Here is a 57,671-nt window from a genome sequence, read left to right on the forward strand (position 1 = left end):
TGTCTGCTAGTCTTTATCGATGATGCCACAGGCAAATTGCAGCATTTACGCTTCTGTGAATCAGAATCAGCCTTTGACTATATGATTTCGACACGCTTGTATGTTGAACAGCATGGTAAGCCTTTAGCGTTTTACAGCGACAAACATTCAGTCTTTAGGGTGAATCAAAGCAGCAAGAAAGACAGCAAGATTACCCAGTTTGGACGCGTACTCAGTACCCTCAATATCGATATCATCTTCGCTAACTCCCCTCAGGCCAAAGGACGGGTGGAACGGGCCAACAGAACCCTTCAGGACCGTCTGATTAAGGAGATGCGCCTGGAAGGTATCAGTTCGATTGCAGATGCGAATAAGTGGTTACCCTGCTTTATTGAGCAGTTCAATCTCAAGTTTGCAAAGATGGCCTTTAATCCTAAGAACTTACACCGCTCTGCCACCGAAACAGCTGAGCAATTAGATGATATTTTTACCTGGCGAGAGCCACGTAGAGTCACCAATAGCCTGACCATTACTTATGATAAATGTGTATATCTCCTGGAGAGTACAGAAGAAAACCAGAGGCTGATTGGTAAATATCTTGAGTTTCTAGAATACCCGGATGGTACTGTAGCCATCATGCATGAAGGCCGGAAGATCAATTACAGCATCTTCGATAAATTAAGTCAGCTCAACCAGCGAGAGATTGTTGAGAATAAACGGTTGGGTGCTGTTCTGAATCATATCCAACAACAGCATGAAGAACTGGAACAACAAAACAAACGCAATCGTTCTCAAAAGATGCCAAGCAGACGTGCACAGAAAACAGCAATTCAACAACGAAATCTGAATCCTGTGCTTGACTTGGAAATGTCCATATAGGACATTTCTATTTGGTTATTAGGTAGGACATTTCTACTTGGGAATAACAGTGAGCCAATTTCCTACGCTTTTTGCTTCGTGTAACAGCACTTATCTTAAGTATTTGCAGATATTAAGTCATTGTTTCTACAAATGAATACTGCTTGAGAGCAGTCATCTAAGCTATCCATTAAAATTTCATTCATTCTTTTTTTATGAAAACTAAGAGTGGCATTACTTCCAAATTCACTTTCTAAATCAGATGATAAAATTATAGTGCACTCATCATCCCTTAGCTAATTCCATAAGTTTTGAACTAATTGAACTAATGCGAATCCGATGTTGATTATCCACGTAATCCTCGATATGAATCTTATTACTGGACGCTTCAAACCCTGTTAGATCTCCGTAAACATCAGCTATGGCTTCGTAATTCACCTGCTCTAACCTATCTTTGTAAAAATTAAAGACAAGGCATCCAAATCCTCATAAAAGCCTTCTAGTATTATAAGTTCTAAAATTGAGGGAAGCTGGACATCATTTCTGGATAGAAAGAATGCATCCATTTGGGAACTTTGAAGTATCACTTATACACCTGGAATATTTTTGCTGTTATTGGAGTTAGATTTTTAGTATTTCTAAAATTAACATAATACACGTCATACGAAATTCTTCAAATTTTCCTATAATTATCAATACCCAATTAAAACTAGTTTCAGAGTACAGCGCTCTGCAACGGCTTTTTTGTGATTATTCACATTCCATACAACTTTGGCATTGAAACTAAGAATGTTCACTATAGCTAAACTTAAAAATCTCTAAGGAATTTTTATACCTGTGTCAAAAACTTATCAATAGCGAATTGTGCAATTTCTGCATCCTGAAAAGCCTTCACACCCGACACACCCATTGCACCCACCAACTGCCCTTCGTACATAATCGGCTCACCGCCTTCTAACATACCAGAGAAGCTATCCATAGTTAAAAAACCCATTTGACCGCCTTTAATAATGTCTTCAAATAGTTTTGATGGCCGACGACTAATCGCAGAGCATTTGGCTTTTTCCAAACACAAATTCGCTGTCATTGGAGAAGCCCCATCCATACGCTTCATTGCCAGTAAACTTCCCGTTTCATCGGTGACTGCAATACTGACATTAAAGTTTTGGCTCAACGCATATTGATAAGCTTGTTCCAACAAAAACTCGGCATCTGCAAGTGTCAAATAATGTTTGGTTTTCATGTTCAAATCCCTATGTTAAATAACTTCTGACAGCAAAAAAGCCCACATGACTGTGGGCTTCATTGTAAAGCAAATCACTTGAAACTTATTTCATTTCTGCAAAAGTTTCTTTCGCCATTTCAATAGTAAATGCAATATCTTCATCACTATGCGCGCTAGAGAAGAAGCCTGCTTCAAATGCTGATGGTGCAAGGTTAACACCACGTTTCAACATGCCATGGAAGAAAGTACGGAAGGCATCTACATCACATTTTAAAATTGAATCAAAACCAGTGATTTCAGTTTGATCTGTGAAATACAAGCCAAACATGCCGCCCACTTGTTGAGTGAAAAATGGAATGCCCGCTTCGTCAGCAGCAGCTTGTAGACCAGCAAGTAATGTTTCAAGTTTTGCAGTTAAAGCATCATAAAAACCTGGTTGGCGTAAATGCTTAAACATTTCAATACCAGCACGCATTGCTAATGGGTTACCTGACAATGTACCCGCTTGGTAGACTTTACCAAGTGGTGCGATGCACTCCATCACTTCACGTTTACCACCAAATGCACCAACTGGTAAACCTGCACCAATGATTTTACCTAAAGTCGTTAAGTCTGGCGTTACGCCATAATGTGCTTGAGCACCACCTAAACCAACACGGAAGCCAGTCATTACTTCATCAATGATGAAAACTGAGCCATGCTCATCACATACATCACGAATCGCTTGAAGGAAGCCATCAATTGGTTTAACCAAATTCATGTTGCCTGCAACAGGCTCAACAATCACACCCGCAATTTCAGAACCGAATTTAGCAAAGCATTCTTTCAACATTGCAATATCATTATACGGAAGCGTTAATGTGTGTTTAGCAAAATCGGCAGGTACGCCCGCTGAAGTAGCTTCGCCTTCACCTTTAGTCAAAAGACCAGAACCTGCTTTCACCAAAAGTGAATCTGAATGACCGTGGTAACAACCTTCAAATTTCACAATTTTATCACGCCCTGTATAACCACGAGCTAGACGGATAGCAGTCATCGTAGCTTCCGTACCTGAGTTGGTCATACGTACCAATTCAATTGACGGCATGATTTCACAAATAATGTCAGCCAAAGTGGTTTCGTGTACAGTTGGCGCGCCAAAACTTAAACCATCTACTGCTGCTTCTTGAACTGCTTTAATAATATCGGGTTGAGCATGGCCTAAAATCATTGGCCCCCAAGAACCGACATAATCGACATAACGCTTGCCATCAACATCATATAGATAAGCACCTTGTGCTTTTTCAATAAATACAGGTGTCCCACCTACCCCATTAAAGGCACGTACAGGAGAGTTGACACCACCTGGTATGTGTTTGCTGGCTTGCTTAAATAATTGCTCTTGCTTTGGAGATAAGCTCATGAATCAACTCAACTAAAAATAAAGAAAATCAAAAAAAATACAGCGAAAAATGTCTATTACTTAAAAAGTGCTGACCATTCATCAAGACGGTCGGGAATCAAATTCATTGGACGTCCTAATATATCACTAATCACCGCACAATAATCCGCGCCTGATTCAATCACAATTTTTGAATTTTCAACGGTTAGACCGCCAATTGCACAGATTGGTACATTTAATTGTTGTTTGGCTTGTTTCAACGTTTCTAAACCAATATTACCTGCTTCAGGTTTGGTATCAGTTGCATAAATTGCACCAAATGCCACATAGTTTGCACCATCAGCAATTGCTTGTTCTGCAAGTTGCAATGAGTTATTACAGCTACGGCCAATTAATACGCCTTCTGGCAAACGTGCCACAGCATCCACAATAGAGCCGTCATCTTGCCCTAAATGCACACCTAAACCATATTTTTCTGCTAAATCTAAATCATCATTAATTACAAAAGGAACAGCATATTCAGCACACATGGCTTTCATGTATTCCACTTCGTAAATCTGATCTTCTTTAGCAACTTTTTTACGGCGATACTGCAAAACTGCAATACCTCCATTTGACATTGCACCTTCTAGCTTAGCTAAAAGTAACTCTAAAGGATCATCATTTGTAATGAGGTATAGACCACGCATTGCTGGCTCACATCTAAAAAGGTTCTAATTAACTCTTATTATAGCCAAAACTAAAGCTGGTTTTGGCGTTGCAACACAATTTAGCAAGGCGTTTGATTATATTGATTTTATAACGTGCAATTTCCGACGAAAAATTGCATGAAAAATTCAAAAATACCCAATTTCAGGGATATCGAAAATGTTACATAAAATATTTAATACAACTACATAAGAACACAAAACTCAGCGCACAAGAACAGAACACTATAATAAAAATAAGGTGGTAATCGAATTAGACTTTTTGATGCTTTGGTAAGAAACGTTTTGGGGAGCGTTCAGAACATCAAAAAGTCTATCTATTTTTTATTCCAATTCTTTGTTTCTAAAAAATTTAAAGTTATTGCATGAATTATTAGACATAAAAAAAGCCTAGAGAAGGTCACTCTAGGCTCGGAAAACTGGTCGTTTATTTCTATTCGTGCGTAATCACAAGTCACAAATAAACTGTATGCCAATTATTAGACTAATCACTCTAACTTTGCAAGTTTTTACCAAGTATTCAGTTTTCATTTGTTACTAATTCGATCAAAACATTGATTTTAGATGCAATTAACTTTCAATCTTATCTTTTTGGCGATCAATCAAACTTAAATTGCCTTTTAACACATCCGCAAACATCCGCCAATCTGAAATAAAACTATAAAGTGGCTGCTTAAAACTTGCAGGCTTATTTTTTTCAAAAATAAAGTGACCTACCCACGCGCAGGCATAGCCTGAAATTAGGCCATATGCAAAATAACGTGGTTTGCGCTTAACAATTGCTTTCGCAAAAAAATATAGACCAATACTGCTTCCAGTCACATGTAAGCGGCGACTCATAATATTGCGATGTTCTGTTAAATAAAATCGGTAGAACGTGTGATAGTCCTGAATAGGAAGTTGAAAATTTGGCTGCTGTTCATTATTGAACTGTGGCTGTACTTGTGCATTCATTACGCTCATCCTGAACTGTTTTAATCAACATAGCTTAATTTTTCAGCATTTAAAAGTAGTGTCGGTTCAGTTATATCGTTCTGAAGTATTGAACGCATATTGAATATTGAAAGCTCATAATCATGATAGCCCCCTTAGGCTTGTCATTGAACTTTTCAGTGCATGGTTATTTTTCAACTCGTCAAGTCTTACATCCTATTGGTTTTTAGTTACAATCGACCCTCTATAAAATTGAACTATATTTGCGCCAGTTTTAGTGATTAACCACTTTTTTAAATAATTTTGCGTCACAACTTCATGTTTACAATGAAGAAGCACATCAGGACAAATAACCATGGTTGAAGTTGAATTAAAATTTCAGATTCCAGAAGCACGTCGAAATGCCTTATTAAAAGCATTAGATCCCAAAAAATCCGAACAGATTCAACTTAAAGCAAAATATTTTGATACGCCTGACCGTAAAATGGCAGAGCAACGTGCAGCTTTACGTCAGCGTTTAGAAGGAACGCGCTGGATACAAACCTTAAAAGCTGCGGGTAAGAGCCACATTGAACGTTTTGAACATAACTTAGATTTAGGTGAATTAGCAGATGCGCCTGACTTAAATCTTGACGTGTATACAACTGAGCCAGAAGCCCAGGCCGTACTCAATAAGGTCTTAGCGGAGCAACAAGATCAACTTAAACTGCAATTCGAAACGGATATTTTACGGACTTATCGCGTTATTCAGTTTGAAGATGCCGAAATTGAAGTCAGTCTTGATGTTGGTTGTATTCGTACTGAAAGTGCCGAGCAAGAAGTATATGAAGTCGAATTTGAACTAAAAAGTGGTTCAATTCATTCGCTACTTGCATTTAGTTTTGAATGGGTCAAAAAATATCAACTTTGGCTCGATGTGCGTAGTAAAGCGGAAATGGGGAATTTACTTGCTTTAGGTCTAAAGGTGAGTCCTGCAACTGAAGCAAAAGAGATTCAACTGAGTAAGAAAGATTCTGCTGCAAAAAATCTGCGTCATCTAATTGCACAGCATATTCAGCACTTACTCCCAAACATTGCTGCTATTTCTGCTGGTGTTGCTCAACCTGAACATATACAGCAAGCACAGCGCGCACTTGATCATCTACAATTGAGTATTTCACTCTTTAAAGACTGGAACAGCGATATTGTTGAAAAATGGGCTATGCAACTTGGTGCGTTTAAACAACAGTTTGAACAGTTGCATCATTTCCAACACATGCAAGATACCTTAGGTGGTTTTTTACAAAATCCAACCACCTCGGAAAATTTGGCAAAAGATATTTTATACGCCAAAGAAAAACTGGGGAATTTGGTTAAATCTACTCAAAACGTTCATCATTATCTAGAATTGCTAATGTTTAGCTTAGCTACGGCTGATACACCACAACAAAATGACTTTAAATGGTTTGCACAAAATACCCTGCAAAATCAGTATAAAGCGCTACAAGAAGCATTGAACGACGCTGATATCAGTCATTTTGAAAGTTTAGATACGCTTTCACAGCGCATTCAAGAGCTTAAATTTAGTTTCCCAATTTTAACTTCAATCTACGACGTAAAAAATTTGCAGAAGTACAGTAAAGCCTTAAATGATGCACAAATTTCAGCGCAGGAATATCAAGTGCTGTCTTCTTCTGCTCAGTACATTCAACAAACAGAGCTAGAAGCAAGTGATTGGTTTGTGCTGGGTTGGTTGACAGCTAAACAAGAGGTGTATGCCGATAAACTTCTTGACGCAACTGAACAGTTTTTAGTGAGCCGAAAATTAATTAAATAATTCAATTGTTCATGGAGGTTGTAAGCAACCTCCACATTTCCTGTATTTAATATTATTGTTCTACCAAACATCAAAAAGTAATCTGTGCTTTACATTGAAATAATTTGTGATGCTCTTTTTTTCTATTTCATTTAAAAGCCGATAAAATAAATCATCTGAAAAGTTAAGTTTAGGGTGGTTTCTTTATGAAAATACTCACGCTTTTAATTCATTCATTCCGAACTTCTCTCACTCTCTTTCTCACTGTTGGTTTAAGTCTTCACCTTATTGGATGCAGCGAACAACACAAAACAATACAAAGTACTGAACTGCGTAGAACCTCATCTGTTCAACTAGAAAATGTCTCAAATTCAAATTTAGATTCAACGCAACACACATTTACAGTGCTGCGAAATGATCCAGCAGATTATGGTGATGAGTCCTATCAGATTAAAACGGATCAAGGAAATCTCAGTATTTACAGTTTAAATATTAATAAACAACAAGCTCAATTACTCGCTAGCGTCAAGTCAGGAGAATGTTTAACTCTCTCAAGCCAAAGTGATGATTTCGCAGCGGTAGAAGGTAATATTAGCGTCATGGAGTTAGCCAATATCAGTATTCATCCATGTAAATAGGCATCATTCATTTATATTGAATTCAAATCCATAACTGATTGCTATAAATAAGCACTATTTATTTAACTATTAAAGCTTTTTGAAAAAATTAATCATTCATTAGCTAGAAAATTATGAGAACGAATATGAGAACTAAACTTAGTTTAAGCATGATTGAAAAATGATCTGATCCCACATGTTCATAGCATTCTTAACAATACTATGTAGATGATCAGCACTCGCGCCATCTATTGCCTGAATGGTCATGCCATATAACAATGTCGTATAAAAATCACAAAGCTGCATCACTTTATCTAAATTGGCTATCTCACCTTGTTCAAATCCAAGATTAAGCCGCTCTAATAATTTATTCCGACTTTGCAAACGAATTTGTTTAAGGTGCTCTTGTAAAAAAGTATTCTGTTGTGAACAGTTCATTGTCGCAACAACCAACATACAGCCCTTTGGCTTATCTTTTTGTACAAGATGCCGAATACTCTCATATAAATACAACTCAACTGCTATTTTCGCAGTTGTAGCTGTTTGCAAAATTTGCTCTGCGGGCATGGCTTCTTGCTGTACATAATGCACAATACATCGATCAAATAACGCTGCTTTATCTCCAAAGGTTGCATATAAACTTGGCGCAGTAATACCCAAAGCTTGAGTTAAGTCACTAATGGATGTGCCTTCATAGCCATGTTGCCAAAACAATAACATCGCTTGTTCTAATGCAACTTGCTCATTAAAGCATTTCGGACGCCCGCGACGTTTAGTATTTTGCTCGTTGCAAACACTTTGATTTTCTTGCTTTGATTTATCCATCATAAGCTATCATTTATATTTTATAACGTTCACTATTAAAATAATTGACGCTCCGTATTTAATCAAATAGTTTAATTTTATAACAATCACTATTTAATTAAATTAATGGGAGTATCAACATGAATACTCAGGTCAAAAAGACACCCAACGCATCTGCAACGCATTCATCTCTAACCAACCCATCGCCAAAGTCAGAAGGTAACTGGTTCGCCATCTTAACGGTTGCTATTACAGCTTTTGCACTTGTAACCAGTGAATTTCTCCCCATTGGTGTATTAAATTCAATTGCGCAAGATTTAGATATCAGCGTTGGTACAGCAGGCCTTGTTATTACCCTTCCTGGCATTATGGGTGCAATCGCCGCACCTGTATTATCTGTTGCCGTTAAACAACTTGATCGTCGAAAGCTACTGATTGCACTCACAGCCATTATGGTGATTTCAAATTTTATTACAGGCATTGCTGACAGTTTTGCTCTGGTGTTATTCAGCCGATTTTTACTTGGTATAGCTATTGGCGGTTTTTGGGCCACTGCAATTGCTTTAAGTGGTCGTGTCGCGCCACCCCATTTAGCTATAGCCAAAGCGACGGCAATCGTCATGGCGGGTGTCACATTGGCAACCATCTTAGGTGTTCCACTTGGGACATGGCTCAGTGAATGGCTCGGTTGGCGAAGTGCTTTTCAATCAATCGCATTGATAGGTGCTGTTATTATTGCGCTAGAATACAAATTTCTTCCACGTTTAGCGCCAACTTCTGCCATCCGCTGGAAAGATTTACCCGCCTTAATCCAAAATCATAAAGCGCGTAAAGGTCTTGTGATTATCTTATTAATTGGTTTCGCACATTTTTCATCTTATAGTTATTTAGCCCCATTCTTTAAAAATCAGGCAGGTTTTGATGGCGCTACTATTGGTAGCCTATTACTGATCTATGGTGTTAGTGGGTTTTTCGGCAACTTATTTGCTGGCTATAGCAGTAATATCAATGTGCGTTATACCCTCGCATTTGTTGCAATCAGTTTTATTATCGTATTTTTTAGCTTCCCACATTTTGCGATTCATTTAAGCGGCGCTTATGTTCTCACAGCATTATGGGGTTTTGCATTTGGTGCGTTTCCAACAACTGCAAATATTTGGATGTTTGTACACGCACCTGAAGCAGTAGAAAAAGGCATACCTTTATTTATCGGCATTTTCCAACTGATGATTGCTTTTGGCTCAGTCTTTGGTGGGTATGTGGTTGATCATTTTAATGCCAATATTTTACTCTATACTGTAGTGATCTTTGTCGGGTTAGCACTTTTGGCTTTATTTACACATAGCCGCGGTTTAAATAATCCTAAACACAACTGCCCTGTTCTTTAGATCAATACACGGTTTCATTTCGTCTTCAATGTATTTTATTAACGATATTTACCAAACACTTTCCACGTATTGTTATCGCCCAATGGATCGCTATAGCTATCGCTGCGGGCTTTTCGTGGCTTATCACGTGCATCAACCAGCACAAAGTCTGACTCCACACTGAGGACAATACCATTCACATAAAATCGGGTACGCGTGTAATCACTTTGCCCATGTTGAAATACATAAGTACGTAAATCAATAAATTCACGATGTGCCACCAGTGCAGCCGTATCATCGCTATCTAACCATTGGCGCATCGCTTGAATTTGTTCGGGCTCATACTGGCCGCATTTTTCAACTAAGCTTGCAATACCGCGAAACGTTTTGGATTCTTTAGCCCGCGTTTTATTAATCCGAATACGATCAACATGAAAATAAAATAAAGGCAAATTGAGGTGACTCGGCAAATGAATCGCATCCAAAACTTCATCTTCCATAAACGGTTGAAATAAGTCTTGTGCTCGTTCAATTAAACCTGTCCACTGCGCATAATATTCTGCAACTTCCGCTTGAGTACCGTAGTAAATTGGTAGGCCTTCTACATTGGCTAAATTTGCCGGTGGCCAAATATTTTGACGTAACAACGCAATATCACTTTTAAGGCTTTGAACTGCAATCGCATTTTGCATGCAAGAATCCATTTTTACACTTAGGCTATTTTTAGATTAAGTCAAAGGTTTAGTTTCTGCAAGGCTTTGCCTATAATACGCTATTAGATTTTTATGCTAGGACTCATTCATGGTTCAAAAGATTGAAGCAACTGATGTTACCGAAGAAGAAGCGTTGAATGCTGCTTTTTTTGAACGTGCTGATGATTTTATTAAACAAGCCAATGAATTTTGTCGTGTTGAAAAAGGTTCACAAGTCAAACCTGCTGAAATGCGTGGTCAAGTGAGTGCCGCAATGTTATTCGGTACTGCTCGTTTTAATACTTGGGTAGCAGCCAACGGTTTCAAAGATGGTAATGAAATGCGTGAAGCCAAAGAGCAAGTCATGTCTTATATACTTCAACAGTTCCAAATGATGCTTGAAGATAATTATGACGAATACTGCGAACAATTTGAAAACTATCTTCGTTTCCGTCACAACGAAGAGTTTCATGCCAACAAACATGATCACGACCACAAGCATTAATAAAAAGCCCTTCGGGGCTTTTTTTTAGCACTATTACATCTATTCAAAGCATTGATTTAAAATAGTCTTATGATAATGTTTTACATCATTTCGTCTAATTTTAGTATGCGACTTCCCTCTTTTAGGCAAAAATACAATAATCTCTGATGATTCATATGGATTTAGATCAAGGAAAGAAATGCAGAAACTCGATTTTCCCATTGTCGATTCACATATCCACCAATGGGACCCTTACAACACACCACATGCCGCAGCCCTCGCTGTCAAACTTCTAGGTAAACATCCTTATCTACTCGACAAAATGGTTCGCTTTGTACAGCCCCAGCATTTACTGGATACTGTAGGCTTAACTACACATGTCACTGCACCCTATTTACCAGAAGACTATAAACAAGATACTGGACACTACTTAGTTGATCAAATTGTACATGTCGAGGCAAATTGGCATGACAATAAAGGCAAAGGTGTAGTTGGAGAAACGCGTTTTATTGAATCTTTAGATTTTAATGAGCGTACAGTGGGCTTAGGTGGAATTGTAGGGACTGCAGACCCTTGTGATAGTAACTTTAAAAAAATCTTAAAAATGCACAAACAGGCTTCACCGCATTTTAGAGGTATCCGACGCATAGCTGCAGTGCACGAAGATCCGAAAATTCATGCCTGGACCAAAGAACCGCATCTTTATACCAATAAAAAATTTATGAAAGGTTTTGAAGCTTTAGCTCAAATGAACCTAAGTTTTGATGCATGGGTATATTCAGACCAAATACGAGATGTGACAGCACTGGCCCGTGCCTTTCCTGAAACGTCAATTGTCCTTGATCACTTTGGTACACCTGTAGGTGCTTTTGGTGCTGTCGGTTCGCACACAGGTTTAACTCAAACTGCACGTGACAATATTATTTTCCGTTGGAAAGATGACATTGCCGAATTAGCGTCTTGTCCGAATGTATATACCAAAATGTCTGGCTTATTCATGCCAGTACTCGGACATCAGTTCCATAAAGAAAATCGTTTGGCATCGAAAGACGAAGTATTTGATTGTGCACTGCCACTTATCACACACGCATTAAAATCCTTTGGGCAATATCGTGTTATGTTCGCATCCAATTTCCCTATGGATAGTGTAAGTACAACGCTCGTTAATATTATTGATGCATTCTCTGATGCTGTGGCGGCCTACAATCCTGAAGCTTTAGCAGATGTGTTTCGACACAATGCGCGCCAGTTCTATCGATTGTAAATATTAAAAGCAAAAAATCCTCCAAAATGGAGGATTTTTTATCGCAATAATTAAATACTTACTTGGCTGCTTTTGCTGCCTGACCATATTGATCTGACATAACCTCAACCAGTTGATTCGGCTGAATATACTTTTTAATAACCGCATCAATATCTGCTTTAGTCAATGTAGCAATCGCTCGGTCACGCTTTTCACGATAATTTAAATCACGGCCTTTCTCCAATTGTGGAATGAGCATACTGTGAATACGACGATCATCTTCAAGTGTAGTTAAGCGTTTTTTCAACATACTGGCTTTAGCTGCTTCTACTTCTTGCTCAGTGACGCCGTTTTTCAGCATACTCTGAAGCACTTTATGCACTGCTTGTGAAACTTGTGCTGACTTTCCGGCAGTGTAGTTCGCACCAATACTTAACACACCCGAATCCACCCAGTCATCAAAATTTACATCGGCACTAAACCCATAAACTAAGGCATTTTTCTCACGCAATTCTTGCGCTAATCGTGATGACAATTGTGAGTCACCAAGAATATGACGAAATACCTGTAATGCAGGCGAATCGGCATGTTCCACCCCAACAGGGAACGTCATAATTGCTTGATAACTACCAAATTCACGTTGCTCAGACAATGCATGGACTTTTTGTGCAGGATAAGCTGTGTATTTCGAATCCAAACGTGCATACGGTTCTTGTGTCGTCCAAGTTGAAAATTCTGTTTTTAGCATTTTTTCAATTTGTTTCGCATCAAAATCACCAGTCACAGCAATTTGCGCATGTTGAGTTTTAAAGAACTGCTGATGTAGTCGCTGTACTTGATCTCGTGTCGCAGCATTTAATTGTTTCTTCGCCAGTTCAGGTTCAAAATGGTAACGAATATCACCTGGTTGGTAGATTTCAACTAAACGAGATAAAGTCATTGCAGACACAGTATCAGGCTCAGTATATGGACGATCTAAACTTGATAGACTCTGAGACTTAATTAAGTCAAATTGTGATTGTTCAAATGAAGGCGCTTTCACAACATCCATAACGTACTTAAAAAATTCCGCAAATTTTTCTTTACGTGCAACCACTTGAATTGTAAAACCATTACCCGTTGCACCCACCGTTGCGCCACCACCTACATCGATAATTTTATCGGTGATTTGCTGTAGACTTTGATCTTTGGATGCTCGGAACATGAGGTAAGCCGTTAAATCTAACAACTCGCCTTTATTCATTAAACTTTGCGCTGTACCAAAATCTAGTGCTACTGTTGCATAGGTTTTATCATCACGGGTTTGCGTTGGAAATAAAGCATATTGGATACCGTTTTTTAATTTTCCTCGCTGAATCTGTTTCTCTTTTTGATTCAGATACTGCTTAGACTCTTGCACATACTGTTTAACTTCAGCCCGATAAACACTTGCATCTTTTAACGGTTCTTCAATTTCAGCTTGTTTATCTAAAGTTTCAGTCGGTTTTGCAGCTGCTTGTTGTTGTGCTTTTTTCTGGTCTTCTGGAGTGGGCAAAATGTTGCCTGTAATACGATACTCCGGCTTTAGAAAATCTTTATAAATTTTATTTACATCAGCAACATTGAGCTTTTGAACTTTATCTAAATCTTTAAAGTATTGTGTCCAATCACCATTATAAGCCACAGTATAATCACTTAATCGTTCACCCAAAGCAGACGCATTATTCTTAATATTATCTGCCATGTTACGAGTCATGCTTTTGACACGATTTAACTCAACATCATCAAATGGTTTAGATTGCTCTACGCCTTGAATGAGTCCATTCGAAACTTTTTTCGCATCATGATTTGGCGCATAAATAGCCCCCATAAAGACTAAATTAAAGTCCTTATCTAACCATGTTGAACTTTGTACTGCTGTCGCTGTACCTGTTTCTACGACACTTTGATAAAGATGACCGCTTGGCTGCAAGGTATACAAAGTTGGTGACACCGCCAATGCAGGCTTAATATTTTCAACTGAGCCATTTAAGTAGATATTAAATTTGGCAAAATCACTGCCTTTATTCACAGTAAATTCGCGTTGTTTAATTTTACTCGCATCCAGTACAGGAACCTTGGGTTGAGCGGGAATATTTCGAGATGCAATTGGACTAAATTGACTATCAATTTGTTTGAGCACTGCAGCTTTATCAAACTTCCCTGAAATCACCATCACCGCATTATTGGGTGCATACCAAGTACGATAAAACTGATTTAATTCTTTCATATTGATGGATTGAAGTTCATTCAAGTCACCAATTGGCAAACGTCCTAAATGCTGATTGCCATAAGCCGCTTTCCACACTTGATCAATCAATACTGAAAATGGCTGATCTAAACGAATCTCGCGCTCACGCTTCACAATATCAATTTCAGTCGGGACAAATTTTTCTTGTAATACCAATTTGTCCATACGTTCTGCTTCTAAATGCAAAACTTGATCTAGCGCATTTTGTTCTGGCCGAACCACATTAGTATATTTGGTTGAATAATAGTTGGTGCTGGCATTGGTCATTAAAGTGAACTGATCGAGTCGACGCTGAAATTCATCACCTTTGACATTTTCAGTGCCCTTAAAAGCTAAATGCTCTAGCAAATGCGCCAAACCACCTTTACCTTGCGGGTCATTCAATGAACCAGTGAAATACACCGTATTCATAAAAACTTTACTTTCTTTATTATTTTGCGCAAGTATCACTCGAAAACCATTATCAAGCTTATATTCTTCAATTGATTGTTCTGATTTAACCAAAACAGGTTGAGCCAAAAGTGTGGTGCTTAAACCTGCAAATAAAAGTGAAAGCGTGAGTTGTTTAATACGCATGTAAATTCTTTATCCTGTTTATCGATGGCATCGAATTTCTTTAGATTCGATCATTTCATGGATGATTCTATTCGTTCATTTTATTGAATGATAGTTACTTTTTATTAAAAAACATGCTGCCTCAAGTGACAGCATGTAATTGATTTAATTTTATTAAATTTCAATTTCAGCTTGCATATATAATCGTGCATATCCTGAAATTTCAATTCGATCATTATCTTGCATCACACAATGTAATTCACCACCACGCGCAGATGCTTGATATGCAAGAATGTTCTTTTTATTCAATTTTTCTGCCCATATCGGCACGATTCCAGTATGAATTGAACCGGTTACTGGGTCTTCATCAATACCATTACCTGGTGCAAAATAACGTGAAATACAGTCATAATTCGTTGCTTGTGCAGTAATGGCGACATCCGTAATACTACCTGGCGCTGTAATCGCCGTTCTTATTTTACCAAGACGTTTTAATACAGCTAAATCAGGTTGTTCATCTAAGACCTGTTGCGCGGTTTCATATTCAACAATATAAGCCTGTGCATTCAGGTACACCTGCTTAAACGGTTGACTCAAGGCTTGAGTCAATTCTTCAGGATATTCAGTCACGATCTGTGCTTTACGCTGAGGGAAATTCATTAAAATCTTGCCATCTTCAGCATGTTTAACTGCAAATATGCCCAGATTTTTAACATGAAATTGTATGGCTTTTAACTGTGTATAAAAGCGGAACAAGACATAACTACTGGCAAGCGTTGCATGACCACAGAAATCTACTTCCGTTGTCGGTGTAAACCAACGAATTTCATAATTTGCTTCATCTAACTTTTTCACAAAAGCTGTTTCAGACAAATTATTTTCTAGCGCAATTTTTTGCATCAAGTTTTCATCTAACCACTCGTCCAACACAATGACTGCAGCAGGATTTCCTTTAAATAATTCTTGCGTGAATGCGTCTACTTGATACATCTTCATGAATAATCTCCTAAATATGTGTTTTATTTTAAAGGCTTTTGAAAACATTACATGCGTTATATGCTATGTACATCTTAATTTTAACGATTCGCCTACATCATCAGTGTCAGGCGAATCAATACAAGGATAAAATTTGAAAGCGCATCTTCGTCCCGTTCCTCTTGAAAAATCTTATCGTTTACTTAACCACGGGCCGACCGTTTTAGTATCAGCGCAAGACCAACAAACAACTGGCGTCATGACTGCGGCTTGGGCATGTGCTTTAGAATTTAGTCCAGCCAAGGTCACTGTAGTACTCGATAAAGCCACAAAAACGCGTGAAATTATCGAACATTCAGGTTATTTCGCCCTACAAGTTCCGACGTTAAAACAACTGAAAATGGTGTACGCCCTCGGCATGATTAGCCAGCGTGATGCTCCCGAAAAATTACGCCAATGTGGTGTTGAATTATTTAAGATGCACGATGCCGATATTCCACTTGTTGAAGGCTGTTCCGCTTGGATTTTGTGCCAATTAATATCTGAACCACATAATCAACAAAATCATGATCTATTTATTGGTAAAGTCATTGCAGCATATGCTGATGAACGTGTTTTTCGAGATGGTCATTGGTACTATCAAGATGTTGCAGATGAGTGGAAAAGCTTGCATCACGTCGCGGGTGGACATTTCTATACGATTGGTCAAGCCATTTCGGTAGATGATCTAGAACAGTAATCCTAATTGATTTGGTCGTAATAAAAAAAGTTTTTAATTCCTTAGCTTTCGTGATGCAGATAAATACGGATTATCTCCTTCACAACCACATGATCAATAAGCCATTACACTGCATTTCATGTTAATTTAAATAAAACAAACCCAATTGTAAGAGTGAAAATGACTTTTAAAATACACACATTAGATGTCAAAAATGCCCTACAAAACTATATATGGCTACTCGAACATATACCGAGCCATGAGGTCATTGCTGTCGACCCGACAGAAGCAGAATTGGTTGAACAATACTGTGCAGAACATGGCTTAACACTTCAACAAATTTGGCTGACACATTGGCATAAAGATCATGTTGGCGGGGTGCCCGCACTAATCCAAGATCGAAATATTCCAATCTATGGGCCACGTGCTGAATTATCCCGTATTCCTTGGATTAATTTTCCTTTAGATCATGATGACATCTTCGAATTTCATGGTCTTAAAGTTGAAGTTACTGCTGTTCCTGGACACACACTCGGCCATATTGTTTATTTTATCGATGACATAAACACCCTATTTTGTGGAGATACGCTCTTTGCTATGGGGTGTGGACGTGTTTTTGAAGGAACATATGAGCAAATGTACGACTCTTTAGCACGTATTGCAGCATTTCCAGCAGAAACAAAAGTTTACTGCACCCACGAATATACACTTTCAAATGCGCAGTTTGCACGGCATGTTGAACCTGACAATATCGCGATTCAGCAACGTTTTGAAGAGGTTGAATCTTTACGGATGATTGGTCAATGCACTTTGCCCAGTAGCATTGCTTTAGAGCTAGAAACCAATCCTTTTTTACGGGCTGAAAGTTTAGAAGATTTTAAACGCTTACGTGATTTAAAAGATAATTTTTGATTTGATCGGCATGAAAACATATAAAAAGAGGCAGCTTATAACTGCCTCTTTTTTATAAAATAGGTAGTTGCTTACAAAATCTGGTTGGTAACTGCAAAAGTATCTAATTCGGTTTGGGTAACAACACGCACTGCTTGCATTTCATCAATACGCACTAAAATCAATCCACCTAAAGCAGGCTGATAGCGACGTGCACTACCAAATGGCGTATATGAAACTTTAGATTGTTCTGAAAAAACAAGCCAATCTTCATGGCCTAACATTACCCCAACGGGTACATTCCCCTGCTGTTGTATACGTTCAATTTCTTCATGCACATATTGCTCAATCGTCTGCATATTCAATCATCATATTTGCTATTCGCACAGTATATAAGTTTTCAAACAGGGATTTACTCGAGTTTTCAACAAATATACCCTCCATTATGAATATTCATTTTATCGATTTTGCTTAAACTGAGCCTGCATATCTTCAAATGCATCATTAAAGCCAATCAGCGAAAGCTCACTATATTGCACAGTATCAGCACCTTTTAATTGATAGCCTATTCTCAACAGATTGCCTTGCTTAAATTGTATCACTAGATCATTTGCATCTCGAAATAGCCCCTCACGCGCACTGACCGCTAAATGATGATCGACCTTTAGAAAACTTAGTGTATTTTTCGCATGACTATGACCAACACTGATATTGAAATCATCATTTAAACGCATCACCGTAATATGATTTTTACGCATCATACAGAAATGCAAATTGTCGTTGGCCTGTATACGACAAGAAATTTTCCAGCTTGCCCTTCCAATTAAAACCCTTTCCTCTTTGTTTTGGATTGCGCTGTGCTCAACTGCATTGACCTGCTGAATAAGTGTCGTCATCCGATCATTTTGGGGTACAGCAGCCAAAGTAACCGTACAAAATAGACTAATAAATTGAAAGCAAAGAAGTATAAATTTATTCACAACTGTTAAAATCAGTATCAAAAGCAATGGCATTATACGCAGTCAAAGCATAATTCAAATACTCATAACTAATTAATTTTTATATAATATTTATTATTTCACACAATTTTAAAAAACTGCTTTTTAGTTCACTTTTCAAATATTACCTTTAGCCAATTTCATTGAATTCAACATGACTTCATCCCGATTTGAAGGATCAAAACACTTTAGATCCAGCATACATTTAATTTGTACTATCGCACTATATCTAGTTTCCATTTATCAAGCATCTGTAGAATCTTTTAAAAAGCTTTGTTTCACTATGAACAATTTATGAAATAATAATATTTACTTACATTAAGATTATTTCATGTATTAACAAAAACTTATGATATAAAAATATTATATTAAAAGTTATTTCTGTTTATTAATCACTCAAAATTGAATATTTTATATAAAACTTAACTTTTCGCCCTTTAAAAAATATTTTGACACCCCTATTTAATAAAGAATGATTGATAAGGAGTTCGCTCGTGAAAAAAGTAGTTAAAGCAAAAAATGTGGTTGCGTTTCGTCTTTGGTTAGAAAAACTTGGTTATTCAGTACGCTCACTCGCGGACAACCGCGGTTTTACCTTCAGCTTTAAAAAAGAATACGGTCTTGTAACTGTGGATTTATCTGGTAATGCTTTAGCTATGCAGCTTGGTGAAGAATTTGAAGATCACTTAAAGGCTTAAGTCCGATCTGATTCTTTTTTTAATTTTTGAAATAAATGAATTAATTCAAAAATTTTTTTGAAATTTAAATCATTAATAGCCCGATTTTTCGGGCTTTTTTTATAGCAGCATTTATGTAATTTTTCACAGTTAAGAATCGTAGTTAAGTGCTTCAACACTTGTGTGACAAAACAACTCTTAATAGAACGCAAGGCATCTTAAATAGTGAGCTGTTTTAGAAGCCTATAGCAATATTTCAGTATATATCAGGCGAATCATATACATTTTGCATTTGAAAAATTTGGACACCCCAAACGCAAAAAAGCAAGGCCAATGCCTTGCTTAATTTAATGGTGGGGACGGAGAGACTCGAACTCTCACACCTCGCGGCGCTGGAACCTAAATCCAGTGCGTCTACCAATTTCGCCACGTCCCCATCAGGGTGCTGAATAAATCAGACTTAAAATATTAGTTTCAAATTCTGTTGTTACACCGCTTAATAAATAAGTGGTGGGGACGGAGAGACTCGAACTCTCACACCTCGCGGCGCTGGAACCTAAATCCAGTGCGTCTACCAATTTCGCCACGTCCCCAACAGGGTTGCTGAATCAATCAGACTTTTAATTTAAAACTTGGCAGAGGATCAAGGACTCGAACCTTGACGAACGGTTTTGGAGACCGTCATGCTACCATTACACCAATCCTCTGTAGCCTAACTATCAAACCGAAGTTTAATATTTAGTGGTGGGGACGGAGAGACTCGAACTCTCACACCTCGCGGCGCTGGAACCTAAATCCAGTGCGTCTACCAATTTCGCCACGTCCCCAATGGCTGTGTATATTATAGAGATCACCTGTACATGACAAGCCTTTTTTATAAAAAAGCCTCTTGTTTGTTTAAATAAAAAACAAAACTCTCTTTTTTGTATTTTTCTTAAGCAAATTCAGCTATTAAGGTGCTTTTTAAGCAATAAAAATCCACCATTCTTTGCTGTTTTTGTTTATCAAGCATCAACATGAGTAACGGTTGAAATACACGGAATTGCTCAGGTAGATCAATTCTTAATCGTTGACAATGTAAATAAGCCCAATCTTGATAATTAGCGGCCTGTAATCGTTGTTCTGTGAGCCATTCAAGGAAAATGATGCCTAAAGCATAGATTTCACTTTGTATAGATTTAGCCTGTCCTTGAAACAACTCAGGTGCCATATAACGTGGAGTCGCCGTCATCAATCGAGATTGATGTTCTATTTCTAGTGATTGTTCAAAATCAATGAGCTTGCACTGCCCTTGCTGAATCACAAAGTGCTCTCTTTTCAAATCTGCATGTAAATAACCAGCAGCATATATTTTTTCTATCGCATCTATAGCAAGCCAAAGTATTTGTCGAACTTGCTCAAGACTCATTTGTTCAGCAGCTTGCTCAAACAACCCTACTGCATGCTCAATAATAAGCAGTTGTTCAACCTGCTCATTTTCAATGCATAAGTTGTTTGGCTCTAACATTTGATAATTTAACAGCAATGCTTGCGACGAAGGATGCTGAGCAAATATCTCATACATGTTTAATTCATGCTGAAAGCTCTCAAGATGAGTTTGATGACCACCGTGCTTAATTTGGGTCTTTAACCAATATCGCTTTTGATTAAATGTAAATTGATACAGCCGTCGACCAAAAACCAAGCTCTTTGGCTTGGTTTTTAAGCTATAACGTAGTTGTGCTAACGGTAAGTCGCTAAACGGCAATATACTCTGCCTGACATTGTTCGGGTTCATGCTGATAGTTTAACAGTTCAAGACAATGCTGGATGGTTTTCCCTACCCGCGCCTGTGTTTCAATTAATGAAATTTTAGGCCAAGTTGCACGCTCACCTTCTCGCTGAAGTACCTTAAATAAGTATGGTCGTGGATTTTGCAGCATATAACTGTAGTGACGTAAACCATATTTACCCACAATATTTACATCACCATAGTAACGCTGATCGACTACCCCATAACCATGATCGAGCAAGCGCCGAACAGGCGGTATACTTCCCACACGTTCACGTGCAAAGTCCATAACACCTTTACTAATCACCTTCCCTTGTCTACGTACAATGCGTTCAGGCCAACTCAGCATACTTTTACGAAAACGCGCTGCATCATCCTGCATGAACGGCACAATATGTGGATTCACTTGGCTCGCGATGCTGTAGTTAATATTATATAAACGCGCCATTTTTTCTTGTGGGAAGTCACTTCTCACACTGCCATCCACCCAACGGGTAGCGGACATATAAGGGGTTAGTTGTCCATCATAGCGCTTACTGGTTAGACGTACTGGTGGAAATAAGATAGGCACTGCACACGAAGCCAAAACAGCACTCCACACCAATAAGTCTGGTGATGTATAGGCATTCATAATGCGGGCATCTTGCGATGCATCATAAGGCGCTACCGCAATATTAATGTGTAGACCAGATTGCTTATAGGCTTCAGCAAAGGTTAAGTCACCTAAGTTCTCAATCAGAAATTTTTTGAGATACTTCACATCTGCCAGGCCACCATTGCCCTGTATGAGCTCACTGAGCTTACGGAAATGAAATGCTTCACTAAAGAAGTTGTGTCCATTTAATAGTCCTGCAAAGTCAGAAGGTTTCGATACCCCTAACATTGCCGTCATAATCGCTCCCGCACTTGAACCCGATAAAACTTTAGGCAACAAGTCTTGCTCCATGAGCGCCTTACACACACCTGTATGAAATAACCCTAAAGTTGAACCTCCTGAAAACATTAAAACAGGTTGACCAAAAGCAGTTTGGCTTTGTTTAAAGAATTCAATTTTTTGCTCAACATTTAGACATGTACATTCTGCTGAAGCTATAAAAGCTAAGCTCTTACTCACTTCTTCTACATAATCTTCAATGATTTTTTTTGTGCCTACATAAGCTTCTGTAAACAATAAGGGATGAGCAATATTGCCGATATCGTAACTCAGCCCCTCACTTAAGATATACATCAAGTCACGGGTACGTTGTTGTGTGCGGTAACGTTTTAATAAACTTAATCGATGTGAAATTATTTCTGCATCAAAATAAGGAGAACTATTGTCAAGTTTCCACTCTTGAGTGCCCGACTCTTCATCAATTTTGAGCGCAATACTTTTCCATTCTTCATAACTTTCAGCATGTTCGAGCTGGCGTTTTAATTTTTTTAAGCGATAGGCCTGATGGGGATTTATATTCTGTGAAAAATCTTTAAACAACATGATGATCCCTCTAGGCATTTTTCTTGTTAGCAACAATAGATTTATAACAACATTTTAACTGAATCAATGGTGCCTGATCGATCTAATTTACATTCAAATTTGACATATTTCATCCAATTCATACACGTATTTATGTAAACTGAGTCTTATACATCCATACACAACAAGACAAGATAAGCTGACTCATCATGGCAACAATTGATTTACCTGACAACATCCTTGAATCGCTTTCCACTGTACTCCTGCAACTACAACATAGTTTGCCAGAACTCAAGCAAGCACCCGATTTTTCAAGTATGGCTTTCAAATGGCAAAACCAACAACTAAAAGCGATCTATCAACCTAAAGTCATGTATTTAGATGATTTAAAAGGTATTGAACGGCAAAAAGAAAAAGTCATTCAAAATACCTTACAGTTTCTGAATGGTCTGCCTGCCAATGATGTATTGCTTACAGGTTCACGTGGTACGGGTAAATCATCCATTGTTCGTGCCCTACTGACTGAATATGCTGAGCAAGGTTTACGTTTAATTGAAATTGAACGTGATGATTTGTCTGAATTACCACTAATTCAACAACTGATTGAAGGTCGTCCCGAAAAGTTTATTGTTTATTGTGATGATCTTGCTTTCAATGCTGAAGACGAAAACTATCGCAGTCTAAAAAGTGTCTTAGATGGTTCACTCCAATCTGGATCTACAAATTTCATTATTTATGCTACCAGTAACCGTCGTCATTTATTGCCTGAATTTATGCATGAAAATACGCCTGTCACACGTGTAGATGTTCCACAATATACCGAACTTCACCCGCAAGAAGCGATTGAAGAAAAAATATCACTTTCAGATCGTTTTGGACTTTGGTTATCGTTCTACCCAATGGATCAAAATTTATATTTAGAAATTGTTGAACACTATTTGGCTAAAGCCGAGATGCCATGGACAGATGAAGCGCGTGCTGAGGCACTACGTTGGTGTCAGGCGCGAGGACAACGTTCTGGTCGTGCTGCCTATCAATTTTCAAAGCATTGGATTGGGTCAGAGCAACTTAAACAAGCCTAGAGCCAAAAAACTAAATAAAAAAAGAACCGCAATAGCGGTTCTTTTTTTGAATATAACAAATGATTCGTTAATTCTTAATCCTGACAAATCGGCGGCAGAATAGAGCGAATATTTAAACCATTAGCAATTTTCTGAACGATGTGCATCACATCAACATCATTCGCTTGATATGAAACCAACTGAATACCCATCGGCAGTCCGCTTTCACTTTGAGCAATTGGAAAAGCATAACTTGGTGCATCTAAATAATTAAATGGACGCGTGTATTCACCCACATGACTAAACTCGGTATCCTTTGTGTTTGACACAGCTGCAAGGAATGGGCTCACTGGAAACAGCAAACATTGACCATTTAAAGAGGCTTTAAATGATTGCTGAAATTCAGTTCGCTCTGCAATCAATGACTCGTATTTTTCCTGTGAAATACTCTTACCGCGTAACACACGCTGACGAACTAATTCCCACATCTGTGTTTCAGAATCTTCAGCTGTATCTCCATGATATAAATAACTTTCATAAGCAATAATGTCAGAAGTTCGGTCCGATAAATCATGAAAATTGAAATGTGTAGGTGGTTGCCAGTTTTTAATTTCGATTCCCAATGATTCGATGCGTTTTAGCCCTTCGCGCCAAAGTGTTAATACCTCAGGCTCAAGCGGATATGGAAATGCAGATTCATCTAAAGCATAAATTACATTTTCACTTGATGCCGCTTCAACATTTACATCCATCAATACATTGACTAAAGCGCTAATATCATCTGCAAATCGTGCAAAAGGCCCTAGAGTATCTAAAGTTTTGGATAAAGGTACTGCACCCGTGTCGGCAATTTTATGGGCTGAAGGTTTAAAACCAAATATGCCATTTAATGCTGCTGGTGTACGAATCGAACCACCTGTATCACCGCCAAATGCCAAGGGACTAAGACCACAAGCCACCGCAACCGCTGAACCTGAAGAAGATCCACCAGGCGCATATTGCTGTTCCGCCCACGGATTTTTAGGTGTACCCTGCATTGGATTTTGCCCAGAAAGACCAAATGCCAACTCGGTCATTTTAGTTTTACCTAAAATCACAAAACCTAAATTTTTTAACTGATCAACCAGTTCACAGTTCGCTTGTGCTTTTTGATCTAGATAAACTGTACCTGCATGGGTGATATGACCCGCTACATCCAGATTATCTTTTAGTAAAATTGGCACACCATGAAATGGACTCAATCGTGTGCCTTGCTGAAGCAACTCATCTAAATGTTGTGCCTGTTGCAAAGCCTCGATTTCGAATAATTCCGAAATACAATCTAGATGTTTAAATGTTTGGTTTCGATCAATATAAAATTGAACTGTCTCTACTGAAGTTATCTTTTTGCAGGCAATCTGGCGACCTAGCTCAAGTGCAGATAAATTCACAATATTCATTTTATATCTTCCAAACCTTTTCCTGCCGTTTCAGGCATTTTAATAAATGTGATTAATGTTAATAATGCGCCAACCAACACCATAAAATAGAAGTAATCTTATTTACCAATACTTTGCAGCCAAGTCAGCACATACGGTGTAGTGCCGCCGAGTAAAGCCACCATCAAATTGTAAGGTGCGCCAATACCGACAGCTCGTACTTCTGTCGGAAACTGTTCAGACATGACAGCTGGGCCAATGGCGGTATATAAAGCATATAAAACCAAGCCGAAAAGCTCGACCAATAAAATTGATGCAAACGTACCATCCATCCATTTAATGATTGGATAAAAGAACACTAAATATCCCACGGCAAATACGATCAACTGTGGTTTACGCCCAATTTTGTCTGATAGCCAGCCAAACACAGGCTGACACAACATAAAGATAATTAAGCCAACAGTATTGGCAGCAAAGGCGGTTTGTGGCTCTGCACCTAAAACTTTAATGGCATAGGTCGGGACATAAACCACAAAAATATAGAATGCAAATGTTGTTAAGATAGAAATACCGACAATACGGAGCGTTTCCTTCGGATGACGTTTAATCAGTACAGCCAAAGGATTTTTTACTGATTCTTTTTTATGGGTCATTTCGCTATCAGGTACTGATTTACGAATCCACATACCCACCAAGCCGCCAATCGCACCCAAAATAAACGGAATACGCCATCCGTATTCGCTCATTTGCGTTTCAGTTAAAGAACTTGTTAAAGCCCAAGCAAGACCTGAGGCCATCAAAATACCAATCGCTGAACTAAAAAACATAAAGCTCGAATAGAATCCGCGTTTATTTTTTGGTGCCATCTCTGAAAGATAAGTTGCCGCTGAAGCGAACTCACCACCCAAAGATAGACCTTGAAGTAATCGCGCTAATACCAAAATAATCGGTGCAAAAATACCAATTGATTCATAGGTTGGTGAAAGACCAATCATCAAAGAACCACCTGCCATCATTATGATGGTTGCGGCCAAAGCGGCTTTTCGACCATAGCGGTCAGAAAAGATCCCTAATACGATTCCACCTAATGGGCGCATGAAGAAACCTACAGCAAAAATTGCGAAGGTCGCAAGCAAGGATGCGGTTGGATCATCTGATGGGAAAAATTGTTTCGCGAAAAATACTGCAAATGTGGCATAAATCGTCCAATCGAACCATTCAATAGCATTTCCTACAGTTCCTGCAAGAATAACTTTCTTTTGTGATACATTTCCTTGGGTGGAAATTGAGTTTTGCATTTTTGACTCATCCATAAGCGTCTCATTTAATATTTAGACATAAATACAGGCTGTATTTTATTTTCTAGACTTAAATTTAGATTATAATTAGTTTTTAGACAAGTCAATTATCATGAGTGAATCTTTTAGTTTCGACGAAATCGATACTGCATGCATCAAAGCTCTTATCTCTAATCCGAGAGGATCATGGCGAGAACTGAGCCAGATTAGTGATGTCCCTGAAAAAAAGCTGTCTCGACGTCTGGGTAAATTGCTAGATGACCAAGTTATACGAACTGCAATTGAATTAAATCCTGTGGTTGCCAATAAGGGTTACACCGTTCATGTCTGGATCAGTGTGAAATTTGGCAAGGAAAAAGAAGTTGCACAATTTTTTGCAAACCGCCCAGAAGTGCGCATTGTCTTTCTAACTACAGGACTTGCAGATATTTTCCTTGAAATTGGATTAGAAAAGGCCGCCGATCTCTCTGTTTGGATGCATGACTTTGTCACGCAAATTCCGGATATTAAAACCGTTGAAACCCAAGCCGTATTAAAACCCTTTACTTGGGCCAGCAAACCCAAAGCTTTAGATGGCACAAGCGATAAAAACGTCAATTTTAGAAGTTTGACTGAAACAGAATTAAAACTAATTCATGCTCTGTCAAATGATGGGCGTTCATCTATTAAAAGTTTGGCAGAACAAATTGAACTCAGTGAACATAAAACGCAGAAATTATTGAATGATTTATTGGAAGAAGGCATTTTCAATATTCGCGTTGATGTAGAACCCAGTTTGATGGGCTATAAGTCCGAAGCGATTATTTTGATTAAAGCTCGACCAGATGCGGCAAACCAAATTGCCAAAACCTTGTCTGAACTCAAAAACACACGCTGCCTATTTGGCATTAGTGGAGATTCACAATTTTTCTGGCATGTCCTATGTAATGATTTAAGTGATTTATGGAAACTCATTACTGAAGATCTTGGAAATTTTGAAGGCATTCAATCGTGTAATACCAACATGGTGACATTGGCCTTAAAACGTGCTGGTTTTATGCGAAAAGTTAGCAGTGCGCAATTATTTTCAAATTTAAATTGAAACAAAAAAGAACCGCAATTGCGGTTCTTTTTTGGCTTTAATGCATTTAACGTTTTAGATGTAATTAAGCTTCACTTGGATTGCTTAACTCTGTCATCGGCCAACGTGGTGTTGTCGTAACCGACAAGCCATCGTGCTGACCCGCTTTTAAACGTTGGTAACCTGCGAAAGCAATCATTGCACCGTTGTCTGTACATAAAGCAGGTTCTGCATAATATACCGATGCTTTAATTTTGGCTAAATCAGCTTCTAAACGTTCACGTAAACGACTGTTCGCACTTACACCACCAGCGATCACCAAACGTTTTAAACCCGTTTGTTTTAACGCTTTCACTGATTTTTTAACTAAGGTATCAACCAATGCTTCTTGGAATGAAGCTGCAACGTCTGCATCACGGTTTTCACCATCCAATTTTTTCAATTGAACCGAAACCGCAGTTTTTAAACCACTGAATGAGAAATCTAAACCTTGATGCAACATAGGTCGTGGAAATTCGAACGCATTCATATCTCCATTTGCCGCAAGCTTAGAAATATTAGGACCACCAGGGTATGGCAAGCCCATCATTTTTGCGACTTTATCAAAAGCCTCACCCGCAGCATCATCAATCGACTCACCGAGTAATTCATACTGACCAATACCATAAGCAGCCATTAATTGAGTGTGTCCACCCGATACCAATAAAGCTACAAAAGGAAATTCTGGTGGAGTTTTAGACAACAAAGGCGCCAACATATGACCTTCCATATGATGCACGCCAATTGCTGGTTTATTCAGAGCAAATGCCAGTGTGCGGCCAAATAATGCACCTGTCATTAATGCCCCCATCAAACCTGGACCACGTGTATATGCAATGGCATCAATGTCTGATTTTTTTACACTACTTTCTTCAAGTAATTGTTTAATTAATGGAATTAACTTACGCACATGGTCACGTGATGCCAATTCTGGCACTACACCGCCATATTCTGCATGCAGTTTAATTTGGCTATACAATACCTGCCCGAGCAATCCCTTTTCACTGTCATACAGTGCGAGTCCAGTCTCATCACACGAAGTTTCTAAGCCTAAAACGATCATTAAACTGCCTATAACCTATATCAAATCTATTGCTTGTGCCATTATAGACTTGTGGTATGAGATGTAAATGAGTAAAATATTGCACTTCACTTGTGATCAAGGGCAATAACGCCTGCGATCTTATCCATAACTTAATGAGGATTCTTCATGCCACAAGTTAAATTGAAAGAAGGCGAACCAGTAGACGTAGCTATCCGTCGTTTCAAACGTTCATGCGAAAAAGCGGGTGTTCTTGCTGACGTTCGTAAACGTGAATTCTACGAAAAACCTACTCAAGAACGTAAACGTAAAAAAGCTGCTGCTGTTAAACGCTACCAAAAGAAATTGGCGCGCGAATCAGTACGTACTACACGCCTTTACTAAGATTAATTTGTGATTGATTGACTACCTGGACAAGATAAATGACTACTTTAAAAAACCAAATTACTGACGTTTTGAAAGCAACAATGCGTGCTAAAGAAATGGATAAGTTAACGGTAATACGTAGTCTTCAGGCAGCGATCAAACAAATTGAAGTCGATGAGCGCAAAGAACTTGACGACGCTCAAGTTCTTGCGGTCATTGAAAAGCAAATCAAACAACGAAAAGAATCGGTTAAAGCCTTTGCAGGCGCTGGCCGAGAAGATTTAGCTAGTAAGGAACAAGCCGAAATTGAGATTTTGTCTCAGTTTCTACCAGAAGCTATGACTGAGGAAGAACTTGATTCCATCATTGCGCAAGTTATTACTGCGCAAGAAGCTACTAGCATGAAAGATATGGGTAAGGTGATGAACTCTCTACGTCCGCTCATAGCCGGACGTGCCGATCCTGCACAAGTTTCAGCTAAAATTAAGGCGAAACTCTCTTAATCTTTCAACACCCATTGTTTGATTTGGTCTATTTAAGTTGCTTATTCTGTTCTTTGAATGACCTTAAATAGCCAATCATCATATTTTTTATTTTTAAGACTGTTTTTATTTCTTTTCTAAAACATATCGACAAATATCCCGCATACTTCCATCAACTGGATTTTGCACCTTACCTTGCTGTATTTCTATTATTTTAAAATCTACTTTTTCACATAGCTTACGCGCCAAGACATTTTCTGTATCAACAAAAGCTTCCAAACGCTGAAAAGACCATTGGTTCATCAAAGTTTCAGCAAATAATTTGAGTGCTGTACACATATAACCTTGTTGCTTAAACTGTGCATTCCCCCAAAAACCAACTGCTGCTGAATTTTTCTCCCAATTAATTTCGTGAATATCCATCACACCTAAAAATTTTTTACAGTATTGATCTCGAACAACATATACAAAATTTTCTTTATTTAAGAGAGCCTGCATTCTTGATAAACAAAATGCGTGCGATGCTTCAAGATTTGGCTCTTGCAGCGACCAAATCAAACTTGCAGGAAATTTTCTCAACTCAATTAATGAAGCCTGAATAGCAGCATACAATTCAGCTGCATCTTTCTGTTGTAATATTTTTAATTCAATCTGGTCGTTTTCAATAGTGAAATGATCTAACGTTAGTTGGCCGCCTTGCTGATCCATAATTCTCTCATTTTTATTATCAAAGCTTAGCAATACAAAAACAGTATTAATTTAATGAACACTGGACATTATATTTTTTTAAGAGCTGCATTTCACGAGATGAAAGCACTTGCTGAATGACATCTTGCTTGGTCATATTTCGATATTGGCGATCTAAAAAATCTCGATTTTCATCCGCTGCACGATAAAGATCATTCACATATGTACCAACAATGCCACAAAATTGAGCCTGTTGTGACACAGTAAAACCAGATTGCTGTGGATCTAAATTGCCTAAAAATCCACGTACATCTTTTTTATATTTTTCATTGATGTCATTTACTGACAATACATATTGTTCAGCACTTGCAGCAAACACACCCTGCATTACAACACCCATTAAGCAAAATGCTAAAATGACTTTTTTCATGTATCAACATCTTTGGATTAAAGTTATAAAACAAAATGAGTTTATCACCGAACAATCAAAGCACCAAAACTCGAGCAACTTAAAAATTCAATAATAAAGCCAAATCAATCACATACAAAGGAACAACCACATAATCTATCAAATTTAAATTCTATATTTGCGCAAAAATATTTTATATTTTCAACATACGCTCTTTTTGCATTTCACCAACGCGCTGTTTAACTTTAGCTTCTAGAGATTTCGAATCTTTAGCCAAACGCTGAGCTTGCAATAAAGACTTAATGGCGCTTTCCTCCTGCCCAGTCCAATACTCGACTTCAGCACGATAGCGCAAAACATTTACAGAGCGATAAGCACCCGATTTATCCGCATTGGCCAATTGCAACATCAATCGCCAACCACTGACATCACGTGGATTAGATTGTAAGAAACGCTGCAAAATGATCTGCGCTTGTCCAAATTCTTTATTTCGTATTAATGCTTCAGCATATTTGTAATTCAGCGCGCGATTTTCTGGCATAACAACTGCTGGACTACGGATCGTAGTTAATGCCTCTTGAATCTTATTTTGACCCAAGTAAACATCAGTTTGTAACAATAGCAATAAAGCATGATTTGCATTTTGCAGCTTAGCATCATTTAGTATTTTTTGTGCTGCAGCATAATCACCTTGTTGTACCTGTAAACTTACTAGCGCCAATTCTGCGGCATAGTTCTTTTGTGCAACCATTGCATCTAGCTGTTGCTCCGTCACTTGACCAGAAAGTACACGGCTATACCATTTTAAAATTTCAAAATCTTGATCAAGTAAACTTGTTTTGACAGGTGGAAGCTGATTGGCACGTAATCGCGCCTCACTCATCCGCTCAGTTGTTAAGGGGTGAGTCAACCAAAAGTCTGGCAAAAAGCTCACCCGACTAGTCGCGCGATGCATCACTTCAAAAAAATCAGCCATACTTTGTGGGTTATATCCAGCACGATACATATACTGCATACCAATACGATCTGCCTCACGCTCTTGATTACGACTATATGTGAGCTGCTTATCCATTAATGCCGCTTGCGACCCCATCATGACAGCAGCACCAACATCTCCGTCTGCCTGAGAGGCAACAAGAGCACCAACTAAAATGCCCGCTAGTGACAATAAACCCTGTCCTTTAAAGGCTTCTTGCGAGCGACTGTAATGACGTTGTGATACATGTGCAATTTCATGCGCCATCACCCCTGCCACCTCATCCATATTTCGTGCAGAATTAATTAGTCCTGCATTTAAGGCAAATAGGCCACCCGGTACAGCAAAGGCATTAATTTGGGCATCATTAATCAACAGCAAACCAACAGGCTCACTAATTTGCGTTTGACTAAGAATATGAGTAAAAACAGCAAGTAGACGATCTTCCAACCAAGGATTTTGCGTCACAGGTAATTGACGATGTACTTCACGATAAACTTTTTCACCAATCGCGCGCTCTTTCTGCTGATCAAGCAGACCAATGCCACTACCAATTTCTGGCACATTAAATTGAGGGGTTGAATTGAAATCTACCGAATGCGTTTGCGCCAGACTCGAACAAAGACCAAGACCACATGCCAGTATTATTTTCTTCAAAATACAGCCCACTTTATAAATTCAATCCAACTAAAATATAGCATTGAAAATCGTATAATTATGGAAGAATCTGTTGTTAAATCATTATTCAAATACAGGATTCACCAAATAGCGCGGCTGCTTATCAGACAATGCATCGATTAAATTTTGATATGCCAATTCAGCCATACGCTTACGCGTCGCTTGTGTAGCCGAACCCACATGTGGCAACGTAACCACGTTATTCAGCTGAAAAAGCTCAGAACTTTGCAGCGGCTCTTTATCATATACATCTAAACCAGCTGCAAATATTTGCTTATCTTTAAGTGCTTGAATTAAAGCTTTTTCATCAACTACAGCACCACGAGAAATATTCACCAAAACCGCATGGGCTTGCATCAATGCCAACTCACGCACACCAATCAAAGCTTGTGATGCTGCGTTTAAATCAACTGCAACAACAACGAAGTCTGATTTTTTCAGTAAATCATCTAAAGCACAAAACTGAGCACTGAAAGCTTCTGCGACTTCAATCTTTTCACGGCGATTATGATATAAAACGTTCATATTAAAGCCATGAAATGCACGACGTGCAATTGCTGCACCAATATGACCTAAACCGATAATACCGATGGTTTTACCAAAGATATCCACCCCAAACTGACTTGCTCCAACCGTTCGTGACCACTGCCCTTGTTTGGTCCATTGATCTAATTCAGGTATTCGGCGTGCAGCACTCATGAGTAGACTAAAAGCTAAATCTGCTGTGGTTTCTGTCAAAACATGCGGCGTATGGGTTAACCAAATTTTCTGCTGATTTAAATAACTCAAATCATAATTGTCATAGCCCACACTCACACTCGAAATCACTTTTAACTTTTTTGCATGTGCTAAATTTTTCGAATTGAGTAAACGTCCTGCACCAATCATTGCATCAGCATCGGCACTGTGTTCTAAAATTTGCTGATTGACGTCGCCTAATTTTGGATTGATGTTAACGACTTTAAATTGTTGTTCTAAACGTTGAAGAATTTCTGAATCTATCTGACTAAATACCACGACTTTTTTTTGCATTGCTTTCCCGTGTATTGACTAAACTTGGATTTCTAAAGTGTATTTAACTCATTTTATTTTGCATAAACTGCCAAAGGCGTTTTTTTAATTTAGGCTGATCGATCATTTGTTGTAATGATGCCAGTGGATAAATCTTTGAATGCGCTAAATGTGGAATATCACCTAGGCATAAGATGTTTTTATCTAAACTTATCGCATCAATAAAACCCTGTACATATGATGCAGCACCACGTCCATCCTGTAAATTTACCCAAGCAAATGGCCATTGTAATGTATAAAATTGCGATGAAACCGCACGTTGTATATTAGCCCACAGTAACTGTTGATCCGCTGTCAACTCAGTGGAATCAATCACAACTACACAGTGCTCCAAACAAATAGCCTCAAGGCTAAATGCCGCTATTTGTAATATTGGACGTTGCTCCTCCTGCTGTTTTGTAACAGGTACAACATCGTGCTGCGGCTCAACAGGCACTTCATTTACCTGTTTGGTCTGTACTGACTGTGAATCAATTTGAGGAATGTTTTTTAGAATAATTTCTGAAACGGGTTGTAAGGCTATTTCAGGCGCGACCTGATCACGCCAAATGCTTGGGCTATATTGCTGACACGGTGCAGCCTGAGGAACCCAAAGGTCGATTCCCATTGCCGCCATTATGCTTCGCTGATGCCCAATCATGTTTTCATCATCACCCTATTCAGGTTTGGTATTCTAACGGTTATGTAGATGCTTTGCTGAACTTTTATAGATCATTCAGTTTAGCATTTTAGCCCTAATTTCACTCATTCAAGCGAGAAATTCTTATTTCATCTGCATGAGTCGCCCAATATAGCCCAGCTTAGCGATTTCTTGTTTATAAGCCTATAACCACTGTTTAATTCAATATTTAAATAATCATAAGACTATTTTTTTTCTGCATAATCTCAATCATTTCTTCCGCTTCAAAACCAATTCGCCAATACAAGAGTTGCAATACGTCTAATTCATCTTGCGTAATGATTCGATCGTTCCACAAACATATTTCAGCCACACCCAAAATACTCAATCGCTCACGTAATAACAGTCCCGCAATATCATTCAATATTTCAGCTAAATCAATCGGTTCGTCCGAAATGTCACGGTAATGTTCCAGCTCATCTTTACTTAAAATACGACTTAATATTTTTTCGCGAACTTCGAGCTGATTATCACTATTGATTTGCTGCACATGCAATAAAGCATCAATTAAACGTACGATACTTGGTTTAACATCTTCCAAAGACGTTGGCGTATGAGTTGGGAGTAGATTCAACTCATGTTTAACTGTTTCTAACAGCAAAGCATCGAGTAATCCAATCTCCCCATCTTCTTGAATAATTCGTGCTAGCTTAGTCAAGAATTGACGTGAAATAGTCGCAGGCATTGAACCAATGTTTTTACATGCTTCATGGAAAATGGAGATATGTACGCGCCCATCCAGATGCAATAAAGCATCTACAATCGCGCGACTCACTTCAGCTTCAGTCGGGATAAACTCTCGATACTGACGAATCATGAGGATTGCCACCATCACTTCACGTGAACCAGTTGCAGTTTGTAATGCACGTTGAATCAATTCTGGGCGCTGCCAATTATCACGTATTTCAGGATTAAGTGGCTTAATCGCATCCTTTAAAGCAAAACTAATCGGCGATAAACGCAATAATGGTAATGGCTGCGGTGAATTCCACGGTGTAGTGATGTCTGGACTGGCTTCCTCCAAAGAACGGAATAAGTTAAACAAAGGTTGATTGCGTAATTTCTTTAAATTTTCCAGTTGTAAATCTTGTATCAGTGCGGGATTCAACTCAAAAATACGCTGCTCAATACTTGGATGAATATTCATCCAATTTTGCTGACTTAAGGCATTTGCAAAGCACATATGCGAAATAGATTCTGCATATTCACTGTGAATTTGTGAACCCGAGTGATGCACATAAATACGGAGTAAGGTTTGAATATTGGCATCGTTCTGAATTAGGCGTTTCGTTTTCTGGTCATTTCGATAAGTCCGCGAACCAAGTGAAATGTATTTAATAAAACGTGAAATCAGTACACCTAAGCTACCAATTAGCCATATAACTGCACCAATTGCGACAAACAATGTTTCAAATTTATTGTCACGAGCCTGACCATTTTTATAAAAACCACGTTTAGCAATCTTACTTCCCCACTGACTAAAGGTCGTTAAACCGCTATATAAAATCTTTAAACGTGTATTTTCAGCAGCTTCGCCAGATAAAATTTTATTAAATTCATGGCTCAATAAACCATACATTTCCATTTCATCTAGGGTTTGCAGTGCTCCCCAAGTTAAAATGATGGATGTATCTTTAGGATTAAACCCTGCGGTTAGTGCATTTACCCCCACTTCATCTGGTAAAACATAAAGTGCCGGTGTTCCAATTAAGAAAGTATCAGCAAGTTGCTCTGTCATACGCAAAGCGAGACTTTCTTCAGGAATGCTTTCTATTAAGCTTAAACGACGCGCACCTAATTGCTTTGCAAGTGAATAACCACCTAAACGAAAGGTATAAAATTCGTAGATTACAGAGATCAACATGATCAGCAACACAGCTGCGATCAAAAAAGGACTTAATACATGCCAATAAACAGATTGTGTTGAATCGTAATAGTTCACAATCAAACCGACGATGACATTAATAATCGCAACCGTCATAAATACCGCAGCCATGCACATGGTGACAGGCCAAAACATATTTTTGTTTTTTATAAAATCATAACCCACGCTTCTCAATGTAATATCCTTAACTTACATTGTCTTTTGTTTGCTCATCATAAATGAAAAAAGCGGGAAATTCCCGCTTTTTCAGTATGTTTTAACCAGATTATTCTTCACGAACACCAGTTAAATCTACAGAAGCTGCATCAATGTTTACATCGATATAAGCTGGTTTTTCGTTCTTTGCAGAATCATTACGTTTACGCTCTAGTGCAGCAAGATATTCTGCATCAATGCCACCTGCCACGTATTTACCATCAAATACAGAACAGTCAAAGTCTTGTAGCTCTGGCACTTTCTTTGTACGTACTGCTGATTTAAGATCTTCTAAATCTTGGAAGATTAAACGGTCTGCACCAATGATTTCACGAATTTCTTCAACACTACGCTCAGATGCAATCAATTCAGATTTAGCTGGCATATCAATACCATACACGTTTGGATATTTCACCATTGGTGCAGCTGAAGCGAAGAATACTTTTTTTGCACCAGCATCACGCGCCATCTGAATAATTTCATTACACGTTGTACCACGTACAATTGAGTCATCTACAAGTAGTACATTTTTACCTTGGAACTCAAGCTCAACAGGGTTCAACTTTTGACGTACAGATTTTTTACGTAATTGTTGACCCGGCATAATAAAAGTACGACCGATATAACGGTTCTTCATAAAGCCTTCACGGAACTTCACACCCAAAGTATTGGCAAGCTCAAGCGCAGAAGTACGTGAGGTATCAGGAATTGGAATCACCACATCAATGTCGTGTTCTTCACCCCATTCGCGTTGAATTTTCTGAGCAAGTTTTTCGCCCATTTTCAAACGTGCTTTGTAAACTGAAATACCATCAATTGTTGCATCCGGACGAGCAAAGTAAACATACTCAAAGATACATGGACGATATTCAGGTGCTGCTGCACATTGCTTCGTATGCATTTCGCCCGTCGAGCTAATATAGATTGCTTCGCCCGGTGCAATATCACGCTCAACCTTAAAGCCAAGTGCTGTAATCGCAACAGACTCTGAAGCAATGATATATTCCATACCATTTTCAGTTTCACGAGAACCGTAAATTAATGGACGAATACCATTTGGATCACGGAAACCGACTAAACCTTGACCGGTAATCATGGCAACAACAGCATAACCACCTTTACAGCGCTCATGTACACGTGAAACGACATGAAAAATATCATCTGCAGATGGAGTCAATTTGGCACGTTTTTGCAATTCATGTGCAAACACGTTTAATAATACTTCCGAATCTGAATCCGTGTTCATGTGACGTAAGTCAGTTTTGAACAAATCTTCATGAATTTCAGCAGCATTGGTTAAATTACCGTTATGCGCAAGCGTGATACCATAAGGTGAGTTTACATAGAATGGTTGGGCTTCAGCACTGCTTGAAGAACCCGCTGTTGGGTAACGTACATGGCCAATACCATAGTTACCTTGTAATGCACGCATGTGACGTGTGTGGAACACATCACGCACCATACCCGTATCTTTACGCAGGAATAAACGACCATCCTGACAAGTTACAATCCCGGCTGCATCCTGTCCACGATGTTGTAACATCGTTAACGCATCAAACAACATTTGGTTAACAGGTGATTTACCAGCTATACCAACTACTCCACACATAGCAACCTCGCAGACAAGCTAGGGTTAATAAAAAGGATTATTCGTTGACTCGCCTGATCCAGAACGTCCATGCTTGTTCTGCGACTCAGAAGAATAGTCAGAAGATTTCTCGGCATCTTCAGACTTAATATGATGTAAGGCTTGATTTGCAGCATCTTTGGACATGGCAGTCGCCCAAGGTGCATACGGCAATAATGTCTGTACCATTTTCGACTGTTTCCAGTGCGGTGAGCTTTCCACCCAAGGCCCAATGCCTTGCATGGTTATGAGCACCACCAACAACCCTTTTAGGCTCCCAAACACACCACCAGCTAAGCGATTTAATGGCCCAAGCTTAAGTGTTTTCAGAATACTATTTAACAGCCAGGTCGCAACCCATGTCATGACCACAATCAACAGCACGATAAATGCAAACGCAGCAATTTTTTGAACCACTGGATCTGTACTGAGTGAAACCATCGAAGGTGCAAGGACGGTTGCATACTTTGCTGCAATAACAAGTGCAAGAATCCATCCAACGAAGTTCGCAAAGGCTTTAATAAATCCTTGTCGCAAACCGTTCAGCCCTCCAATGAGCAAAATAATCAGTATAAAGATATCAATGGTATTCATGATCTTTAAAGTGCGTCTACGCAATCTTTTACAAGTGTTGGACCTGTATATATGAGGCCACTATACACTTGTACAAGGCTTGCACCTGCTTTTTGTTTCGCCACTGCATCTGCACCCGACAAAATACCACCCACACCAATCAATGGAATGCGACCATTTAATACTTTTGCAAAGGCAGCGAGACATGCGGTACTTTTTTCAAATACAGGTGCTCCAGATAAACCACCCGCCTCATCACCAAATGGTAGGCCTTCAACGCCTTCACGTGACAATGTGGTATTGGTCACAATCAAACCATCTATTTTAAAGGTTAACAATTGCTGTGCAATAAATTGAATATCTTCAGGTTCAAGATCTGGAGCAACTTTAAGTACCAATGGCACATAATGTTGATTTTCATCAGCCAATTCAAGCTGACGCTTTTTCAAAGTTTCTAACAGTTCAGTCAAAGCATCGCCACTTTGTAAGCTACGAAGGTTCTTTGTATTAGGAGAAGAGATATTAACAGTAATATAAGAAGCGTAATTGTAAACTTTTTCTAGACAAATCAGATAATCATCAACAGCTTTCTCCACTGGAGTCACTGCATTTTTACCAATATTGATACCCAAAATACCTTTGAATTTCGCAGCTTTTACATTTTCAATCAGTTTATCCACGCCATCATTATTGAAACCCATACGGTTAATAATAGCTTTTGCTTTCGGTAAACGGAATAAACGCGGTTCAGGATTACCTGATTGAGGAAGAGGTGTGATCGTACCAATTTCAATAAAGCCAAAACCTTGGCTCGCCAATGCATCAATATATGCACCGTTTTTATCAAGACCGGCTGCTAAACCCACTGGGTTTGGAAATTGAATTCCCATACATGTCACTGGTTTAGATGCGATGTTTTGGCGCATCATTCCTATCTTGTGAGAGGATTTCAACAGTGACAATGTCAGCTCATGTGCACGCTCTGGTGCTAAACTAAACAACAAAGGGCGGGCTAGAGAATACAACATATCTATAAAAGTCTACTGCTTTTTAAGTCGGCATATTATAGGCATAGCATCACAAAAACACCATGCTTAGCAGATCTTTATTTTTACCGATTATTGTACAGTCGCTGTTAATTTAATCTGTCCAGCTTCAGAACTAAATTCCATCTTTTCAACACTTAAGCCCATTTGAACCAATTGTGTAAGAAAATTTGCCAATACTGCATAATTTTCATGCATCACCGCAATTTGAATCTGATCACCCATTTGTTGTGATGCAACAGACAAACCTTGCTGCTGAGAAACGCGCTGTACTTTTTCCGATGCGCTTAGTTGACCATCCCCTGCTGGCTTCATGGTCACTGCATTACTTTGCATCCATACCACAGTGTCTTTTAAATCATTGACTCTTTTTTGCTGAAAGTTGGCGGCTTTATTCATATAAAATAAAGCAGCACCAATGGCAGCCACCAAAACAAATATTGTGGTAAAGATGACCATCACACGCTCACGCATGCTTAAACGATCTAAATAATCCGTCATGCGTTCAATTTGCAGGTCTATGCGCTGCTGAAACTGTTCCATTTTTGTCATTATTGTACTTTCACCAATCCGATTACACCGTTAGTACTCGGCTGAATATTGCCTAATTCGACTTTAAAACCTTGCTGTTTAAGTTGATTACTTAAATTTTGCAGGACTTCCGATGAATTGGCTTTCAATTCCATATTCATTATTGAAGCCTCATAACTCACACGACTGGCCACAACCTGATTTTGCATTAAAACGGGGCCAACTCGGCTCAATACCGCTAAAGCCTGAGCATTACCCGTTTGGCTTTGACGTAATTGGGCTTCAAATTGGCTTTTTAAGGTTTGTTCAGTTACAGGATATGATTGACCAAACCAATATTTAAATTGGTCCAAAGCTTGATTTGCCGTAACATTAGCTACTTTTTTATACTGATACCAACGTAAAGCATCATAGCTAAACTGTGTAATTATCGCAGCAACCAATACAGCTGCACATGCTTTCCAATAACCAGACACACCACTATTGGACTTAGCTTTGGGCAATACATTCCAAGGATGTTGTTTCGGCTTTTTTAAAACCGGCAACTCATAATGAAAAGATTCGAGTTGATCATGTGTGATACTTGCTTCTAAACAATGAGTTTGATCTGCCGTCAAATTAGAAATTTTATATTTCGGTTGTATACTTTGATAATCGAGATACAACGCCAAATCATCAATCGACTGCCCCACATACTCCGATTCACGAACCAGCAAATGGCCACCCACATTAGCCAAAGTATGCTGTCCAAGTTCTGGTACTGGCAACACCAAAAAATCTGGTAATAAAGAAACAACCTTAACAGGTATCAGCGTCAAAGCATGTTGCATGGTTTCAACAGCAGAATTTGCAATACCCATTACCGTTAACTGATCTGGGTTTTGAAAGTGATGCAAAATTTTCATCGCGTCCAAAGGCAGGATGACAAATTCTTCTAAAAGATACTTAACCCCTTCTGGCCCCAGCTTTTTATATTGTGCTTTTGGAAAATTTTGCTGAATCAGTTGCACATCACGACTTGGAAAGAATACAACAGCTTCCTTTCCAGCGTGTGGCTGAATTTCTCGAATAAGTTGTTCAAGGGTGGATGACTGTTTCCAAAAATCACCCTCAGACCATTGCCAAACCCCATTGGCTTCTGGCATCCATAAATACAACATTGATTATTTTCTGCCGTTTTAATTGGTTTTTATATAGATGGTATAAACGATTTAATTTGTGTTGATAAACCTGGCGCAATAACTGCCTGATCATAAATTCGGGCTTCAGCAAGGGAATACGGATTAAAGAATTCCGATACCAATAATGATGCAATATGCGCAACAACGTTCATGTGACACACCACAACAATAGACTCATACGGTAAATGAGACAACCACTCCACCGCAATTTTTGCATCATCTTCTGGTTTAATGGCATTACACACCACCACAGGAACGTTTGGGAAATACTTTTGCAAGTACGAAAGCGTTTGCTGTGCTCTAAGTAAAGGACTCACCACAAAAACCTCCGGATGAATCAAATCTTTCAAGTACTGTGCTGTTTGCTCTGCTTGTGCAATACCACGTTCTGTTAATGGGCGTTTGATATCATTTCCCATGATAGGTGGCGCAGCTTCGCCATGTCTTACTAAAGTGAGTTGCATAAAATGTCCCTATTCTATCCAGCATATTATATATAGCATGTATGACAAAGCTATGATTATTCACAAAACTTCGAGCGTTTAAACCTGCTGATGCGGCAGTACAAATTCCACATCACTACGATGCCCATTTTTCATAAGTGAAAGTGCGATATTTATTGCAGGTGCACCTTCAAAAATAACTTCATATAAAGCACTCGTAATTGGCATATATACATCAAGCTCTTCAGAACGTGCTCGCACTTGAACAATCGTATTAATACCTTCCGCTGTTTGTCCTAACTCAGTGGTTGCCTGCTCTAATGATTTACCACTTCCTAACGCAAAACCAACTTGATAGTTTCGACTCAATGGGCTACTACAGGTTGCAAATAAATCACCAACCCCCGACAAACCGAGGAAGGTTAATGGATTAGCTCCTAACTTAACGGCAAAGCGACTCATTTCAGCTAAAGCACGGGTTAGAATCATACTTTTAGTGTTCTCACCGACACCATATGCCGCAGCCAAACCCATCGCGACCGCATAAATATTCTTTAAAGCACCACCAAGTTCTACACCATGCACATCATCACTGGCAAAAACACGGAATAATGCACTGTGTAAAGCTTGCTGAACTGCATAACGCACTAGCTCTGATTGGCTGGCAATTACAGTCCCTGCAGGTTGTCCAGCCACGATTTCTTTCGCTAGGTTTGGCCCTGACAGCACACCGTAGGGAACTTCTGGTAATTCTTCACGAATAATATCGCTCATAAAACTAAAAGTATTGGCTTCAATACCTTTGGTTAACGACACCACAGCTTGCGAGGTTATAAAGGGTTTAATTTGTTGCAACACACTACGAAAAGAATGGCTCGGAATAGCCACTAAAATAATATCGCGATTACATACAGCCTGCTCTAAATCAGAAACAGCCACCAAACCTGCTTCAAGTTGAAAATCAGGCAAATAACGCTTATTAATATGAGTTGCATTAATATCAGCTGCAACTGCTTCATCACGAATCCAAATCATGGTATCGCAACCATTACGTACAGCAGTATTTGCCATTGCCGTACCAAAGCTCCCTCCACCCAAAACCGTCACACGTAGTGCTGTTTTTTGATCAACTGATACAGGGCTCACTAGGCTTGCGAAATCAAGTTCTGACATTTTAGTTTTATCCTAATTACGTATTTCTATCTATTTCATTTATGCCAATGGCTGACAAAATCCGCTGAATTTATTTCTGCACGTGCAGGAATTGCTTTCACTGCTGTACCTATATAAATAATGCCTGAAATTAAATCATTTTCAGTAAGACCTAAGGCTTGCTTAAAAAGTTTAGATTCAACGACAGCACCACTACGCCACATTGTTGAAAAACCTTGTACTTGTAGCGAAAGAAGGAAGTTTTGTACAGCTGCACCAGAACTTAAAATTTGTTCAAAATGCGGTACTTTGGGATGATCTTGTAATTTTGTAAGTGCTAAAATAAGTAAAGGTGCACGAAATGGATGGTGTTTTACACGTTCTAATTGTGCTTCTTCTGTTTGCCCTGTATCCGCTAAAGCCTGTGATAAAAGCTCACCAAATGATTCACGTTCAGTTTCAGGAATAACAACAAAACGTGTTGGCTTTAAACGGTGATGGTCAGGTGCAGTAAGCGCCGCTTGAAATGCTTGTTCCAATTGTTCAGCATTCGGCGCAGGCTCAATTAAATGACCAATTGACTGACGCTGATGAATATTTTGATGAACTGAATCAACTGCTGATTTTAGAATTGACATCTATCTACTGTACTTAAAAACTTTTGCTCAAGATTAGCATATTCTCAAGCACTTACTCTAGAATGTTTCTACTGTTGACTCACAGATCTCTTTGCTAGAAGCCTCATTCACAGATTCACTATAAAAAAACTGCATAATCTGTACAGCACATCCCTGTTGTATAAGCATTTTTATGATCAAATGATTTAAATTATTTCTGTTACGGGGTATACCATGAAAGTAATGAAAAAAACTTATGCTGTAGTTACTGCACTTTCAGCTGCAATATTAATGACAGCATGTACAAGCACACCAACTAAAACACTTGCCGTACAAAAACCAAATAATCAATACGAAGTAACAGCCGTAGGAAAAACCAGTATTGCTGCTAAAAATAACGCAATTGCTGCGGCTAATAGTACTTGTGGTAAAAATGCTTCACCTATCGTTGTTGACGAAAAACAAGAATACAACGGCGTATTAAAAGGTGTCGTCGATGAAAAAACTGGACAAATGATTCAAGCGGCTGCTGGCGTACTTGGTACCATTACTGGTAACAGCGGTAGCATCAGTAAAGATGACGACTATCAAACTGTTTTAACTTTTACTTGTCAGGCGAAGTAATACTAAACTATGGTGACGGTAAATATGACTCATCCATAAAAAAGCCACTCAATTGAGTGGCTTTTTTTTAACTGGCATTCTGCTTTTAATTAGCAATAACCTTCCAAGCGGGTTAAAGGTAATTTTTGACCAATGGCTTTTTCAATTTCTGGCAAAGAGAACGCATCATCTTCTGACAAAAAGCTAATACTCACACCGCGAGTACCTGCACGACCGGTACGACCAATACGATGTACATAATCATCTGACTGTTCAGGTAATGTGAAGTTCACCACGTGTGAAACGCCATCCACATGAATACCACGCCCAGCAACGTCAGTCGCAATCATAATATTATGTTGACCATTTTTAAATTGATCCAACATTTTTAGGCGTTTGTCTTGCGCGATTTCACCAGACAACATCACCACTTTATAACCATCTCTTTTAAGATGATCATACAACTTACGTACTTGATCACGTCGATTGGCAAAGATCATTACTTTTTCAATCGGCTCTACACGTAAAATTTCTTCTAACAATTTATATTTGTCAGATTTAGCCACCATGTAGACACGTTGTTCTACGTCAGCATTGGTTTTTTTCTCAGGTTCAATTTCAACAGTCACTGGTTCAAACAACCATTGCTGTGCCAAATTTAAAACGTCATAACTAAATGTTGCAGAGAACATCAAAGTTTGTCGTTGTTCTTTACGTGGTGAAAAGCGCACGATACGTTTTACAGATGGGATAAAGCCCATATCTAATAAACGGTCAGCTTCATCAATCACTAAAAATTCTATTTGATCTAGCCAAACTTCTTTTTGTTCAACAAAATCAATCAAGCGACCCGGTGTCGCCACCATAATGTCGACAAAATTACGATTTAAAAGATTTTTTTGCTTATCAAAATCTACCCCACCGAGCAAAGTCATGACATTCAAATCAGTGTATTTCACTAATTCTTTTGCATCACTTTCAATTTGCAAAGCAAGTTCGCGCGTTGGTGCAAGAATCAATGCACGCGGTTCACCACGATAACGCTGTTCTTTAATTGGATTATTCAACAAGTCATTGATCACACTGACCAAGAAAGCCGCAGTCTTCCCAGTACCAGTTTGAGCACGACCAATAGCGTCATGTCCAGCCAATGTAAATTTTAAAACCTTTTGCTGAATAGGCGTCATATCCTTAAAACCTAAAGCATCAATGGCTTTTTTAAGGTTCGGATGTAAATTTAAGGTTTCAAAACCTGATGACATATAGATGTGCCCTAATTGAATAATCACAAAATTGCTGAAGCATTATAAACAAAAAACGCCCCAATTTACATTGGAGCGTTTTTGAGTACATTCAGACGATTAGTCTAAAGGTTGTACTTCTTCAGCTTGGAAGCCTTTTTGACCTTTAACAACGCTGAATTCTACGCGTTGGCCGTCACGAAGTGAACGGTGGCCTTCGCCCATAATTGCGCGGAAATGAACGAATACGTCGTCGCCGCCGTTACGTTGAATAAAGCCAAAGCCTTTAGTGTCGTTGAACCATTTAACAACGCCTTGTTCACGAGCTGTCATAAGTTAATCCTTATCGTATTTAAAAAAGAAGGACCACCCGGTGTTGCAAACAGCAGACCAAACAAGGTTAAAAAATATTTTTATTTCTAAGCTTGTAATCATTCTGTAAAACTATCAACAAAATCCCGGTTACATCCAAATATATCAAGAAAAACGCGGCTTCACAGCCCTCATAAATCTTAATAACGCAACGAGCTTAACATGGGTTAAACGCAAATAATAGGTTTTTTTGCGCTAAATTCCTTATCAATAAGCTTATTTTTTCACATACTTTTCAACAATGAATAGCTAAGACTTTTCGCCTTTTTATAGTTGGGATTTGGCACTGTATTTGCTAATATTTCATTTCATATGTAAATGCGATGAAGTTCAGCTGTGAATGATGGTAAAAAGACAGTGCTCACTGTTGATGCAATGGGTAAACCCTGCCCAATGCCTTTATTGATGTTAAAAAAAGCATTAAAGAATAGTTCTGGACATACTTTGCTTTTGAAGTCATCTGACCCACATAGTCAACAAGATGTATCACGATACTGTCAAATTCATCAGTTAGACTTTCAATTGAGTAAAATTTCAGAGTCTGAATTTCATTACTTAATTGAATCTTAAAAAGTTTCGTATAAACTTAATTGCTTCACATTTGCATAAAACTTTACATTTCTATACCCAATTTTCCATTATTTAGCGAAATATTGGATTAAGATAAATCTTAATTATTGGGCATAGCCTTTTTTATTTCTCAAGGAGAAGATATGAGTGACAGCAGCAATCAATTGATGCCCCTGTCATTATCGGCACCCGGGGTGAATCTCGGTGCTTATATTAGTACTGTTAACCAAATTCCTATTTTAACGGCCGAACAAGAAAAAGAGCTGGCCGAACGTTATTACTACGACCAAGATTTAGATGCTGCCAAAATGTTGGTAATGTCGCACTTGCGTTTTGTTGTACATATTGCGCGTAGCTATGCAGGCTATGGCCTGCCACAAGGCGACCTGATTCAAGAAGGTAACTTGGGCTTAATGAAAGCAGTAAAACGCTTTGACCCTACTATGGGTGTTCGCCTTGTTTCTTTTGCAGTGCATTGGATTAAGGCAGAGATTCACGAATATGTGATTCGTAACTGGCGTATTGTTAAAATTGCAACTACCAAAGCGCAGCGAAAATTATTCTTTAATTTACGTAGCTTAAAAAAATCGTCTAAAAAGCTCACCATGGCTGAAGCTGAGTCAATCGCCAATGACTTAAATGTGACTGCAGCACAAGTGCTCGAAATGGAAGGTCGTTTAACAGCATACGATGCAGCCTTCGAAGCACAAGGTGATGACGATGACGAAGGTTCAACGCATGTTGCCCCAGCGCTATATTTAGAAGATAACCGCTACGACCCTGCTCGCTTGGCTGAAGAAGAAGATTACGAAGAACAAAGTAGCACTGCTTTGCATGATGCGATGGATCAACTCGATGATCGTTCTCGTAATATTTTGCAGCGTCGTTGGCTAGATGATGAAAAATCAACGCTACATGAACTTGCAGCTGAATATAATGTCTCTGCAGAACGTATTCGTCAGTTAGAAAAAAATGCGATGGAGAAAATCAAAGTCGCAATGTCATCAAATTAATGACTGAATTCGGTCTAATATCCATGAAAAAAGAGCATCTAAATGCTCTTTTTTTTGGTTTAAATCAAAATAAAGATTGGGTCGTTTTACTTAAATTACGTTCAAAAATATGCTATGGTTGTGCGCAAAATTTGTTAGGGTGAATGCACATGTGGATGGCAATCTCCGCACTCAATTTAGCTTTTGCAGTCATGCTTGGTGCTTTTGGCGCACATGGATTAAAAGCACGTGCCAGTGAAGCTCAACTTGCTTGGTGGCAAACCGCAACCGACTATTTTTTCTATCACGCCCTCGGTTTACTTGCACTTGCAATTATTGCGAAAGTGATTCCGCAAATTCCGATCAAAGCCAGCTTCCTTCTTATCCAAATTGGTATTTTGTTTTTCTGTGGCTCACTATATATCATGGCGCTTGGCTTACCGCGTGGTTTAGGTGCAATCACCCCAATTGGCGGTGCACTGATGATTGCAGGTTGGGTTATCCTCGCATGGAATGCGTTTAAATTTGCAAGATAAACGAATAAAGAGTACTGAAGCGAACAAAACAGACTCAATCTTCAAATTTGCCTAGAACGAATGGAAATCAGCACAAATGCAAATATTTTTAAACGGCGAAGCAACTCAAACTGACTGTATAAACCTGTTGCAATTGATTCAACAATTGCAACTAGAGGGTAAACGTTTCGCTGTCGAAAAAAATGAAATGATCATCTCAAAAAGCAAATTGGAACAAACACTAATTGCTGAGCAAGATCATATTGAAATTATTCATGCCGTTGGCGGCGGCTAAAATGGAGCTCCCATGGAAGACACACCTTTAATTATAGGTTCACGAACTTTTAACTCACGTTTATTGGTCGGTACCGGTAAATATAAAGACCTAAATGAAACAGATTTAGCGATTCAAGCCAGCGGCGCGGAGATTGTTACCGTTGCAATTCGACGTGTGAACATTGGTCAACATGCGGATCAGCCTAACTTGCTTTCTGTGATTCCGCCTGAAAAGTACACCATTTTACCCAATACAGCGGGTTGCTTTGATGCCAATAGCGCAGTACGCACCTGCATGATGGCACGTGAATTATTGGATGGTCACAACTTGGTCAAATTAGAAGTATTGGGTGATGAAAAAACCCTCTACCCGAATATTACCGAAACGTTGAAAGCAGCACGTACTTTAATAGATGATGGTTTCGAGATAATGGTGTATACCTCTGATGATCCAATCGTGGCACAAGAGCTTGAAAGTATGGGCTGTGTTGCGATTATGCCTTTAGGTAGTTTAATTGGTTCTGGTCTTGGTATTCTCAACCCACACACCATTTCAATTATTAAAGAAAACGCTAAAGTGCCTGTATTGGTTGATGCTGGCGTTGGTACGGCAAGCGATGCAGCTATTGCAATGGAATTGGGCTGCGACGGTGTATTAATGAATACAGCTATTGCGGCTGCACAAAATCCAATTTTGATGGCTTCAGCTATGAAAAAAGCCATTGAAGCTGGTCGCGAAGCCTTCCTCGCTGGTCGTATGCCACGTAAACGTATGGCTAATGCTAGCTCACCTGAAACAGGATACTTCTTTAAATAAGCCCTGATTCACGCTATAAAGAGGACTCAAACGAGTCCTTTTTTTGACGATAATAATGAAAATTCCCAAACTCATTTACACCTTTCCCCTTTTGGTACTTCCATGTTACCTACATGCCCAAATTCCAGCCCAGGCCAAATTACTCGCGCCAAAAGGTTGGGACATCTTAATGGCAGCAACTGGTGACTTAAATAAAGATCAGCTGCAAGATATAGCAATGATTGTTGAGAAGCAGAAAGTTGATATCGTTACAAAAGATGAAGATGGCAAGGTCATTCATGACAATCCGCGAAAATTTTTAGTATTCTTTAAAACTGCTCAGGGTTACCAACGAGTTGCAGAAAACAATAGTATTCCTGTTGCTGAACAAGCCAACTCATGTTTGCTCGACCCACTGGCTGAAGCGGATAAGCTTAAAATTTCTAAAGGAATTTTAAAGGTACATTTCAGCTACTTTATGGCCTGTGGTGGCTGGGAATGGCCACGTCACAGCTATACCTTTAGATGGCAAAATAAGCGCTTTGAATTGATTGGATTTGATTACAGCAGTTTTCATCGCGCTTCAGGAGAAGAAACGTCTAAGAGCTATAATTTTCTAACCCATAAACGCAAGGAAATACTGGGTGGCAACACCTTTGAAGAAAGTAAAACCCAAATTAAATGGACGAGCTTTAAAACGCCCCAAACATTGACCTTAAATAATATTAACTTTGATGACTTTTATACACAGTTTGAATACTAAAACTTTTATAGATCAGCAAAAAACGCCTCACAATGAGGCGTTTTTATAAATAACTAAAGATATTTTAAGGAATCAAGCCTTCATCTCGCATTGCAATTTGTACCGATTGACGCTCAGCAACTTTATTACGAATCGCAATAATATTTTTATACGGTGTTAAATCGTGCTCAATGCCATTTGACCAATTTGTAAGTACAAAAAGGTAGGCATCTGCCGGACCAAAGTTATCATCAACCAAATAATCATTATCTGACTCGCCAATCGCTTTATCGATATAACTCAATAAACGGTCAATTTCAGCATAGGCTTTTTCTTTTGCTACAGCATCTAATGGCGCACCAAAGAATACTGCATAGGCATCATGCAATTCAGAATTCAGATAACCTAACCACTCCAATACTTTTGCACGACCTAAGCCTGATGGTGGAATTAAGTCTTGTTTAGGATCATGTTGTGCCAAGAACGGTAGAATCGCTACGTTTTCAGTAAGTATCAAACCTGGATTAATTTCTAAAGCTGGAACATATCCTTTTGGATTAATCTCGTAATAATCTAATCCTTTTTCTGTTTTATGGGTTTTAAGGTCAACACGAACCAAATCAAAATCTACGTTAATTTCATTTAAAATTATATGGGCAGCCAATGAACATGCACCTGGCGAATAATAAAGCTTCATATCTGATCCTTGTTATAAACTATTAACTGTTTTAAATCGCTTCTGACAAACTTTCAAGTGATCAAACCTGTAAATTGCAAAAAAGCGTAAATGCTGAAACACATATACTCATTGACTATTGTCCATATCTATAGAATTTTCAAGTCAAACTGTTATGCATTTTTTTATTCAGTTGTTTTAACATAGCCCTGTTTAAAGTTTGATGAAAATATACAGTGCTGCAACTCAAAAAAGATCAATGGTTTTCTAATATTCGTACCGATGTACTGGCCGGTTTAGTGGTTGGTTTAGCACTGATTCCAGAATCAATAGCGTTTTCAGCGATTGCAGGTGTTGATCCACAAGTCGGACTATATGCATCTTTTTGTATTGCTGTCAGTATCGCATTTTTTGGTGGTCGCCCTGCCATGATTTCAGCGGCGACAGGCGCAATGGCACTGCTGATGATTACCTTAGTCAAAGAACATGGCTTGCAATATTTATTAGCAGCGACTGTGCTTACAGGGATCATCCAAATTATTGCTGGCTATTTTAAAGTTGCAAAGTTAATGCGCTTTGTCTCTCAGGCAGTGGTCTACGGTTTCTTAAATGCACTAGCGATTTTAATCTTTGTTGCTCAAATACCTGAAATTTCCAAAATGGATAGTACGGGTTATCTATTCATGCTGCTTGGCTTAGCTGTGATTTACTTATTTCCCTACATTCCTAAACTTGGTAAAGCAATTCCATCCCCTCTCGTTTGTATTATTGTTTTAAGTTGCTTGGCGCTATTGCTTGGTTCAAATATGCGCACCGTCAGTGATTTAGGGCAGCTACCTGATACCTTACCTATTTTCTTAATTCCGAATATTCCATTCAATATAGAAACACTGACGATTATTTTCCCGTATTCCATGACGTTAGCGACCGTCGGTTTACTTGAAACCATAATGACCACAACGGTGATTAATGAAATCACCCATACTGAAGCCGATCGCCATCAAGAATGCCGTGGCCAAGGGATGGCAAATATTGTTAGCGGATTTATGGGCGGTATGGCCGGTTGTGCCATGATTGGTCAATCTATTATTAATGTAACTTCAGGTGCGCGTACACGCCTATCGACCTTAATCGCAGGTGTTTTCCTACTCTGTTTGGTTGTTTTCCTAAAAGATTGGCTGGCTTATGTGCCAATGGCAGCTTTGGTCGCAATTATGATTATGGTTTCATTGACGACATTCCAATGGGGCTCTGTGAAACAATTTAGCAAACACCCAAGCTCTTTTAACATTGTGATGATTGCTGTAGTTATTGTCGTTTTGCTGACACATAACTTAGCACTTGGCGTATTTGTTGGCGTTTTACTTTCAGCGCTATTTATCATTAATCAATTAGAAAGCTCAGTAAAAGTCACTTCAACTTTGCATAATCATCAACGTCGCTACCAAGTCAGTGGTCAAATTTTCTTTAGTAGTTCAGAGCGTTTTTTCCAATTTTTTAACTTTGATGAGCATATTCAATCGGTAGAAATCGACTTGTCACATGCACATATTTGGGATATTACCTCGGTCAATATGCTAAATAGCGTGGTGGAAAAATTTGAAGCAATAGGCATCAAAACGCAGTTACTTGGTCTCAATGAAGCCAGCGCAACCTTAATTGATCGAATCAATAATTAAGCCTACGCTTGGTCATTTTAAAATTCCATTTAGCTTAATTTGCCGCCTCACTGAGGCGGCAATATTATGTATACTCAACGACATTTAATGTTTAAATCATTTACTAATTCAATGAAAATTATAAATTTTGTTGAATCTTATGTTTATAAAAAATACAATGACTCCATATTAAAATATTTTTTAGTTTTGATTTATTTACTTCCGCACTTCTTTTAAATGATTTAGAACTTTAGGGGAAAGGCGGAATAATGCGACAAGGATTTGTATTTGATCCAGTCCAAAAATATCTCAATGTGCTCATCATTTATAGCATCGTAGTATTTATCAACTTATTTTTTTGCTCAGCAGTCAATGCAAGCCTACAAAACACCCCAAGCTGTACAGCAAATATCAAATCTATTCAGGTTGCACAAGGCAACCAATTAAATCCTCAACTACGTCCCACCGCAGGCTGGCTTAACATACAACAATTTCCCGACCAGTGGAGCTCACGCTGGCCAGATTTTCATGGCAATGCTTGGTACAAAATTGATTTTAATTATCACTGTACAACATCCTTCCAAGCACCCATTTCTTTTGCGCTCGAAAGCATTACTCAAAGTGGCAAGATTTATATTAATGATTCATTGCTATGGAGTGATTTATCTGTACATGAGCCTGCATCTCGTAGCCAATATGTCCCACGCCAATGGAGCATTGCCCCGTCAAGTTTAAATGAAGGTAGAAATGTCATATGGGTACAGGTCTACGGTAGCTTGACGCAAAAATCTGGACTGGGGCAAATCAGTCTAGGTACAAATCAAAGTGTATTGCCTATCTACAAAAGTTGGCTACTTGAAAAAAGAACCCTAATTGAATTTAACGCCATGATTAGCTTCGTGGTTGGTATTTTCTATTTTCTCGCTTGGCTGACCAATCGTAAGGAACGCAGTTTTTTATGGTTTGCTATAACCAATTTTTGCTGGATTTTTTATAGCATCTGCTTTTTGTTAACAGGCCCTTTAGCGTTTTCAACTACAGTATTAGATAGAATACAGAATATTATTTTCTGCTTTTATACGGTAGCGGGTTGTTTAGCGCTCTGGTCATTCGTGGATTACAGTTTCCCTCGCTTGGAAAAAGGACTGTGGGCATTTTTCACAGTCGCATTAGTCTGTCTAAGCTTCATACCACTCACACAGCTTAACACTGTCATTCAAATCTTTTTTGGTGTTGCAGTACTGATCTTTTTAGCAAAATGTATTAGCTTCCCCTTTTTAGCTTATCAATCTAAACAGCCTGAAAGTTACTTGATGGCTGCTGTATATCTATTCTTTATCCCAATTGCTTTTCACGATGCACATTTTGTAATTTCTATGGAAGGTCGCCCGCTATCACCGTATACAGGTCCCTTCACCACGCTGTCTTTAGGGGCAATTTTAGGTTTACGTTTAGCACGTAACGCACGCCAAATTGATCGTTTTAATAAAACTTTATCGGAAAATGTATCTCGGGCTAAAATAGAATTGATGGAATCTTTAGAAAAACAACATCAACTTGCCATTGAAAATGTTCGTCTACAAGAGCGCATTCATCTTTCCCATGACCTACATGATGGTTTAGGCGGTTCAATTGTCCGTTCAATGTTATTGCTCGAACAAAATGACAAAGTTGAAAAACCACAAATTATGTCAATGCTGAAACTATTTCGAAATGACCTTCGACAAGTCATCGACTCAGGCTCAAGCATCGGTGTAAAAGCGCCTGACACACCTATTGAATGGGCTGCACCGATTCGACATCGTTTTGTACAATTATTTGAGGAATTAGAAATCCAATCAAATTGGAGCTTTGCACCAACATGGATTAATAGCCCGAATGCCGCACAATGTTTAACATTGACACGTGTTGCCGAAGAAACCCTCACCAACATCTTAAAACATAGCCAGGCCAATAAAGTCACTGTTTCCCTGAGTGAACTAGACGATCTATTGATTTTGCAAATTGAAGACAATGGGATCGGTTTTGATCCATCTGAAGTCGATCAAGGCCTACATGTGGGATTACATAGCATGCGTACACGTATTGCAAGAATAGATGGTGAGTTTCATATTGATTCAAAACCGGGTCATACACGCGTAAAAATCATTTTACCAATGCTTGATGATCAAGCCGAAAATAAACTCTAATCTGAATTCTAGCACTTGCTTTAGCAGTATCTTAGAGTCGCTTTTTTCCTGAAAAAATTTGACTTGTCAGACTCAGGACTTAAAATACCGCATTCGAATTTTTTACATTTGCCAAAGTTATGTCGAACGATCAATTAGACCAGCAAGCCTTAGAACTGGATAACCTAAACGAACACCGTGAAATCGTAACGTTTATGCGTCGTTCAACTCCACTCAATACATCTCAACGTACTGCATTGGAACAACATGGCCATTTAATCTTAGATTACCCTGTTGGTGATCTACGCCAACACTTTGAACACCCTGAGCGTCCTCTGACTGTCGAAATTGGTTTTGGTATGGGCCGTTCATTGGTACTGATGGCAAAAGCAAATCCTGAACGTAACTTTGTCGGCATTGAAGTACACGTACCGGGGATTGCACAGTGTGTATATGAAGCAGGTCTAGCAGGCTTAACTAACCTACGTGTGTTGGATGCAGATGCCATTCAAGTGCTGCGTGAAATGCCAGACAACAGTATTAATACCGTTCAATTGTATTTCCCTGACCCATGGCAGAAAAAACGTCATTTCAAACGCCGTTTCGTTTCACATGACCGCATGCCGTTAGTTGAAGAAAAATTGGAAATGGGCGGTACTTTCCATGCTGCAACAGACTGGGAACCGTATGCTGAATGGATGTTAGACGTATTGGACAACCGTCCGCGTTTAGAGAATCTTGCGGGTAAAGGCAATAGCTACCCTCGTCCTGAATGGCGTCCACAAACCAAATTTGAACGTCGTGGTATTGAGGCAGGTCATAAAATTAATGACTTCATTTTCAAAAAGATCAATTAATCTATTTTGAAAATTTAAAAAACCACCGACATCGGTGGTTTTTTTATTATTTAAATCAGAAAAATATTAAGCAACCTTAGATTGCTGCTGCGCTTGACGAATCATATCCACTGCTTTTTCGGCAATCATCACGGTTGGTGCATTAGTATTGCCATTAACCACAGACGGCATAATCGATGCATCCACTACACGTAAGTTCTGAATACCATACACTTTCAGCTCTGGATCAACGACAGCCATTTCATCGATGCCCATCTTACAGCTACCAACAGGATGATAAACCGTATCTACCCGCTGACGTAATATGGCACGAATATCATCATCCGTTTTGACCAATGAGGTAAATAGATCTTGCTTGTAATGACCCGCTAAGGCAGGTGATAACATCAATTGCTGAGTAATTTTAAAACCTTGGACTAAATCTTCAACATCCTGATCATCGCCTAAAAAATTTGGATCAATTAATAATGGATCATGAATACTTGAACCACTGATTTTAATTGTACCGCGACTACGTGGATTCAACAGACATACATGGCAAGACAAGCCATGACTGGCATGGAACTTACGTGCATGATCATCGACAAGTGCCACAACAAAATGTAATTGTAAGTTCGGAATTTCCAGCTCTGGTGAAGTCTTTAAAAAGCCGCCACACTCAGCAAAATTTGAAGCAATCATGCCACGACGTTCTTTACGGTAACGGCCAATTTGTTTCAGCATATCCATCGAGCCGGGAATTGAAATACCAAAGGTTCCTTGATACTCCTTTACACTATAACCAAAGATAAAGTCAGGATGGTCGTGGAAATTTTTGCCGACACCCGGTAAGTGGTGCTTTAACTCAATACCATATGCCTGTAATTCAGTTTGTTCACCAATACCCGAAAGCATTAAAATTTGTGGAGATTGTATAGCACCCGCACTCAGCAACACTTCTCGCTGTGCTTTCAGTACTTTCAACTGCCCTGCATGCTGTACTTCTACGCCTGTCGCGACTTTATTTTCAATTACAATTCTATGGGTAGTCGCTTTGGTGAAAACAGTTAAATTTGGACGGTTTAAATGTGGAAATAAATAAGCCCGTGCCACACTACAACGCTCCCCATTGATATGGGTCACTTGATAAACGCCAAGCCCTTCTTGCTCGGCACCATTAAAGTCATCTAAAACTTTATGACCTTGCGCACGTGCAGCTTCGGTATAACGCTGATGGAAAATATTATCACTCTGTACATCTGTGACAGACAGAGGCCCATCATTGCCATGATATTCATTGTGAATACGGTTATTTTTTTCAGAACGAATAAAGTACGGTAATACCTCGTCGTAAGACCAGCCTATATTGCCTTGCGCTGCCCATTGGTCATAATCATTTTTATGGCCACGGATATAAATCATGGCATTAATGCTCGATGATCCGCCTAGACACTTCCCACGAGGTTGATAACCTTTACGCCCATTCAAGCCTTTTTGCGGCACAGTTTCAAATGCCCAATTATTAATTTTAGTAGGTAGGCTTACCACACAAGCGGCTGGAATATTGACTGTCCATTGATCACCTTGCCCACCAGCTTCAAGTAAACAGACTGTGACCTCAGGATCTTCACTTAAACGCGCAGCTAATACACAACCTGCACTACCACCACCAATAATGATGTAATCAAATTCCGTTTTTGACATTATTTTCGTCCAGTTGATTATTTTTATATCTGAACAATAAGTGATTTGACGCAGGCTGAATAGTTACTTTCTAAAATATTTTATGGTGTTCTCAGCACGATTTTTAACTTTTCACTGCCCAATATGCGGCATAACTAAATATTTGGCTAAAACAATAGATGTGCTCAAAACCAATTTTCGTTAGTAAAGTTTGATAATCCGACTGTGATATCAGTTCAAAATCATCTGCCAAACGTTGCATCATTTTATTCGCTTGATGTTTTGTTAAACCTTGCGCTTGGCAAAACTGAGGTAATATTTCCAGCTCTACACTCGACTGTGACAGCATTAAATCAAAGCTTAAAAATATGCCCTGTGGCTTAAGCAGTTTAAACGCTTTGACTAAAAATAAAGGTTTAGCATCTTGCTCAATAAAATGAGTGACCAAAATACACAACACCGCATCAAATGCTTGAGGTACCTCAAAATCTGTATGGCTACCCAATACAAAATTAACTCGATATGCCTGCCCTGTAGCTTGAACATTTTGTCGAGCTTGATTCAGCATATTTTCAGAAAGTTCTGTCACAGTAAATGTGCAGTTTGGATGTGCAGCCAACAAATAATTCAACTCATAACCTGTGCCACAGCCAATAATCAGTACATGCGCATTTTCCTGAAGATGTAACTTCAAAATGCTTTGAATCTGCTGATGAACCAACTCATAACCAGGAATGAGTTTTCGGATGTGCTCATCATATCCATCAACCACAAGCTGACTATTAAAATCTTTTGCCACAATACGTCCTTATATATTTCATCTAGCGATCGATAATAATTCCAAATTTTAAGTGGCAGTATGGCGTTTTAAGATCTGCCCACTCAATAAACGATAAACCTGTTGCAATTCAACTTGCTGAGCATCTGCCAGCATCGAAGTATGCATATTTAATATATTTTGATCGCCTCGCATTGCTGGCCCTGTTTGCATTAAACGAGGATCATGCTGTGTGGCTTTTTGAGCAGTTTCTAATATAAGGGGATAAAGCAAACTAAAATCAACCTGTTTAGCATCAACCACTTGTTTGGCCATGTCATAGCAATAATTACTAAAGTTACAAGCAAAAACCGCTGCCAAATGTAAACTTAGTCGCTGTGCTGAATCGTACTGATAGACATGCTGACTTAAACTGTTCGCCAAAACAGTTAAAATATTTAAATCGCCTTTATTCACCGCCTCAACAAATAATGGTGTATTGCTCCAATCCACTTCACGATCCAAACTAAAGGTTTGTAATGGATAAAATACGCCTGCACGTGAATGCTGTTGAGTAAGTACATCTAAATTGGTACTGCCAGATGTATGTACAATCAGCACATCAGGAAGTGAATAATGCACCTGCCCAATCACCGTTGAAATCGATTGATCACTAACGGCAATAATTGCTAAATCAATATTTGAGTCTAGCGGCTCAAAAGAATCTATGGCTTCAGCATTCACCAATGCGGCAAGTGACTTCGCTTTCTGTAGATTTCGATTTAAGACTTGCACAATTTGATGTTGGGTACTGAGCACTTGAGCAAGATGATGTGCAACACGCCCTGCACCGACAATACTTATTCGCATTCGTA

58 protein-coding genes and 4 tRNA genes are annotated in these 57,671 nt (G+C 38.8%); 23 read left to right on the forward strand and 39 right to left on the reverse strand.

Going from position 1 to position 57,671, the window contains the following annotated elements:
- Nucleotides 1-858: ISNCY family transposase (locus FTV09_RS02105; protein ID WP_180056571.1), on the forward strand; the 858-nt coding region annotated here is incomplete at its 5' end.
- A gap of 808 nt (nt 859-1,666) precedes the next feature.
- Here the strand turns inward: FTV09_RS02105 and FTV09_RS02110 are convergent.
- From FTV09_RS02110 to FTV09_RS02125, 4 genes are all read right to left on the reverse strand, one after another.
- The gene (locus FTV09_RS02110; RefSeq protein WP_180056573.1) at nt 1,667-2,080 is read right to left on the reverse strand and encodes a heme-binding protein; all 414 of its coding nucleotides are present in this window, start codon (nt 2,078-2,080) and stop codon (nt 1,667-1,669) included.
- Between the two features lie 85 nt (nt 2,081-2,165).
- A complete protein-coding gene (hemL, locus tag FTV09_RS02115) occupies nt 2,166-3,464 on the reverse strand; it encodes a glutamate-1-semialdehyde 2,1-aminomutase (protein ID WP_180056575.1) in 1,299 nt (432 codons plus the stop codon).
- Nucleotides 3,465-3,520: 56 nt separating this feature from the next.
- Nucleotides 3,521-4,132 (reverse strand): thiamine phosphate synthase, encoded by a 612-nt coding sequence (thiE, locus tag FTV09_RS02120; RefSeq protein WP_067762132.1) that lies wholly within the window; start codon nt 4,130-4,132, stop codon nt 3,521-3,523.
- A 588-nt stretch (nt 4,133-4,720) separates the two neighbouring features.
- Nucleotides 4,721-5,104 (reverse strand): DUF962 domain-containing protein, encoded by a 384-nt coding sequence (locus FTV09_RS02125; RefSeq protein ID WP_180056578.1) that lies wholly within the window; start codon nt 5,102-5,104, stop codon nt 4,721-4,723.
- A 334-nt stretch (nt 5,105-5,438) separates the two neighbouring features.
- On the opposite strand from FTV09_RS02125, the gene FTV09_RS02130 reads away from it, so the two are divergent.
- Together FTV09_RS02130 and FTV09_RS02135 are read left to right on the forward strand one after the other, a co-directional pair.
- A complete protein-coding gene (locus tag FTV09_RS02130; RefSeq protein WP_180056580.1) occupies nt 5,439-6,899 on the forward strand; it encodes an inorganic triphosphatase in 1,461 nt (486 codons plus the stop codon).
- A 185-nt stretch (nt 6,900-7,084) separates the two neighbouring features.
- Nucleotides 7,085-7,516 (forward strand): hypothetical protein, encoded by a 432-nt coding sequence (locus FTV09_RS02135; RefSeq protein WP_180056582.1) that lies wholly within the window; start codon nt 7,085-7,087, stop codon nt 7,514-7,516.
- Between the two features lie 138 nt (nt 7,517-7,654).
- On the opposite strand, the gene FTV09_RS02140 is transcribed toward FTV09_RS02135, so the two are convergent.
- Complete coding sequence (locus tag FTV09_RS02140) at nt 7,655-8,320, reverse strand: TetR/AcrR family transcriptional regulator (RefSeq protein ID WP_067762139.1); 666 nt, start codon at nt 8,318-8,320, stop codon at nt 7,655-7,657.
- 119 nt (nt 8,321-8,439) lie between these two features.
- Here FTV09_RS02140 and FTV09_RS02145 point away from each other — a divergent pair, with 119 nt between their 5' ends.
- Entirely contained in the window at nt 8,440-9,687 is a 1,248-nt protein-coding gene (locus FTV09_RS02145; protein WP_180056584.1) for an MFS transporter, read from the forward strand.
- 38 nt (nt 9,688-9,725) lie between these two features.
- On the opposite strand, the gene FTV09_RS02150 is transcribed toward FTV09_RS02145, so the two are convergent.
- A complete protein-coding gene (locus FTV09_RS02150; protein ID WP_067762144.1) occupies nt 9,726-10,358 on the reverse strand; it encodes a hypothetical protein in 633 nt (210 codons plus the stop codon).
- A gap of 109 nt (nt 10,359-10,467) precedes the next feature.
- Between FTV09_RS02150 and FTV09_RS02155 the strand changes: the two genes are divergently transcribed.
- Together FTV09_RS02155 and FTV09_RS02160 are read left to right on the forward strand one after the other, a co-directional pair.
- On the forward strand, nt 10,468-10,863 hold the full coding sequence (locus FTV09_RS02155; protein WP_067762146.1) for a DUF3144 domain-containing protein: 396 nt from the start codon (nt 10,468-10,470) through the stop codon (nt 10,861-10,863).
- A gap of 178 nt (nt 10,864-11,041) precedes the next feature.
- Nucleotides 11,042-12,106: an amidohydrolase gene (locus FTV09_RS02160; protein WP_067762151.1), complete on the forward strand. Its 1,065-nt coding sequence runs from the start codon at nt 11,042-11,044 to the stop codon at nt 12,104-12,106.
- Nucleotides 12,107-12,164: 58 nt separating this feature from the next.
- Here the strand turns inward: FTV09_RS02160 and FTV09_RS02165 are convergent, their stop codons facing one another.
- Entirely contained in the window at nt 12,165-14,930 is a 2,766-nt protein-coding gene (locus FTV09_RS02165) for a pitrilysin family protein (RefSeq protein WP_218950129.1), read from the reverse strand.
- A gap of 153 nt (nt 14,931-15,083) precedes the next feature.
- On the reverse strand, nt 15,084-15,905 hold the full coding sequence (locus tag FTV09_RS02170; RefSeq protein ID WP_180056586.1) for a PhzF family phenazine biosynthesis protein: 822 nt from the start codon (nt 15,903-15,905) through the stop codon (nt 15,084-15,086).
- 133 nt (nt 15,906-16,038) lie between these two features.
- On the opposite strand from FTV09_RS02170, the gene FTV09_RS02175 reads away from it, so the two are divergent.
- Nucleotides 16,039-16,623 (forward strand): flavin reductase family protein, encoded by a 585-nt coding sequence (locus FTV09_RS02175; RefSeq protein ID WP_067762157.1) that lies wholly within the window; start codon nt 16,039-16,041, stop codon nt 16,621-16,623.
- 159 nt (nt 16,624-16,782) lie between these two features.
- Nucleotides 16,783-17,514: a hydroxyacylglutathione hydrolase gene (gloB, locus tag FTV09_RS02180; protein WP_180056588.1), complete on the forward strand. Its 732-nt coding sequence runs from the start codon at nt 16,783-16,785 to the stop codon at nt 17,512-17,514.
- A 71-nt stretch (nt 17,515-17,585) separates the two neighbouring features.
- On the opposite strand, the gene FTV09_RS02185 is transcribed toward gloB, so the two are convergent.
- The gene (locus tag FTV09_RS02185; protein WP_180056590.1) at nt 17,586-17,858 is read right to left on the reverse strand and encodes a hypothetical protein; all 273 of its coding nucleotides are present in this window, start codon (nt 17,856-17,858) and stop codon (nt 17,586-17,588) included.
- 93 nt (nt 17,859-17,951) lie between these two features.
- Nucleotides 17,952-18,416 (reverse strand): hypothetical protein, encoded by a 465-nt coding sequence (locus tag FTV09_RS02190; protein WP_180056591.1) that lies wholly within the window; start codon nt 18,414-18,416, stop codon nt 17,952-17,954.
- A 569-nt stretch (nt 18,417-18,985) separates the two neighbouring features.
- On the opposite strand from FTV09_RS02190, the gene FTV09_RS02195 reads away from it, so the two are divergent.
- Entirely contained in the window at nt 18,986-19,189 is a 204-nt protein-coding gene (locus FTV09_RS02195; RefSeq protein WP_067762165.1) for a hypothetical protein, read from the forward strand.
- Between the two features lie 330 nt (nt 19,190-19,519).
- On the opposite strand, the gene FTV09_RS02200 is transcribed toward FTV09_RS02195, so the two are convergent.
- From FTV09_RS02200 to FTV09_RS02225, 6 genes are all read right to left on the reverse strand, one after another.
- Nucleotides 19,520-19,604, reverse strand: a tRNA-Leu gene (locus FTV09_RS02200).
- Nucleotides 19,605-19,676: 72 nt separating this feature from the next.
- Nucleotides 19,677-19,761 (reverse strand) — tRNA-Leu (locus FTV09_RS02205).
- A gap of 40 nt (nt 19,762-19,801) precedes the next feature.
- Nucleotides 19,802-19,875: transfer RNA gene (locus FTV09_RS02210), tRNA-Trp, on the reverse strand.
- 35 nt (nt 19,876-19,910) lie between these two features.
- Nucleotides 19,911-19,995: transfer RNA gene (locus tag FTV09_RS02215), tRNA-Leu, on the reverse strand.
- Between the two features lie 107 nt (nt 19,996-20,102).
- Nucleotides 20,103-20,915 carry a protein kinase gene (locus tag FTV09_RS02220; protein ID WP_257222763.1) on the reverse strand — a complete coding sequence of 271 codons (813 nt, stop codon included), beginning with the start codon at nt 20,913-20,915 and terminating at the stop codon, nt 20,103-20,105.
- Nucleotides 20,905-22,416 (reverse strand): DUF3336 domain-containing protein, encoded by a 1,512-nt coding sequence (locus FTV09_RS02225; protein WP_180056595.1) that lies wholly within the window; start codon nt 22,414-22,416, stop codon nt 20,905-20,907. The genes FTV09_RS02220 and FTV09_RS02225 overlap by 11 nt, the downstream gene beginning before the upstream one ends.
- A 188-nt stretch (nt 22,417-22,604) precedes the next feature.
- On the opposite strand from FTV09_RS02225, the gene FTV09_RS02230 reads away from it, so the two are divergent.
- Nucleotides 22,605-23,477: an ATP-binding protein gene (locus tag FTV09_RS02230; RefSeq protein WP_180056597.1), complete on the forward strand. Its 873-nt coding sequence runs from the start codon at nt 22,605-22,607 to the stop codon at nt 23,475-23,477.
- 74 nt (nt 23,478-23,551) lie between these two features.
- Here FTV09_RS02230 and FTV09_RS02235 read toward each other — a convergent pair whose 3' ends face one another.
- Together FTV09_RS02235 and FTV09_RS02240 are read right to left on the reverse strand one after the other, a co-directional pair.
- Nucleotides 23,552-24,895 (reverse strand): amidase, encoded by a 1,344-nt coding sequence (locus FTV09_RS02235; protein ID WP_067762174.1) that lies wholly within the window; start codon nt 24,893-24,895, stop codon nt 23,552-23,554.
- A gap of 98 nt (nt 24,896-24,993) precedes the next feature.
- Entirely contained in the window at nt 24,994-26,187 is a 1,194-nt protein-coding gene (locus tag FTV09_RS02240) for an MFS transporter (RefSeq protein WP_218950130.1), read from the reverse strand.
- Between the two features lie 97 nt (nt 26,188-26,284).
- Between FTV09_RS02240 and FTV09_RS02245 the strand changes: the two genes are divergently transcribed.
- Nucleotides 26,285-27,253 carry an Lrp/AsnC family transcriptional regulator gene (locus FTV09_RS02245; protein WP_067762178.1) on the forward strand — a complete coding sequence of 323 codons (969 nt, stop codon included), beginning with the start codon at nt 26,285-26,287 and terminating at the stop codon, nt 27,251-27,253.
- Nucleotides 27,254-27,317: 64 nt separating this feature from the next.
- On the opposite strand, the gene tsaD is transcribed toward FTV09_RS02245, so the two are convergent.
- On the reverse strand, nt 27,318-28,334 hold the full coding sequence (gene tsaD, locus FTV09_RS02250) for a tRNA (adenosine(37)-N6)-threonylcarbamoyltransferase complex transferase subunit TsaD (RefSeq protein ID WP_180056599.1): 1,017 nt from the start codon (nt 28,332-28,334) through the stop codon (nt 27,318-27,320).
- A gap of 147 nt (nt 28,335-28,481) precedes the next feature.
- Here tsaD and rpsU point away from each other — a divergent pair, with 147 nt between their 5' ends.
- Together rpsU and FTV09_RS02260 are read left to right on the forward strand one after the other, a co-directional pair.
- Nucleotides 28,482-28,697 carry a 30S ribosomal protein S21 gene (gene rpsU, locus FTV09_RS02255; RefSeq protein ID WP_001136722.1) on the forward strand — a complete coding sequence of 72 codons (216 nt, stop codon included), beginning with the start codon at nt 28,482-28,484 and terminating at the stop codon, nt 28,695-28,697.
- 38 nt (nt 28,698-28,735) lie between these two features.
- Nucleotides 28,736-29,182: a GatB/YqeY domain-containing protein gene (locus FTV09_RS02260; protein ID WP_067762182.1), complete on the forward strand. Its 447-nt coding sequence runs from the start codon at nt 28,736-28,738 to the stop codon at nt 29,180-29,182.
- A 105-nt stretch (nt 29,183-29,287) separates the two neighbouring features.
- On the opposite strand, the gene FTV09_RS02265 is transcribed toward FTV09_RS02260, so the two are convergent.
- From FTV09_RS02265 to FTV09_RS02330, 14 genes are all read right to left on the reverse strand, one after another.
- The gene (locus FTV09_RS02265; RefSeq protein WP_180056601.1) at nt 29,288-29,869 is read right to left on the reverse strand and encodes a GNAT family N-acetyltransferase; all 582 of its coding nucleotides are present in this window, start codon (nt 29,867-29,869) and stop codon (nt 29,288-29,290) included.
- 46 nt (nt 29,870-29,915) lie between these two features.
- The gene (locus tag FTV09_RS02270) at nt 29,916-30,278 is read right to left on the reverse strand and encodes a hypothetical protein (protein WP_067762186.1); all 363 of its coding nucleotides are present in this window, start codon (nt 30,276-30,278) and stop codon (nt 29,916-29,918) included.
- A gap of 172 nt (nt 30,279-30,450) precedes the next feature.
- The gene (locus tag FTV09_RS02275) at nt 30,451-31,890 is read right to left on the reverse strand and encodes a M48 family metalloprotease (protein WP_067762274.1); all 1,440 of its coding nucleotides are present in this window, start codon (nt 31,888-31,890) and stop codon (nt 30,451-30,453) included.
- Between the two features lie 84 nt (nt 31,891-31,974).
- Entirely contained in the window at nt 31,975-32,943 is a 969-nt protein-coding gene (locus tag FTV09_RS02280; RefSeq protein WP_180056603.1) for a D-glycerate dehydrogenase, read from the reverse strand.
- Between the two features lie 43 nt (nt 32,944-32,986).
- A complete protein-coding gene (locus tag FTV09_RS02285; protein WP_180056605.1) occupies nt 32,987-33,622 on the reverse strand; it encodes a hypothetical protein in 636 nt (211 codons plus the stop codon).
- A 208-nt stretch (nt 33,623-33,830) separates the two neighbouring features.
- Nucleotides 33,831-35,720 carry a M48 family metalloprotease gene (locus FTV09_RS02290; RefSeq protein ID WP_067762192.1) on the reverse strand — a complete coding sequence of 630 codons (1,890 nt, stop codon included), beginning with the start codon at nt 35,718-35,720 and terminating at the stop codon, nt 33,831-33,833.
- A 91-nt stretch (nt 35,721-35,811) separates the two neighbouring features.
- Entirely contained in the window at nt 35,812-37,350 is a 1,539-nt protein-coding gene (gene purF, locus FTV09_RS02295; protein ID WP_067762194.1) for an amidophosphoribosyltransferase, read from the reverse strand.
- Nucleotides 37,351-37,374: 24 nt separating this feature from the next.
- Complete coding sequence (locus FTV09_RS02300; RefSeq protein WP_067762196.1) at nt 37,375-37,962, reverse strand: CvpA family protein; 588 nt, start codon at nt 37,960-37,962, stop codon at nt 37,375-37,377.
- A gap of 5 nt (nt 37,963-37,967) precedes the next feature.
- Entirely contained in the window at nt 37,968-38,969 is a 1,002-nt protein-coding gene (locus FTV09_RS02305) for a quinone-dependent dihydroorotate dehydrogenase (protein ID WP_067762199.1), read from the reverse strand.
- Nucleotides 38,970-39,059: 90 nt separating this feature from the next.
- Nucleotides 39,060-39,539 carry a type II secretion system protein GspM gene (gspM, locus tag FTV09_RS02310; protein WP_180056607.1) on the reverse strand — a complete coding sequence of 160 codons (480 nt, stop codon included), beginning with the start codon at nt 39,537-39,539 and terminating at the stop codon, nt 39,060-39,062.
- Entirely contained in the window at nt 39,539-40,678 is a 1,140-nt protein-coding gene (gene gspL, locus FTV09_RS02315; RefSeq protein ID WP_067762203.1) for a type II secretion system protein GspL, read from the reverse strand. Before gspL ends, gspM begins: the two co-directional genes overlap by 1 nt.
- Before the next feature lie 29 nt (nt 40,679-40,707).
- Nucleotides 40,708-41,163 (reverse strand): histidine phosphatase family protein, encoded by a 456-nt coding sequence (locus tag FTV09_RS02320; RefSeq protein ID WP_067762205.1) that lies wholly within the window; start codon nt 41,161-41,163, stop codon nt 40,708-40,710.
- Between the two features lie 78 nt (nt 41,164-41,241).
- The gene (locus FTV09_RS02325; RefSeq protein ID WP_067762207.1) at nt 41,242-42,315 is read right to left on the reverse strand and encodes an NAD(P)H-dependent glycerol-3-phosphate dehydrogenase; all 1,074 of its coding nucleotides are present in this window, start codon (nt 42,313-42,315) and stop codon (nt 41,242-41,244) included.
- A gap of 35 nt (nt 42,316-42,350) precedes the next feature.
- Entirely contained in the window at nt 42,351-42,932 is a 582-nt protein-coding gene (locus tag FTV09_RS02330; protein WP_218950131.1) for a nitroreductase family protein, read from the reverse strand.
- 222 nt (nt 42,933-43,154) lie between these two features.
- Here FTV09_RS02330 and FTV09_RS02335 point away from each other — a divergent pair, with 222 nt between their 5' ends.
- Nucleotides 43,155-43,535, forward strand: coding sequence for a hypothetical protein (locus tag FTV09_RS02335; RefSeq protein WP_067762278.1), 381 nt, complete (start codon nt 43,155-43,157; stop codon nt 43,533-43,535).
- Nucleotides 43,536-43,624: 89 nt separating this feature from the next.
- Here FTV09_RS02335 and rhlB read toward each other — a convergent pair whose 3' ends face one another.
- Both rhlB and FTV09_RS02345 read right to left on the reverse strand, forming a co-directional pair.
- Nucleotides 43,625-44,776, reverse strand: coding sequence for an ATP-dependent RNA helicase RhlB (rhlB, locus tag FTV09_RS02340; RefSeq protein ID WP_067762209.1), 1,152 nt, complete (start codon nt 44,774-44,776; stop codon nt 43,625-43,627).
- Nucleotides 44,777-44,875: 99 nt separating this feature from the next.
- Nucleotides 44,876-45,088: a cold-shock protein gene (locus tag FTV09_RS02345; RefSeq protein ID WP_005014923.1), complete on the reverse strand. Its 213-nt coding sequence runs from the start codon at nt 45,086-45,088 to the stop codon at nt 44,876-44,878.
- A gap of 414 nt (nt 45,089-45,502) precedes the next feature.
- Here FTV09_RS02345 and FTV09_RS02350 point away from each other — a divergent pair, with 414 nt between their 5' ends.
- The 6 genes from FTV09_RS02350 to FTV09_RS02375 all read left to right on the forward strand — a co-directional run bounded on the left by FTV09_RS02350 (nt 45,503) and on the right by FTV09_RS02375 (nt 49,039).
- Entirely contained in the window at nt 45,503-45,697 is a 195-nt protein-coding gene (locus FTV09_RS02350) for a sulfurtransferase TusA family protein (RefSeq protein WP_180056642.1), read from the forward strand.
- A gap of 143 nt (nt 45,698-45,840) precedes the next feature.
- On the forward strand, nt 45,841-46,710 hold the full coding sequence (gene rpoH / locus FTV09_RS02355; RefSeq protein ID WP_067762211.1) for an RNA polymerase sigma factor RpoH: 870 nt from the start codon (nt 45,841-45,843) through the stop codon (nt 46,708-46,710).
- Nucleotides 46,711-46,859: 149 nt separating this feature from the next.
- The gene (locus tag FTV09_RS02360) at nt 46,860-47,225 is read left to right on the forward strand and encodes a DUF423 domain-containing protein (protein ID WP_067762213.1); all 366 of its coding nucleotides are present in this window, start codon (nt 46,860-46,862) and stop codon (nt 47,223-47,225) included.
- Between the two features lie 76 nt (nt 47,226-47,301).
- Nucleotides 47,302-47,499, forward strand: coding sequence for a sulfur carrier protein ThiS (thiS, locus tag FTV09_RS02365; RefSeq protein WP_067762216.1), 198 nt, complete (start codon nt 47,302-47,304; stop codon nt 47,497-47,499).
- A 12-nt stretch (nt 47,500-47,511) separates the two neighbouring features.
- On the forward strand, nt 47,512-48,297 hold the full coding sequence (locus FTV09_RS02370; RefSeq protein WP_180056609.1) for a thiazole synthase: 786 nt from the start codon (nt 47,512-47,514) through the stop codon (nt 48,295-48,297).
- A gap of 55 nt (nt 48,298-48,352) precedes the next feature.
- Nucleotides 48,353-49,039 carry a hypothetical protein gene (locus tag FTV09_RS02375; RefSeq protein WP_180056611.1) on the forward strand — a complete coding sequence of 229 codons (687 nt, stop codon included), beginning with the start codon at nt 48,353-48,355 and terminating at the stop codon, nt 49,037-49,039.
- 64 nt (nt 49,040-49,103) lie between these two features.
- On the opposite strand, the gene FTV09_RS02380 is transcribed toward FTV09_RS02375, so the two are convergent.
- Nucleotides 49,104-49,715 carry a glutathione binding-like protein gene (locus FTV09_RS02380; protein ID WP_180056613.1) on the reverse strand — a complete coding sequence of 204 codons (612 nt, stop codon included), beginning with the start codon at nt 49,713-49,715 and terminating at the stop codon, nt 49,104-49,106.
- A gap of 215 nt (nt 49,716-49,930) precedes the next feature.
- Between FTV09_RS02380 and FTV09_RS02385 the strand changes: the two genes are divergently transcribed.
- The 3 genes from FTV09_RS02385 (at nt 49,931) to trmB (ending at nt 54,377) form a co-directional block, all read left to right on the forward strand.
- Nucleotides 49,931-51,373, forward strand: coding sequence for a SulP family inorganic anion transporter (locus tag FTV09_RS02385; protein ID WP_180056615.1), 1,443 nt, complete (start codon nt 49,931-49,933; stop codon nt 51,371-51,373).
- 248 nt (nt 51,374-51,621) lie between these two features.
- Nucleotides 51,622-53,541 carry an ATP-binding protein gene (locus FTV09_RS02390; protein WP_180056617.1) on the forward strand — a complete coding sequence of 640 codons (1,920 nt, stop codon included), beginning with the start codon at nt 51,622-51,624 and terminating at the stop codon, nt 53,539-53,541.
- 119 nt (nt 53,542-53,660) lie between these two features.
- On the forward strand, nt 53,661-54,377 hold the full coding sequence (trmB, locus tag FTV09_RS02395) for a tRNA (guanosine(46)-N7)-methyltransferase TrmB (RefSeq protein WP_180056619.1): 717 nt from the start codon (nt 53,661-53,663) through the stop codon (nt 54,375-54,377).
- A gap of 66 nt (nt 54,378-54,443) precedes the next feature.
- Here the strand turns inward: trmB and FTV09_RS02400 are convergent, their stop codons facing one another.
- From FTV09_RS02400 to FTV09_RS02410, 3 genes are all read right to left on the reverse strand, one after another.
- On the reverse strand, nt 54,444-56,060 hold the full coding sequence (locus FTV09_RS02400) for a GMC family oxidoreductase (RefSeq protein WP_067762232.1): 1,617 nt from the start codon (nt 56,058-56,060) through the stop codon (nt 54,444-54,446).
- Between the two features lie 103 nt (nt 56,061-56,163).
- Nucleotides 56,164-56,838: a class I SAM-dependent methyltransferase gene (locus tag FTV09_RS02405; protein WP_180056621.1), complete on the reverse strand. Its 675-nt coding sequence runs from the start codon at nt 56,836-56,838 to the stop codon at nt 56,164-56,166.
- Between the two features lie 48 nt (nt 56,839-56,886).
- Nucleotides 56,887-57,666: a Rossmann-like and DUF2520 domain-containing protein gene (locus tag FTV09_RS02410; RefSeq protein WP_067762236.1), complete on the reverse strand. Its 780-nt coding sequence runs from the start codon at nt 57,664-57,666 to the stop codon at nt 56,887-56,889.
- Nucleotides 57,667-57,671: the final 5 nt, after the last annotated feature.

The sequence above is a fragment of the Acinetobacter sp. YH12227 genome (assembly GCF_013417785.1).
Classification (GTDB): Bacteria; Pseudomonadota; Gammaproteobacteria; order Pseudomonadales; family Moraxellaceae; genus Acinetobacter; species Acinetobacter gandensis.

Excerpts from the sequence above, each read along its gene's own strand:
- FTV09_RS02110 (WP_180056573.1), bottom strand. The coding sequence starts at position 2,080 with ATGAAAACCAAACATTATTTGACACTTGCAGATGCCGAGTTTTTGTTG.
- hemL (WP_180056575.1), bottom strand. The coding sequence starts at position 3,464 with ATGAGCTTATCTCCAAAGCAAGAGCAATTATTTAAGCAAGCCAGCAAA.
- thiE (WP_067762132.1), bottom strand. The coding sequence starts at position 4,132 with ATGCGTGGTCTATACCTCATTACAAATGATGATCCTTTAGAGTTACTT.
- FTV09_RS02125 (WP_180056578.1), bottom strand. The coding sequence starts at position 5,104 with ATGAATGCACAAGTACAGCCACAGTTCAATAATGAACAGCAGCCAAAT.
- FTV09_RS02130 (WP_180056580.1), top strand. The coding sequence starts at position 5,439 with ATGGTTGAAGTTGAATTAAAATTTCAGATTCCAGAAGCACGTCGAAAT.
- FTV09_RS02135 (WP_180056582.1), top strand. The coding sequence starts at position 7,085 with ATGAAAATACTCACGCTTTTAATTCATTCATTCCGAACTTCTCTCACT.
- FTV09_RS02140 (WP_067762139.1), bottom strand. The coding sequence starts at position 8,320 with ATGGATAAATCAAAGCAAGAAAATCAAAGTGTTTGCAACGAGCAAAAT.
- FTV09_RS02145 (WP_180056584.1), top strand. The coding sequence starts at position 8,440 with ATGAATACTCAGGTCAAAAAGACACCCAACGCATCTGCAACGCATTCA.
- FTV09_RS02150 (WP_067762144.1), bottom strand. The coding sequence starts at position 10,358 with ATGCAAAATGCGATTGCAGTTCAAAGCCTTAAAAGTGATATTGCGTTG.
- FTV09_RS02155 (WP_067762146.1), top strand. The coding sequence starts at position 10,468 with ATGGTTCAAAAGATTGAAGCAACTGATGTTACCGAAGAAGAAGCGTTG.
- FTV09_RS02160 (WP_067762151.1), top strand. The coding sequence starts at position 11,042 with ATGCAGAAACTCGATTTTCCCATTGTCGATTCACATATCCACCAATGG.
- FTV09_RS02165 (WP_218950129.1), bottom strand. The coding sequence starts at position 14,930 with ATGCGTATTAAACAACTCACGCTTTCACTTTTATTTGCAGGTTTAAGC.
- FTV09_RS02170 (WP_180056586.1), bottom strand. The coding sequence starts at position 15,905 with ATGAAGATGTATCAAGTAGACGCATTCACGCAAGAATTATTTAAAGGA.
- gloB (WP_180056588.1), top strand. The coding sequence starts at position 16,783 with ATGACTTTTAAAATACACACATTAGATGTCAAAAATGCCCTACAAAAC.
- FTV09_RS02225 (WP_180056595.1), bottom strand. The coding sequence starts at position 22,416 with ATGTTGTTTAAAGATTTTTCACAGAATATAAATCCCCATCAGGCCTAT.
- FTV09_RS02230 (WP_180056597.1), top strand. The coding sequence starts at position 22,605 with ATGGCAACAATTGATTTACCTGACAACATCCTTGAATCGCTTTCCACT.
- FTV09_RS02235 (WP_067762174.1), bottom strand. The coding sequence starts at position 24,895 with ATGAATATTGTGAATTTATCTGCACTTGAGCTAGGTCGCCAGATTGCC.
- FTV09_RS02240 (WP_218950130.1), bottom strand. The coding sequence starts at position 26,187 with ATGGATGAGTCAAAAATGCAAAACTCAATTTCCACCCAAGGAAATGTA.
- FTV09_RS02245 (WP_067762178.1), top strand. The coding sequence starts at position 26,285 with ATGAGTGAATCTTTTAGTTTCGACGAAATCGATACTGCATGCATCAAA.
- tsaD (WP_180056599.1), bottom strand. The coding sequence starts at position 28,334 with ATGATCGTTTTAGGCTTAGAAACTTCGTGTGATGAGACTGGACTCGCA.
- rpsU (WP_001136722.1), top strand. The coding sequence starts at position 28,482 with ATGCCACAAGTTAAATTGAAAGAAGGCGAACCAGTAGACGTAGCTATC.
- FTV09_RS02260 (WP_067762182.1), top strand. The coding sequence starts at position 28,736 with ATGACTACTTTAAAAAACCAAATTACTGACGTTTTGAAAGCAACAATG.
- FTV09_RS02265 (WP_180056601.1), bottom strand. The coding sequence starts at position 29,869 with ATGGATCAGCAAGGCGGCCAACTAACGTTAGATCATTTCACTATTGAA.
- FTV09_RS02270 (WP_067762186.1), bottom strand. The coding sequence starts at position 30,278 with ATGAAAAAAGTCATTTTAGCATTTTGCTTAATGGGTGTTGTAATGCAG.
- FTV09_RS02280 (WP_180056603.1), bottom strand. The coding sequence starts at position 32,943 with ATGCAAAAAAAAGTCGTGGTATTTAGTCAGATAGATTCAGAAATTCTT.
- FTV09_RS02285 (WP_180056605.1), bottom strand. The coding sequence starts at position 33,622 with ATGATTGGGCATCAGCGAAGCATAATGGCGGCAATGGGAATCGACCTT.
- purF (WP_067762194.1), bottom strand. The coding sequence starts at position 37,350 with ATGTGTGGAGTAGTTGGTATAGCTGGTAAATCACCTGTTAACCAAATG.
- FTV09_RS02300 (WP_067762196.1), bottom strand. The coding sequence starts at position 37,962 with ATGAATACCATTGATATCTTTATACTGATTATTTTGCTCATTGGAGGG.
- FTV09_RS02305 (WP_067762199.1), bottom strand. The coding sequence starts at position 38,969 with ATGTTGTATTCTCTAGCCCGCCCTTTGTTGTTTAGTTTAGCACCAGAG.
- gspM (WP_180056607.1), bottom strand. The coding sequence starts at position 39,539 with ATGACAAAAATGGAACAGTTTCAGCAGCGCATAGACCTGCAAATTGAA.
- gspL (WP_067762203.1), bottom strand. The coding sequence starts at position 40,678 with ATGTTGTATTTATGGATGCCAGAAGCCAATGGGGTTTGGCAATGGTCT.
- FTV09_RS02320 (WP_067762205.1), bottom strand. The coding sequence starts at position 41,163 with ATGCAACTCACTTTAGTAAGACATGGCGAAGCTGCGCCACCTATCATG.
- FTV09_RS02325 (WP_067762207.1), bottom strand. The coding sequence starts at position 42,315 with ATGTCAGAACTTGATTTCGCAAGCCTAGTGAGCCCTGTATCAGTTGAT.
- FTV09_RS02330 (WP_218950131.1), bottom strand. The coding sequence starts at position 42,932 with ATGTCAATTCTAAAATCAGCAGTTGATTCAGTTCATCAAAATATTCAT.
- FTV09_RS02335 (WP_067762278.1), top strand. The coding sequence starts at position 43,155 with ATGAAAAAAACTTATGCTGTAGTTACTGCACTTTCAGCTGCAATATTA.
- rhlB (WP_067762209.1), bottom strand. The coding sequence starts at position 44,776 with ATGTCATCAGGTTTTGAAACCTTAAATTTACATCCGAACCTTAAAAAA.
- FTV09_RS02345 (WP_005014923.1), bottom strand. The coding sequence starts at position 45,088 with ATGACAGCTCGTGAACAAGGCGTTGTTAAATGGTTCAACGACACTAAA.
- FTV09_RS02350 (WP_180056642.1), top strand. The coding sequence starts at position 45,503 with ATGGGTAAACCCTGCCCAATGCCTTTATTGATGTTAAAAAAAGCATTA.
- rpoH (WP_067762211.1), top strand. The coding sequence starts at position 45,841 with ATGAGTGACAGCAGCAATCAATTGATGCCCCTGTCATTATCGGCACCC.
- FTV09_RS02360 (WP_067762213.1), top strand. The coding sequence starts at position 46,860 with ATGTGGATGGCAATCTCCGCACTCAATTTAGCTTTTGCAGTCATGCTT.
- thiS (WP_067762216.1), top strand. The coding sequence starts at position 47,302 with ATGCAAATATTTTTAAACGGCGAAGCAACTCAAACTGACTGTATAAAC.
- FTV09_RS02370 (WP_180056609.1), top strand. The coding sequence starts at position 47,512 with ATGGAAGACACACCTTTAATTATAGGTTCACGAACTTTTAACTCACGT.
- FTV09_RS02375 (WP_180056611.1), top strand. The coding sequence starts at position 48,353 with ATGAAAATTCCCAAACTCATTTACACCTTTCCCCTTTTGGTACTTCCA.
- FTV09_RS02380 (WP_180056613.1), bottom strand. The coding sequence starts at position 49,715 with ATGAAGCTTTATTATTCGCCAGGTGCATGTTCATTGGCTGCCCATATA.
- FTV09_RS02390 (WP_180056617.1), top strand. The coding sequence starts at position 51,622 with ATGCGACAAGGATTTGTATTTGATCCAGTCCAAAAATATCTCAATGTG.
- trmB (WP_180056619.1), top strand. The coding sequence starts at position 53,661 with ATGTCGAACGATCAATTAGACCAGCAAGCCTTAGAACTGGATAACCTA.
- FTV09_RS02400 (WP_067762232.1), bottom strand. The coding sequence starts at position 56,060 with ATGTCAAAAACGGAATTTGATTACATCATTATTGGTGGTGGTAGTGCA.
- FTV09_RS02410 (WP_067762236.1), bottom strand. The coding sequence starts at position 57,666 with ATGCGAATAAGTATTGTCGGTGCAGGGCGTGTTGCACATCATCTTGCT.